Raw genomic sequence first — 43,124 nt, forward strand, 5'->3', positions numbered from 1 at the left:
TTTTGCAGTTGGCGGACCGCAATTATATCTTATCAAAAGGAGCTTTTTTATTAAAGACTCAAAGCTAAAAGCTTTACTGAACCCCCAGTCTAACTGGGGGTTTTCTACATAATAAAAAAGAGATGCCACAAGAAAATTCTTGCGGCATCCCACTTTTATTTAAAAATTATACTAATCTTTTGTATGATTCGTATCTTTCTTTTGCATTTTCTTCAGCCATAGTGAATAGTTCTTCAGCCTGTTCTGGGAACTGTTTAGCTATTGCTGCGTATCTTGTCTGTTTCATTAAGAAGTCTCTGAAGCTTTCTGTTGGTTCTTTAGAGTCTAATGAGAATGGATTCTTACCTTCAGCTTTTAATTCTGGGTTGAATCTGTATAAATGCCAGTATCCACAGTCAACTGCCTGTTTTTCATTAGCTATACTTCTTCCCATACCTTCTCTTAAACCATGGTTTATACATGGAGCGTAGCATATGATTAGAGATGGACCATGATGAGCTTCTGCTTCAGTTATAGCTTTCATGAACTGGTTCTTATCAGCACCTATAGCAACCTGAGCTACGTAAACATTTCCGTAAGACATAGCCATCATACCAAGGTCTTTTTTCTTAGATCTCTTACCAGCTGCTGCGAATTTAGCCATTGCTGCTGCTGGAGTAGCTTTAGAAGCCTGTCCACCTGTATTAGAGTAAACTTCTGTATCGAATACTAATACGTTAACATCTTCACCCTGAGCAAGAACGTGGTCTAATCCACCGTAACCGATGTCGTAAGCCCAACCGTCTCCACCAAGTATCCACTGAGATCTCTTAGCTAAGTAGTCTTCTCTTTCTTTTATATCTTTAACAGCTGCTGCTATTTCAGGATCATTCATGCAAGATTCATGTAATCCGTTAACTAATTCAGCTACTTTTGCAGAAGCTTCTTTATTAGCAACACCGTCTTCTTTAGTTTCTAACCAGTTGTTAAGAACTGCTTTAGAGTTTTCATCATGAGCTTTTTCAGCTAAAACTTTTATGTCTTCTTCTAATTTAGCTCTCATATGTTTAACTGCTACGAACATACCAAATCCGTATTCAGCATTGTCTTCGAATAATGAGTTTGCCCAAGATGGACCTTTACCTTCATGGTTGCAAGTATAAGGAGTTGATGGTGCAGATCCTCCCCATATAGAAGAACATCCTGTAGCATTTGCTATCTGCATTCTATCTCCAAATAACTGAGTTATAACTTTTATGTATGGAGTTTCTCCACATCCAGCACAAGCACCTGAGAATTCTATTAATGGCTGTCTGAACTGAGAACCTTTAACTGTATTTACGTTCATTAAATCGCCTTTTGGAGCAACTTTAGTTGTATCCATAGCGAAGTTCCAGTTTTCTACCTGTTCTTCCTGAGTAGCTAGAGGCATCATTTCTAATGCTTTGTTAGGAGCTGGACATATGTCAGCACAGTTTCCACATCCTGTACAGTCAAGAGTAGATACCTGCATTCTGTACTGTAATCCATCGAATCCTTTACCTATAGCTTTTTTAGCTTTGAATGCTTCTGGAGCATTTGCTAATTCTTCTTCAGTAACAAGTACTGGTCTTATACAAGCGTGTGGACATACGAATGAACACTGGTTACACTGTATACAATTGTCTAATTTCCATTCTGGAACGTCTACTGCTATACCACGTTTTTCGTAAGCAGCTGTACCACATGGGAATGTTCCGTCTGGTAATTCTGTGAATGCACTTACAGGTAGGTCATTACCTTTCTGAGCAGTCATAGGTCTTAATATATTTTTGATGAAGTCTGGTTCGCAAGCTTCTTCTTTTGGTGCATCAACAGCAGTTTTCCAAGCTTCTGGAACTTCTACTTTAACTAATGCGTTTATACCTGCGTCAACAGCTTTGAAGTTCATGTCTAATATTTTCTGACCTTTTTTACCGTAAGTTTTAACTATTGATTCTTTTAAGTGTTCAACAGCTTCGTCTACTGGTATTATTTCAGCTAGTTTGAAGAAAGCAGCCTGCATTATCATGTTTATTCTGCTTCCTAATCCTATTTCTTTACCTAATTCAACAGCATTAACTGTGTAGAACTGTATGTCGTTTTTAGCTATATACTGTTTCATTGATGCAGGTAGGTTAGCTTCTATACCTTCCTGATCCCATATAGTATTAAGTACGAATGTACCACCTTTTTTAAGTCCTTTTAATAAATCATACTGATATACATAAGACTGGTTGTGACAAGCTATGTAGTCAGCTTCATCTATTAAGTAAGTTGATCTGATTGGAGTATCACCAAATCTTAAGTGAGACATAGTTATACCACCAGATTTTTTAGAGTCGTAATCGAAGTAAGCCTGAGCGTATTTGTCAGTGTTATCACCGATTATTTTTATAGCCTGTTTGTTTGCACCAACAGTACCATCTGATCCAAGTCCCCAGAATTTACATCTTACAGTACCTTTAGATGTTATTCTGAAGTCTTCAGCTTCTGGTAATGATGTGTTAGTAACGTCATCAACTATACCTATTGTAAACTGATTTTTTGGACATTCAGCAGCTAAGTTGTCGTAAACAGCTTTTAACTGAGCTGGAGTAGTATCTTTAGATCCTAATCCGTATCTTCCTCCTACTATTAGAGGAGCATTTTCTTTTCCGTAGTATATATCTCTAACGTCTAAGTATAGAGGATCACCAGTTGCACCTGGTTCTTTAGTTCTGTCTAATACACATATTCTTTCTACTGTAGAAGGCATTGCTTTTAAGAAATGTTCTGTAGAGAAAGGTCTGTATAAGTGAACTTTAACACATCCAACTTTTGCGCCTTCAGCGTTTAATCTATCTATAGTTTCTTCTAATGCTTCTGTAACTGAACCCATAGCAACTACTACATATTTAGCATCTTCTGCTCCGTAGTAATCGAATAAGTCATGTTTTCTTCCTGTTAATTCACTTACTTTGTGCATGTATTTTTCAACTATGCCAACCATATCATTGTAGTAAGTGTTTGATACTTCTCTTGTCTGGAAGTATATATCAGGGTTCTGAGCAGTACCTCTTGTAACTGGGTGGTTAGGAGATAAAGCTTTGTCTCTGAATTTCTGAACAGCGTCGAAGTTTAATAATGAAGCGTATTCTTCATTTTCCATTAATTCAACTTTCTGTATTTCGTGAGAAGTTCTGAATCCATCGAAGAAATGAACGAATGGAAGACTTCCTTCTATTGCTGCTAAGTGAGCAACTGGAGCTATATCTGCAACTTCCTGAACTGAACCTGAAGCTAATAAGCAACATCCAGTCTGTCTAACTGCCATAACGTCCTGATGGTCACCGAATATTGATAATGCCTGAGATGCTAAAGCTCTTGCAGAAACGTGGAATACACCTGGAAGTAATTCCCCTGCTACTTTATACATATTAGGTATCATAAGTAATAATCCCTGAGATGCTGTAAATGTAGATGTTAATGCACCAGCCTGTAAAGAACCGTGGAATGCACCAGCAGCACCAGCTTCTGACTGCATTTCTACAACATTAACTTTCTGTCCAAATACGTTTTTTCTTCCCTGAGAAGCCCATTCATCAACTAATTCTGCCATAGTTGAAGATGGTGTTATTGGGTATATAGCTGCTACATCTGTAAATGCATAAGCAACATGAGCTGCGGCTGTATTCCCATCAACAGTTTTCATAAATTTTGCCATGATTAAAATATCCTCCTTGATAGTTTCATTCGCTTGTCTATCTAAAGGCAAGTCTATTTTTAATTTATACTTATAAAGCTCTAAGCATTTACTATCTATAAATATTTAGAGTATAAAAAGCGTATAAATCTTATTACTTTTATATCATACTACATTTTTTTTAAAAATGCCATCCTTTTTTCAGAATATTTAATATCATATACAATGTTCATCACAATTCAAAAAAATATATTTTTTAGTGTAACACATAACATTATATATGCTCTCTTTTTACTAAGTATTAAATATCCATTTATTAATAAAACTAAATAAAATTATTCAGCTATTAATTCTACTAAATCTCCATTTTTAACGCCTGCTGCATTTCCTTCTTCCATGTCAACGTGCATTTCTAATTTGAAGCTGTCTTTAACTCTAACTAATACGTTTTCGAATATAAGACCTCTTGGTCCTTCTGTTCTAACTTTTACTATATCTTTGTCTTTAACTCCGAATTTTGCAGCGTCTTCGTTGCTCATGTGTATATGTCTTGAAGCAACTATAACACCTTTTTCTATTTCAACTTCACCTGCTGGTCCAACAAGTTTAAGTCCTGGAGTACCTTCTATATCTCCTGATTCTCTTATTGGAGCTTTTACTCCTAGAGGGAAGCAGTCAGCTAAAGATACTTCTACCTGAGTTTCTGGTCTAGCTGGTCCTAATACTCTTACAGTTAATTTTCCTTTTGGTCCAACTAAGTCTACTTTTTCTTCACAAGCATACTGACCTGGCTGAGAAAGATCTTTGAATTTAACTAATTCATGACCTTTACCAAATAAAGCGTCTATATGTTCCTGTGATAAGTGTATGTGTTTGTTTGATAAAGCTATTGGTAATTTCATTGCCTATCACTCCTATCTTTTATTATATTGTATTCATTAAACCACAAATTACTTCACATACATTATACAAAATATAATTGTTAAAATCAAATATTTACTTATTTAGTTATTTTTAAAATTTTTTCATTTTAATCGGTATTTTTTTCAAATTCGTATAACTTTTTTATTTCTGAAGTTGTGATAACATTTTCACGCTATTTTAATTTTATTCTACATAAAGTTAAATTCTTTTTTCAAAAGCTCTTCAATATCATCAGAACTCATTTTGAAAATCCCCACACACGAACTTGCATCCGGAAGTATAACTGAAATCTCTCCAAAACTATTTTTCTTGTCTTTTTTAATATTTTCGACAAGTTTTTCAATATCAATTTTACTAAAATCAAATTCAAAATCGTACTTGTCTATAATTTCTACAAAATTATCATAATAATCCTTTTTTATATATCCCTTTGCAAGTGCAACTTTAAATGCTATTTTCATACCAACAGCAACGGCTTCACCATGTTTTAGACCATATTCCATTTCTATCGCATGCCCAAAAGTATGCCCAAAATTAAGTATCTTTCTTAAACCAGTTTCTCTCTCGTCAGCTTTTACAATTCTAGCCTTAAACTCAGCACATTTCATAATAGCTTTTATAATTTTTTCATTATCCAGACATTTTACCTCAACTGCATTATCATTTAAGAATTTTTCAAATTCTCCATCGTCGTCCATTATAGCTGCATATTTTATAACCTCTCCAAATCCGCTTTTTAGCTCATCACTTGGAAGAGTTTTTAACGTTTCTGTATTTATATAAGTGAATAACGGCTGCTTAAATGCACCAATCATATTCTTATAAACTCCAACATCTATACCTGTCTTCCCGCCTATAGCAGAGTCTACCTGAGATAGTATAGTAGTTGGAACCTGTATATAATCTATTCCTCTCATGTATGTAGCTGCTACAAAACCAGATAAATCTCCAACAACACCGCCACCAAATGCGATAACAAGCGACTTTCTACTCATCCCAATATCTATAAACTCGGATATAATCTTATTAAATGTATCTAAACACTTTGACTCTTCTCCTGGTTTTATGCATATTTTTGAAAAATATTTACTATTTGTTATAGAAAAAATCGATTTTACAAAATCCTCATATAGATTAGCCTCGACGTTTTCATCCGTTACAATAACAACCTTATCGTATTTTTCATCTCTTTCTACTAATTCATACAAAATCTTTGCAAGCTCTGTGTACTCATCAGACACCATTATTCTGCACAAATTATTTCCTGTAGTAATTAATTTCATAAAATCACCTCATTATTCACTCATAATATTTTTAATATGAGTTGCATATTCTTCTGTAGATTTTTTAATATTCCCTATAAGTTCTTCGCTTTCCACATAACTAACCTCGTCGCTATCTGGAATTCTTATATTTTTAACACTTCTCGAATTTATACTCTTAAAGAAAAAGTCCATCACAATATCTCCACCGTCAAACTGATCCTCATACTCCTTAGAGCCACCGACAGCTATATACATTCCTGCTCTTTTTCTACTTCTATCTATAATAGAATCTCCAAGCACAAACTTACTAGAATACACCGCCTGTGTCCTATCTACAACTGTCTTCATCTTTGCAGGCACAGAATTAAAATAAACTGGACTTACAACAACAGTCCCCCTAGATTTATCAAACATATCATAAAGCTCTGTCATATCGTCCTTTATCCTGCATCCCTTCTTGTGCTCGCAGTATCCACAAGCATTACAATAATCTATATCCATTTCGTAAATATCTAAAAGGGCGCAAGATACGCCCTCTCTTTCTAAAATTTTCGAAACATCTCTAGATATATTAAAACAATTTTTATCCTTTCTTGGACTGGCATTTATTATTAAAATATCTTTTATCATATTTCCAAATCTCCATCAATTTATTAATTATTATTCTTTAACATAACCATCATAATATCATCAGAGTATTCTTTCTTTCCAGAGAATGCATAAAACTCTTCCCTAGTCTTTTCTATAATAAACTCTGGACTGTATTTATAGTTTTCGCAAAGAAGCTTTTCAAATCTTTCCTGACCAAACTCTTCCTTGTCCTTGTTCTTAATCTCAAGAATACCGTCTGTAAACATACATACCATCGGATAATTTTCAAGACTTATCATATTATCTCTATATTCCCGGTCCTCAATTACGCCTATTGGAATTCCTTTTTTGCAGTTTACATATTTTGCAACAGTTCCGTCGTTTTGTATAATAACCGGACTGTAATGACCTGCATTGGATACAGTTAATGTATTTTCTTTAGTATCTAAACTTGCCACTATACCTGTACAGAAAACTTCCATCTTATCAAACTCCTCAAAAAGCATCTTATTAAGGTTATTCATTATATCTGACGGATTATCAAACTGTCTGCAAAGTACCTTAAATGCCCCTTTTATAAGTGCAACCATGTAGTTTGATACAATACCATGCCCCATAACATCGGCAACTATATAAGTAACCTTATCGTCGTTTATTCTAACAGCATCATAGAAATCCCCACCTACAACTTTTGCTGGTTGATGATAGCAATAAAGCTGTCTATTTCCGTTGCAAATCATATTCGCATCGTTCATTATAAGTCTTTGCTGTTTATTTAAAATAGACAACTCATTTTGAAGCACTCTATGTCTAACCTCATTCTGGTTGTACTCGTAAAGCTGAGTACCTACAGTTATCTGCTTAGAAAGTATTGAAAGTATATTTATATCATCTCTTGTGTACTTACTTGCATTTGCGCAGATTATATAGCCTAAATTGCTATCTGCATCCATAAGTCTATGGTATATGTAGCTATTTATCTTAGATCCATTCTCAAGGACTATATCAACATCATTTGCAAAATCTCCATCTCTAGAATTTTCAGAAATAGCATCTAACATTAAAAACAGATTACTTCTACACTCATTTTTATTGTAGCAATTCACTATTCTTCCATGTTTTTCATTCTTATCAAGAATTATTATAGCTTCCTCACTGTCTGTAATCTCTACTGCCTGTTTAGTTAAATCTTTTAAATATGTATCTATATTTTTGTCTACATAAAGCTTTCTAGTAGCTTCATTTATAGACGTTACCCCTTGTCTAAGCTTGTTCACTAGCTTATGTACTGACTCATTTTTTCTAGTTATTTCTATAGAAAGTGCCATAAGAGATGCAACAGATGCGATAAAATTCATATCCTCGTCGCTTATTATCTCTCCTTCTGTTGTAAATGCTGTCATAAATCCAACTACTTTTTCCTCTATTATAAATGGAAAAACAGCTCTTCCACAGTATCCTTCGTTCTGAGCTAAATCTCTTTCTTTTGCAGCTGCATCATCTAGAAAAATATCCTTAACATATATGATTTTTTTCTTTTCAACTGCTTCTCTAATATAATCAGGGTACAGATCAAAATCTATCCTAGCACCCTCTGGTCTATCAACATCAAAAACAGTTGGAATATATTTTAAAGTGCTAGAACAAACCAAGTACGCATAATTAAAATCGTCGTTGTAGAAAATATTTACACATGCCTTAGCTGGATGAACAACTTCTAGCATCTTGCCCACTATTATATCTTTTATCTTAAAAAAATCCTGAGATTGTGTAACCAATTTCGAAATCTCAACAAGATTTTTTATTCTCTTCATATACTCTTCAGTCATATTAATTTGCCACGAGCGGCAACGCACCTCCCTTTACTTTACAAATTTATACTTCTTTTAAAAATTTCTCTAAAAAATCATCTTTAAATTGCTTAAAGAAATTACTTATCAATTAATATATATTCTAACATATTCTGCACCATTTTTAATTAAAAATAAAAAAGGAGTAAACAGTCTTTAAATTTTTCAATCCAAAAAACTGCTTACTCCTCTTTTGTTTTAGTGTTCCTTGTAAACGTAATTGTAAATCTTTTCATTCCCTAAGTCTATATCTCCTGTAGTAATATATTTTGATATATTATCAATATCGCTTATTGTCAGATATTGACAAGGTATAGACAGAACATATCCAGTATCATTAAGGAGATGTTTTAACTTCATCACTTTAGACACATCCGGTTTCTCATTAGCTTTTTTGTAGTTTCTATTTTTGCTATTTATGAGATTTTCGTTCTGAATACAAATAAGCTTGTCCACATAATGATGATATGAATCTATAAAATCGCTCTCCTCTAAAATCTCGTCAGGAAGAACCTCGTGAATAGAAACATCTCCCAAAATATTATGAACAAACTTGTCAGATGTTAGCTTACCAGAAATGATTCCCTTTTGATACTTTCTCAAAACTTTCTTCGTAATTGTGTAAATCTTGCACCTAGTTTCTAAATTAAGTTCCTCTACCAGCATTGGCAACCCATCCTTTCCTTTATTTTAATTGTAATTAAAATTTTCAGAAAAATCAAGAGTTTAGTAATACTAAAAATAAAAAGTAAAATAAACAAAAAAACACTTTAGCCTAAATAAAATAAAGGGCTAAAAATACACAATTCAATTTATATATAACTAAAAAATTTTAATCACTAAAACGCTTTATAAAAAAATCCACCCAACAAACATAAATAAAAATTAATTTTTCTTCTCAAGATATATAAAATAAGAAAAGCAGGTTTCACAAGAATTTTTCAGTAGATAAAATTTTGTGTACAATTACAAATTAAATCACACCGACAATTTTGTAAACTATAGTATCAATATTCTTCTCTTAATATTTCAAGCAACTACATAAAAACTTGGTACAAAGAAAGCGTCGAAGCCTGGAACTGATAATAGTTATTCTATTGCCCTTTTACCGAGGTTTTATATGTTGCTCCCTGCTAGGTAGCCAGTAGAGAATGCTATTTGTAAGTTAAATCCTCCTGTGTAAGCATCGACATCTATCACTTCTCCAGCAAAATAAAGCCCCTCAACCAACTTAGACTCCATAGTACTAGAATTTATCTCAGATGTCTTAACCCCACCAGAAGTAACTATTGCTTCCTCCATAGGTCTATATCTCTTAACATGCATCTCAATATTCTTAATCGTATCGACAAGATTTCTTCTCTCTTCCTTAGTTATAGAATTTACTGGTGTTGCTGGATCTATCCCAGAAAGTTCCACGACTACCGGTATCATCTTGCTTGGAAGTAAATCTGATAATGAGTTTTCAAATCTCTTATTTATATATTTCTGGAAATCTCTCTGAACCCTTTTATCAAGCTTTTCGTGGTCTAAAGCTGGTTTTAAATCCAAAGATATTTTATAACTTTCCTTAGATAAATCTCTCATTATGCAGCTCGCAGATTTTATAATCGGCCCATCTACACCATAATCTGTAAACTCCATCTCACCAAAATCGTCGTATATCTTCTTATTTTTCTTTCCAAATACCTTTATAGCAACATTTCTAAGACTAAGCCCTCTTAACTTATGCACAAAATCTTCCTGTATCTCAAGTCCGATCAAAGAAGGTTTTAAAGGAGTTATCTTGTGACCTAATTTTTCAGCAAGTCTGTATCCATCTCCAGTAGATCCTGTTCTTGGGTAGCTTGCACCACCTGTCGCAATTATAACCGCATCTGTTTTAATCTCTTTTCCGTCGCTTAAAACAACAGACTCAACTTTTCCATTCTTTTCTTTTATATCCTTAACAGTTTTTCCTGTTACAAGCTTAATATTTTTTCTCTTTATAAGTCTAGACATAGCATCAACGACATCCATCGCTCTATCGCTCTCAGGAAATACTCTATTTCCCCTCTCAGTCTTTAGCCTAACACCAAGACTTTCAAACATTTCCATAACTGCATCGTTTGTAAATGTGTAGAATGCACTGTATAAAAATTTCCCGTTTGTATTTACATTTGCAATTAATTCCTCAACCTCGCAGTTGTTAGTTATATTGCATCTACCTTTTCCTGTTATCAGTAGCTTTCTCCCAACTCTCTCATTTTTTTCTACCAATACAACATCTATACCATTTTGCGCTGCCGAATAAGCTGCAGTCATACCTGCAGGCCCAGCACCGATTATAACAACCTTCTTCATAATATTTCCCTTCCTAAGAATTTTATTAAAACCCTTATATAAAAATTTATACTTCAACCCAAAAATTATATTCCCATTTTTTTAAATAAATATGGAGCACCTGCGACACCCTGAATAACAACAACAGAATATCTAACAAAATCTAGCACCATATTAAGTGTACTTCCATCAGCTGCTCTAAATAAAGAAAATACAAGCTTTAACCCTAGATAAACAATACCTAAACTAAGCATACCTACTAAAAATCTTTTAATATTTTTCTTTATCGCAGTTGATTTATCCATATTTTTTCTGTCTATTACTTCAAAAGATACGTATTCTCTCTCCAAAATATATCCAACTGTAAACCCAAACATAAGCGCAAAAAGCTTAGTATAATCGCTGCTCTTTAGCACAAACGCCATTATCGCAAGTGGAACTAAAATCAGTATCATTTCCCAATATTTTCCACTTTTCTCAGATCTATCCATTATCTTTATCAAAAGTATAGTAAATAAAATACCAAGAATAAGCCCAACTACAACGTCCATCGGCCAATGAACTGCTAAATAAAGTCTTGAAATACCAGCACCTACAGCCATAACAACTGCTAAAACATACACCCATTTCTTCTTTAACTGAACTGCCAAAGAAGTCCAAAATGTAGTCGCAGTCTGAGTATGCCCACTTGGGAATGAATATCCAGTCGCAGTTTCTACTCTCATAGACTCAAGACCAAATTTCCCAATAGGTCTTTCCACCTTAAAATAATCCTTAATTGCCCCATTTAAAGCAATATTTCCTATAAGAGCGTATAACATTCTCCGCCCTATTTTCTTATCAATACACCAGTACATAATCGCTGTAAATACTACAACTACCGGTGTTTCTGTACTTATTGTAAAGAATAAAAATAGAATATTTAAATTTGGGTTTCTAATACTTTGGAAAAATAAAAGTATAGGAGCTTGAATATGCTCAAAATAATTTATATTCATCAAATCTGTCCTTTCCAATATGATATTTATTTTTTATACATATACAAATTTAAAGGCACACTTAAAAAGCATGCCTTGTATAATCAATTATTCAGCTACATCTTCAACTATTCCTATGTAAGGAAGGTTTCTATATTTTTCAGCGTAGTCTATTCCGTATCCTACTATAAATTTATCTTCTATTTCAAAACCAACGTATTCAACATCAACATCTACAACTCTTCTGCTTGGTTTATCTAGTAGAGTACATAATTTTAAGCTCTTTGGCTCTCTTATCTGTAGCTCTTTAACTAAGTTGCTAAGAGTTCTACCAGAGTCGATTATATCCTCAACTATAAGAACATTTCTTCCTTTTATATCTGTATCTAAATCCTTTAATATTCTAACTGTACCTGAAGACTCAGTTCCTGAACCATAGCTTGAAACACTCATAAAGTCTATCTTAACATCTAAGTCTATCTGTCTTATAAGGTCGCAAGTGAACACATTTGCACCTTTTAAAATACCAACTACTAAAACTTCTTCACCTTTGTAGTCATTTTCTATCTTTTTACCTAATTCTATTACCTTTTCTCTTATCTGTTCTTCTGTGAACATCTTTCCAGTTACTTTGTACATAATTTCCTCCTACCAGCTCTCTGGGTTACTTAGAATTTATTAATTATTCTTAAAAAAAAGAATTTCTCATCAAAAATAATTTTTGGATATTATATATTATACTCTAAAACATCGCTTTTTCAAACAAAAAAAATCAATAAAAAAGACAAGAGATTTAACTACTCTGTGCTCCAGTCCTCAGCACTCCATAGTTTTTATAAAACATTTCAAAGTATGGAGTGCTTGCGGAATTGTCGTCGTAGAGCAATTAAATCTCTTGTCCTCAGTTTATTAAATTATTTATTCGTTTAAAAAAGTTTAAAGTCTTAGCTGAAAATATAGTGGGTCAATAGAAATAACTTCTCTTAAATAATTCAAATATTATTTACACTTTTAACCTGCACTATCAAGTTTTGAAACCTAAATTGTGGTATATAATTCATCAAAGTTGATTTTTCAGTAGCTCAAAATTTTACGTGCTAACACAAATTAAATTGTAGCAAATATATTCTCTACTTACAATCTGAGATGAAAATATAATGGGGCAATAGAAATAAATGCTAGCCAGTAACAATCTACAGACGCTTTCAACTTTGTTGTTCGAACGGAGTTCGAATAAAACAAAGAAAGCGTCGAAGCCTGGAACGGATAGCATTTATGATATTGATCTCTTATATTTCCATTCTATCAGATAAACTTCTCATTGCATCTATAGTTCTCTGCATTAGTTCATCTAATTCCCAACCTAATTCTTCAGCACCTTTTTTAATTGTATCCCTTGAACATCCTGCTGCAAACTTAGGAGTTTTGAATTTCTTCTTAACAGATTTTAACTCTAAATCCATAACGCTCTTAGAAGGTCTCATTATAGCAACTGCACCTATAAGTCCTGTAAGCTCATCTGTGGCAAATAAAATCTTTTCCATTATATGCTCAGGTTTCTTTTCTAGCCCTTCACATATTCCATAAGCATGGCAAACAACCCCATGGATAAACTCTTCATCGTATCCATTTTCTCTTAAAAGTTCTTCTGCTTTAATACAGTGTTCATCTGGATACATCTCAAAATCTATATCGTGAAGTAGTCCAACTGTTGCCCAAAAATCTTCTCTCTCAGGATCATATTCCTTAGCAAAATATCTCATAACACCAGAAACAACTTCCCCATGTCTTATATGGAAATCGTCCTTATTGTATTTTTTTAGTATTTCAAGTGCTTTGTCGTATTCTAGTATCATTTTTTAATCCCCCTCAAATTAGTTTTTTAATTTAATTTTAAAATTTATTATTTTTACTTTTTATAGGTTTTATCTTACTACTTTTTTTCTATATAGTCAATATTTTCTGAATATTTCAAGTATTGTTTTTACACACATCATTAAAAGTATTATTTTTATATCATTACAATTTTGCAAATTTTTTTCTATTGTGCTACTTTAATTTAATTCTCTCTCTTATATGTTATAATAAATTTACGATATAAAATTTAAAAGAGGTGACAATATGCAAGAATTATACAAAGCAATAGAAGAAAAAATAAAATCATCAGGATATACAGGATTTTTCACTGGAGAAGAAGTTTACAACGATATATGCGATGAAATAGAGGACAAAGAAAACGGAACATATCTTTTAATGTCTAAAAAAGAAAACGGAGATGTATTCACTTACAATGTTTCTATATTCGACGATAACTTCAATCTTTCTATACTTAAAATAAACAGTGGAGATGAAGAATTTATAATAAACTTCGACGAAGAAAATTAATACAATAAAAATACGATAAATAAAATTTGGGAGGTATCATTATGAGTGTAAATCACGGTGCAAATTTATATGAACTTTCCGCAAAATACGGATTTTCAAAAGAGGACTTCATGGATTTCAGTTCAAATATAAATCCATTTGGCTCTTCAAAAAAGGCTAAACAGTATGTAATAGACAACATAGACATGGTTTCAATGTATCCTGATCCAGAATACGTAGAGCTAAAAAAATCTATATCAACATATTGCAAATGCAACAGCGAAAATATAGTACTTGGAAGTGGTGCAACTGAGCTAATATCTTCATTTATCGGCACAGTTAATCCTAAAAAAGCGGTACTTGTTTCTCCAGCCTACTCTGAATACGAAAAAGAGCTTAACAAAATTGGCTGCGAAATTAAAAAGTACTATTCTAAAAAAGAAAATAACTTTGAAATAGATCCTATAGACTTAGCAAATACTGTCAAAGAAGGTGGCTACGAATTACTTATAATCTGTAACCCTTGCAATCCTACAGGATTTGCATTTTCTAAGGATCAGATAAGAGAAATAGTATCTACTTGCGGCTCTTATGTTATGATTGACGAAACTTATGTTGAGTTTACAGATACGTCAAAATACTCTTCTACTCCACTTGTAGACGAGTTTTACAATTTATTTGTCATAAGAGGAACTTCTAAGTTCTTCTCTACTCCTGGTATCAGACTTGGATATGGACTTATCTCAAACAAAAAGGTTAAAGAAGCCATAAATAAAAGACTTGACCTTTGGAATATAAACGTTGTCGCATCTAGAATGGGTGAGATTATGTTTGTCGATGATGAATTTATCAATGAAACTATCGAGCACATGAGCAAGGAGAGAGATTATCTTGAAAGTGAATTGAGATTCCTTCCAGGTGTTAAAGTTTACAACACTTACGGAAACTTTGTTCTTTGTGAGATAATTGATAGAAGAATGACAGCAGAAGAATTGAGAAATGCGCTAATTCCAGAAAGAATAATAATCAGGGATTGTGCGTCATTTGATGGATTGGATGAATATTTTTTTAGGGTTTGTATATTAAAACCTGAGGAAAATATATTACTTATTTCTGAATTAAAAAAAATATTTGGATAGAAAAAAGAAAGGTAACAGTTATGTGCTCCAGGCTTCAGCGCCCCACCCGTTAATATAACACATTTAGCGGTTGTGGGGCGCTTGCAGTATTGTCGCTTATAACTTGTTACCTTTCTTTTTTAATGCAAGTAAACTGTTTAATAGCAGATAATAAGTAATATATCTTTCCTCAGGTTATTATTTTACAAGATTTAAATTTATATTCTAGTGAGATTAGTTGATTTTAAGCTAATAAATCACATAAATATAATTCATCTTTTTTATTTTTATTTAATGATTTATATTTTCTTATTGCCTCCACTAATAAATCTACATTTGATCCATAGTAATCAGCATAAAATTTAGTTTGATTTTTATATTTTGTTCTTCCAATAGATATATTTTCTTTTGCAAAATCTTTTGGTTTTTTACTTGATTTAACCTTTTGAAAATTATCGTAAAGTCCCTCAGATAATATTAATAATATTTCCAACTCTGGTTTTGTACAATATTTTTTTACAGAAATTATTTTATTAGCGTATTTTTTTGGTATTCTTAGTTTATCCGTCAAACCATCACCTATTCGAATTACTTCAACTTCTCCATTATACATATTTAAATTGTTTTGTACCATAGTTGACTTGTCTATTTGTCTTGCATGATATGCAGTTAATCCTACTAAATCATCCATTGTATATATAAGCTTATTATTCTCTAACAATATATTTATTATCTCTAATTCGTTTTGACCCTCACACATTATAAGAACTTTACTCATTAATTTATACCATTAAGTCCTTTTTGAAAGTCATTAAATCATTATAGTCTACATTTGTTTTAAATGTATCTTCATAGAACCGAGCACTTTTTAAAATATCATTTCTTATTTTTTCATCTACATACATATTTAATAATGATATTTTTCCATCTTCAAGTCTAGAGATTAATATATTATCTTGTCTTTCAAATAAATTCAATAATTCGCAATAGTGAGTAGAGAATATTAAGCTAGCATTATACTTATTGATTTTTTTATCTTTGTATAAAGAAATCATATTATCCACTAATGTTTTGTGGAAATGTGTTTCTATTTCATCCACAATTAAATCTATTCCCTGAGTTAAAGATATTACCATTAAAAGATATAATAATATTCCCTTTGTTGTACCACTAGACAAAAGATATAGCAGTTCTGTTTCTGAAACGATTTTTTCACAATTACTATATTCAATTATGTAATTATAAGTATCCTTTTTTTCTATTCTTTTTATATTTGTATCGAACAACTTAACAATATCCATAAATATTTTCTTATCTATTTTATATGTGTCTATAAGATTGAACACTTCTTTATATGTATTCGCACCTTTTCCAAAACTATCAAAATATAAGGCTCTTTCTTCAGAAGAATTTAATACAAAGAATAATGTTGATATATCTTCCGGTAATTTACTTTTAAATTCAACCACTTCAAATTTATCATCATCGTAAATTTGGTTTATTGAAGATTTGTAATATCTCTTTTTACTTATTTTTTCATTTTTGAAAATAGCTTTATTATATATATCATTTTTAACTAAATCTGCTTCATACTTATAAATATAGTTTTCTTTTATAAAATATATTTTCAGATTAGTATTATTATAGTCATAGTTTTTATTTTCTACTCTAAAGTTTCCAAGAATTGAGTAACAGCAATCTAATAAATCCAAAGCTGTTGTTTTTCCAGATGCATTTTTACCAACAATAGCCAACGTATTAAATCTATATAGATTTTCTTTTATTTTTTGTAGTTCATATTCTTTATCTTGAGAATATATTCGTGACTTTGGCAAAAAATCAATAGAAAAATTATCTTTGCAGTTTTTAAAATTATTTGCCACAACTTTTAATAATTTCATACTTAACACCTCCTATTTACAGTATATATCATTGCAAAGCTAATTTCAAACAGATTTTACGTTTAAATAAAGATATTTTCTTTATAATACATGTAATTTTTATAATTTAAAAGGGATTGGTGAGTTTTACCAATCCCTTTTGTTGTATATATTTTAAAATATTTTATTATTCGAAGTCTATATCGAAGTTCATTCCACCTATCTGAACAGTATTTTTATCTTTTAATACACTGTTGTCAGATTTTTTATTTACTAAAACTATACCATGGTTTTTAGCTATTGTTGAAGCTGTTAATGCATCAACTAAAGTTTCTCCATTTGCTAGGTATAATTTATCTGATCCTGAGTAGAATTCGTCTATAACTTCTCTATTTGTTGCATATCTATCTTTTCCTGCTAATCTTTCTGCGTTGTATTTATCTGCTATTGATTTATTAACTACAGAAGTTCCACCAACAACATAGTATTCAACTCCAGATTTTTTAGCATGAGTTGAAGTTTTTCCATTAGTTAATAGTATAGGAGCTTCGTATCTAGCTGCTATTGCTGAAGCTGACATAGCATCTGCTTCACCTTTGAATCCATTAACTATGAATGCATTTGAGTAGTTGCCTAATTTTTCAGCTACTAATTCTGATGTTTCAACTCTATTTTTTCCACCGATTCTTTCAACTTTTATGTTTGCAGCTGTTATCTGATTTGCAACTTTCTGGCTTATTGCATTTTCTCCACCTATTATGTATACTTTTTTAACTTTTTTGATTCTATCCATTGTCGCTTTAGGGATAGAGTCTTTTTTAGTTAATAGTATTGCTCCATTTTCTTTACCTGCAAGACCTGAAGCTGCTAGACCGTCAGACATTGTAGATGTTGCATTTACAAGTACTACGTTGTCATATGAACCTAGTTCGTCTGCAACTTTTGCTGCTGTTTCGTATCTATTTGCTCCGATTACTTCTTTGTGAGTGTATACTGGTTTTGAAGGTTTAGATGGAGTACTTGGTACAGATGGAACACTTCCTCCACCAGTATTATTTCCATTTGTGAAATTATTTTTGCTATCTTTATCTGTTATAACTAATCCAGAATCAGGATTTAGTTTTCCATTTATTGTACTTCCTTTTGTTAATTCTGCTTTAGCATTCTCTCCAACTAAGCTTATAACTGGTGCTTTATCTGAATTATTTTTCTTAGAAGTTATATTTCCTTGTAATGATACTTTAGAAGTTCCTGTTACAAGTATTGCAACATCTCCACCATTTGATAAATCTAAGTTAGCATCTTTTATTGTTATACCTGTTGAATTAGTTATTTTTATTAAAGATTTATCTTTATATCCTGAATCACTTGATAATGTTTTTCCATTAAAGTCTATTGTTACATTATTACCTGTTATTTCTAAATCATTAGTTAAAGCAATATTTTTTTCAATTGTCACAGTTTTTCCTGCTGCATTGTTTATCGCAGTCTGTAAATCTGTATATACTACTCCATCTACACTTGCAACAGCTTCTTCCCATTTAGCATAGTATGTTTTTCCCACTTCAAAACTTGTTATAGCTTCATTTTTAAATTCTGTATTATCATACCAACCTTTAAATATATATCCATCTTTAGTAGGTGTACTCAATTTTCCTTCTTCTATCTTAATTGTATTATCAAAAGTACCACCATTTGTAATTGCAACTATTCCATGTTTATCACTTAATCCGGTTTCTACTCCGCTTGTTCTAGGGTTATCACTAGTGTCTTTAACATAAATAACCGCTTTACTATTCATTGGACTATTATTTTGTCCATTAGTAACACCTGTTCCAAAAGTTCCTTCACTATATTCTACTTTTTTACATTTAGTTAGGTCCACAACTTTAAGACTTGGACATTCATAAAATGCTCTATTATCAAATTTAGCACTATCTGCCTTTAATCTAAACAATTCAAGGGCTGATGCATAACGGAAAGATCCACTTTCACTTGAGTAATTTTTTACATCAATATCTACCTTTTTTAATGTAGATGTTTCATAACCAAATTTATATGCAGGGAAATTTGTTTCCTCTCCTGTAATTAAAAGTTCTTCTATATTAGGAAACGTATTTTGACTGAAATTAGTTGCATTTTTCCCATCAATTACAACTTCTTTTATTTTTGTATTATTATGAAACATTTGTTGCCATAAATCATCATCTTTTCCTTTATCATTTTTTAACTCTCCCAAAATAGCTACTTTTTCTAAACTGCTAACTTCGGAATAGATTCCTGTGCTTCTAAAAGGATTATCTGTACAAATTACTTTAGAATCTTTTTCAATAATAAATTCTTTTAAAGGTGAGTTTGCAAATATATCTCCATCAAGTTTTGTTTCTCCTTTAAAGGTAACTTTTTCTAGTTTTTTACAATCGACAAAGGCATAATTTTTTATTGTTTTTACATTTTTAGGTATTACTGCCTCTTCTACAGAAGTACCCATAAATTCATTTTCTCCTATAGTTTCCACTTTATCACTTAGTGTGAATTGCTTTAGTTTACTATTAGTTAAAAATCCTTTTGGAACTTCTCTTACATCTATATTTATTTTATTTAATCCAGAATTACTAAATGCATTTGAGATATTATCTCCTCTAAGACCTATTTTATATTTATCATTTAAGGTAAAATTATTTAAATTTTCCATTCCATAAAATGCATATGCACCAATATATTTCAAGTTATGCCATTTATCGAAATCTATATTGAATTTTGTATTACGTAAAGCTGCACAACCAACACCAACAAAACTATCTGGTAACCATTCTGTTAATGAAATACCTTCACCCAAACTTGTACATCCATCGAACATACTTGTTGGTAGATAAGCTCCAGTATATACATTAGTGTTTGAATCTTTATCAGTTATTGTTGGTGCATTAAATCCATTGTCCCAATTTACAGTTGTTAAAGCAGAATCTCCTAAAAAAATATAATCCCCTAAATCTTTTATAGATGCTGGTATATTAACTTTCTTTAATGCTGTTAAATTTCTAAATGAATTATCTCCAATAGAAGTAACGCTATTTCCTATTTTAACTTCTGTTATTTTATTTATATAATCTTTCCATGGTCTATCATCATTATCTTTTGATACAGTAAAATCTTTCATATTTCCTGAACCATTTATAATCAATTTATAACTATTATTATTACTTTCTAAACTCCACTTTAAAGTATCATTAGTTGTCATACCACAACTTCCGCTCATAGGAGTTGAATTCTGTTCAAAAGAAATATTATTATCTTCTTTATTTATATTTTCTTTTTCTACTATTGTTTCCTTCAAAGTATTTGATATATTCTTATTATCTTTTTCTAAGGCAAAACTCATACTAGTCTGCATTTCTAAAGCCATACATAAAACAAGTACGGAAGAAGTGTATTTTTTAATTCTTTTTTTATTCATTTTTTTCTCTCCTTTATAATTTTTTCGCTCTGTTAACTTGTTTACTATTGAATCTCGACACCGATAGGGTTTACAATGATTTCACTCAAAAACATATTCCCCCTTTAGTTCATAAATCTTTAATTGAAAATCTACCCTAAAAAATTTATAATTTTGTTAGATTTATTTGTTATGCAATTTTTTTAACTTTTGAAATCAAGTTTAACTCATCGATTTGTTTCTCTTTTCGAGAGTATTTTTTTCATATCAAGTTAACAAAACCTTTTTTCCAATAAAAAAGCACAGAAAAACTATACTCCTCTATAGGAATACAATCTCTCTGTGCTTATAGTCGAATATATAATTTTTTGCATCAAAAGATACAGACATTAAACTACTCTGTCTGTCTGTCTGTCTGTCTGTCTGTCTGTCTGTCTGTACTGATTTTCCCAAACAACTGGCATAACGGTCAACTCCTTCTGATACAAAAACTTATTATACCTATTATTATAGCAAATCATACATATTTTTCAACTTCTTATAAATATAACTTTTTAATCTTTTTATAAACAAAATTTATTTTTTTCATTTTCTCACAAAAACAACAATTAATTAATTTATTTTTTTAAACATAAATTTCCAAACTTTTTACAAATTAAAAAATTACAAACATCTCTTAACTAACATTCAAACATATTTTCCCTTTCTCCAAAGAAATTACTAAACTAGTCACAAAAATAAGGGAATGCTGAATATATCATATTCAACACTCCCTACTTAATTCACACTAATTAAATTATCACTACAATTTTAAAATCGGTCACCCATTCTGCTAAAGATGGAAATAGCCAAAAACTACGACAATCTGGAAGCACCCCACAACAAATTTAAGGTTTTAACCTAACTTGTGGGGTGCTGAAGCCTGGAGTGTTTTTGGCTATGACATCTTTTCTTACTGTAAATCATTCAGTAATTCTTCTATATCCATATCTATTTCTTCATCAAAGTCATCCAAGTCAGTTTCAAATTCAAGATACTGAGTATCTACATCCGCATCGTCATCGATATCACTTATCTCGATACCAGATGCAAAATCATTGAATATACCTGACTCTCTATCATCTGTATAATCAGAAAGATCCCCCTCCTCATAAAGAGGGTTTTCTAACATCTTCTGATCTAAATCTATCTCATGATAGTGTGAAAGCTCCTCTCCACTACCAAGCTCTAAAAATCTATAATTACCTTTCCAAATATTTCTACTCATATCTACCACCTCCGATAAAGAATTTATTAGAATCTATACCGCTTATTCCTTTATCAGCAGTCTTATAAATCTGGTCTATGATTTCTTTTCTTCTAGTATCATCTTCCTCAGAGTACATAAGCTGCCCAAAGGCATACATTTCTGTAATCTCATCAAATAAAATTTCCTTAACATCATCAGCTTTAAGCTTGTCGTATTCGTGACCTAGCTTAGCAAATACATAGTATAGTTTTTCATTCATTTCTCTTATGTAGTATGGGTACATATTGTCTATAATATGGTTAAGCTTTTTAAGAATTTTTTCCATAAATAGGTTTAATTTATCGCTTTCGTTTTCTTTAAGCATTCTATAGACATGTCTTCTTCTATCGCTAGGAGATAGGACAAAGTCTAGGTTTCCTAGTATTATCTCGATATCATTTAGACCGTCTTTTAGCATATATGCTGTGTCTGCAAATGTATCTCCAAACATTCTGTATATGCTTCTATCTGGTTTTATATCTTCTCTTTCAAATAATTTTTCTCCACTTTTTTCGATAACATCAGGCATATACACACTTAATGTATCTATATTTTCTTTCTGCACCTGAATTTCATCATAAAGCATATTTGCTAGATTTATTCTAACCTCATCAGTTATATTATCCTGTTCAAGAGTTTCTTTTACAAATTTTCTTACGTTATAAAGATCTGCAAAGAAGTTGTACATTATCATATCGTTCATAGCTTTTGCCCAGTTCCGATATATTTCTTTATTACTAGCTTCTTCAATCATATCTTTTTTAGAGCTTAAAAATACATCTCTTAAAAGTTTTTCAACCATTCTTGTTTTTAGGTATACTCTTACATACTCATTTTTAAATCTTATATCTGTAGCAGAATAGTCTTTGTGTATTTTTTCTTCGTCGCTCTCTTTTATTGTAATGATATCAACTATATCCTTATCTGGTATAGCCATTATTTCTTTTTCTTCAGATTTCATAAATCTAACTATTCCATCTTCAGCTCTTACAAATAATGGGTTACCAGATTTTGTAAATCCTATATCATTTCTTTCAACATCTGGGATAGAGTTTATATCCATTATTTCTTTATTTTTATCGCTTAGGTATAATCTAAATATATTCTTTCCATCGTATATTATGTTTTCTCTACCAACAGCTATTCTTCTGCAATCTTCAAATTTTACAGATACTACATTTTTCTTAGTTTTTTTGTTTATTAGGATAAGATTGTCCGCATATCTAACTAGCAGCATATTTGAATTATTGTAGTCAAATCCTCCAATATTTCCAGATATTCTACTAAATACTATATCGCTATCTGCAGGAAGATTTCCTATTTTTCTGTTTCCAGCTACCATTTCTTCAAATCCTCTTGGTAGAATTCTATTTATATTATTTGCAAATATCTGTACACTTCTAGCTATTATTGACTCTCTTTCTATGTGGAAATATCCCTTAAATGAGATCTGGCTTCCTTCTATTAGGAATCTTTCTATATCATCGTAGTATATTTCAAATCTATTTTTCCCTCCGATGAATACAAATTTTTCATGGTCTTTATTTATTCCACCCATATATACTTTATCGTCGTCTAATACGAAGAAGCATTTGTCGTCGTTTATTTCAAAGATAAAATCTCTCTGGTTTTTGCATATTAGAGAGTAGTCTTTTATACTCATTCTTATTTTTAAATTTCCAGGAACTTCTTTTGATCCTCTACCACTATCTACAAGGAATGGAACATTTTCGTCGTATATTAGTATCTCCTCTTTTTCTAAAGAAGCAGATAGTTTTATTTTGTGTTCTGAGTAGCTATATACATATCTTGTCCCACTATCAGACATTGCATCGTCATCATTTCCGATTATTATATTTCCCAAATTTGTTATGAATAGCTTTTTGCCAGCAGATGAGTATCTATTGATTCCCTCTAAGCTGAACCCTTCAGATAATTCATATATTATTTTTTCGCCTAGTTTTAACATCGGTATCAACTCCAACCTAAAAAAATTTTAAAGTGCTTTTTTTAAAATTATTGCTGCCTGATAACTCAGACAGCAATACTATTTAATTATTATTCAGTTTTTTCAGCCATTATTTCTTCATAAGTCTGGTCTATTATTTTTGAGTAATCTGTGAAGTTTTTTCTAGATTTTAACTCTTCTTTTAATGCGTTGTACGCTTCTTCTACCTGTGCTTTGTCCATAGTTTTAGCTTTTAGTCTAAAGTCTTCTATTTTTAAGTCACAGTATCTATCGTATTTTTCTATGTATCCATCGAAACCTTTAGCTTTTATAGCAGATAGCTGTTTCTGTGCTTCTGAGTATACACCAGTATCTCCACCTACAAATACTTTGTAGTAGTTTCCGATTTTTATCATTTCACCTTTTAATCCTTTTTTATCAAGGTTTGTTATTAGGCTTTCAGCATGAGATTTTTCTTTTAATGATCCAGCATAAACTCTGTAGTATTCTCCACCCTGTTTAGCTTTTTCCATTTCTTCTGCTCTTTTAGCTTCTTCTGCTGCTATTTTTTCAGCTTCGGCTTTCTTTCTCCGCTCTTCTTCTTTTTTCTGTTCTTCTAGCTGCTGTTCCTGTTTTATCTGCTGCTGTTTTTCTGCTTCCTGCTGTCTTTTTCTATTTATAGTTAGGAAGTATCCACCTGCAGCTATAGCAACTATAAGTATAGCTATTATGAAGTCTAGTTTTTTTCTAGATTTTTTGTATTCTTCGTCTTTAACAATTACTACTTCTTCTTCGATTTCAACATCGTCACCTTCGTAATCGTCGTCAACATATTCTACTTCTTCATCATCGTCGTAGTATTCTTCTTCATTATCTTCATATTCTTCATCTTCAGAATCGTCTTCATCAGACTCTTCATCATCGTAATCTTCTTCTTCGTCTTTTTTTCTTCCAAATATAGAGAATATTCCTCTTTTCTTAGGTTCTTCTTCTATTTCTTCCTCTTCTTCTTCAGCCTCTTCATTTATTCCAGCTATTCTAGATATTTCCTGTAAGTCGTCCTCTTCTGTTTCAACTGATTCATTATCTGCAGCCACTTCTTCTACTGTTTCTTCAGCCACATCATCGTAATCAGTATCTTCATCAGCTTCAACTTCAGATATTTCTTTTTTAAGTTCATCTACTGCTTTTTTAGCTCTTTCAACAGGATCATTTAATTTGTCAGCTTCTTCTTGTTTTAATCTTTCAGCTCTTTCAGCTTCTAATTCCTGTCTTTCTATATTTCTTATAGCTTCTCTTCTTCTTCCAAGGTCAACGTGTATTTCGTGGTCATCAGCTTCATTTGAAGGAACTTCCACATCTTCAGCCGCTGCTTCTTCTACAGTTTCTACTATTTCCTCATCAACTGCATCTTCAACTACTTCTTCTACCTCTTCTTCAACTATTTCAGGCTCTACTTCTTTTACTCTAACAGCTGGTATTACTAAAGAAGGGTCTATTCTTCTAGATAATTTGTTTCTGAACGGCTCTGATTTATCGGCATTTTCAAGCATATATGCGTATTCGTCCATGTCTACATCTGCTGGAACTGTTCTTTTTATAGTTGCAGGAGTTGTAGCTTCTACGCAAGATTTATTATCTCTAAAGTATTTACATGCTTCTTTCCAAGTATCAAGTTCTATTAATTTTCTATCTTTTATTATTGCAGTTAAGAAGTCGCTGAAGTTTTCTTCACCAAATTCACCTGCTACAGTAAGTCGCATAGCACCTTCTATTAGGCTTCTACTTTTTAAGAATTCTAATAAAACTGTAGCTGCTGCAAAGTCATATATAACTCTTCCACCAAATCCATACGCTTCATCAGCTTCTAGATTTTCTAAAGTTAATATTCTTTTGAATTCTTCTTCTATAGTATCGTTAAGTTCTGCATTAGATATAAGTTTTACTCTTCTTAAAAATTCAATATCTACTATGTTCTTTTCTTCATTCTGTTCAACGTGCTGTTTTTCATCCGCAGTTTCGTCTTTTTTAGATCCACCAGCTAATATTCTATTAACTATAACTATAATTTCTCTTTTTAGCTCCATTCTTGCATCTGCTGGATTCATAAGGAAGATTTCAGCACTTTCTTCTTTTCTAAGACTAAGCTCTCTTAGAGTCATAGTTAAGACTTCCATATATATGTTTAAAACTTTGTAGTCTTTCTGAAGTCTTTTTATCTTTTCAGAGTTATCCATTTTATCATAGTAGTTGAAACTCTGAAGGTCTGCCTCTTTTAAGTTTTCTATACCGTCTCTTTTTGCTATGTTTATGTATTTTCTACATTTAGCATTTATAAGCTCTATATCGCTTTCTAATTCATCTATATCCGGAATATATTTTTCAAGTATCCATTTTGATATGATTGGTTCTGTATTTCTTGATAAAGTCTTATAAAATAGTACGTTATATTTTAATAATTCTATATATTTAACTTCATTTAACTCAACTTTTTCAAATTTTTTATTTAGTATGTTGTCTAATTTTTTGTTTGTTTTACTTTCCTGTTTTAAAAATCTCTGTGTTACGTTTAAAACAGTTCCTTTTATTATACTATTCAAACTATTCACTCCTTGCCCAACAAATTTATCTATAATATCAAATTTATTTATGTATTATACGATTTTTTGTCAACTGACTTTGTCAGCTGTACTTCTATATTATATCATTTATAAGTCAATATTCCACTTATTATCATACCATTTTTTTAATTTATTTTCATTATTCTTGAGTTTTATATTTTATTTTTTTATAAATAAAAAAACTGTTACAGAATATCTTTTTGAAAGACTTTCTTGTAACAGTTTTCAGTATATGTTTTTTAATTTTATAAATAAAAAAAGACGCTGATAAATTATCAACGTCTAACAGTCTAGCGATAGTGAGCAAGTCTATAAGCGGAGTTCTGTATTAGATAATCATCTTTCTAGGCTTATTGTCACCAATAAGCTCAAGCGACCTACCAACCGGAGAGTACGAGCAATACTCTTTAGCCCTATTTTGGTCTTGCTCCAGGTGGGGTTTACATAGCCGACTAGTCACCTAGCCGCTGGTGAGCTCTTACCTCGCCGTTCCATCCTTACCATTGCTGGCGGTTTATTTCTGTTGCACTTTCCTTAAGATCACTCTCACTAGGCGTTACCTAGCACCCTGCTCTGTGGAGCTCCGACTTTCCTCACGCAGATTTCTCTGCCCGCGATTATCTGGCTTACTCACTGTTAAATTAACTATGTTAGTTTACCACATAAAAAACTTACTGTCAAAAGAATTTATTATAATATCTAATAATATCAATATTTTTCTTAAAAAATTCATCTAATAGTATTTATATTATTATCTAATAATTGTCCATAAATTTATTCTATTTTTATATAGTTTATATTTACAATTGCCGTTATAATTATATATAGATAAAATTTTTAGAAAGGACATAAATTTTTGAAAAATAATCTTTGAAAAGATAATATTTTTTTCAAATTATTATAGATATGAACAAACATTTAAGAAATTTTATTTCGGTGATTCTCGTCGCAGTTATGGCTTTTAGTGGCTACAAGATTGTGACGACGCTTCTAGATTACAAGAAGGCAAGTGATACCTATACTGAAATTCGGGAAAACTACAGTCCTGAAGCTGAAGAAGGTTTAATGGAAGATGATTTAAAAAATATAAATCCAGACTACAGACTTTGGCTTTTCGTTGAAAATACAAATATAAATTATCCAGTTGTGTCTTATGGAAATAACGACTACTACCTTTATAGAGATTTTCTTGGTCAGGATTCAAAATCTGGTACTCTATTTATGGATTACAGAAACAATTTTGAAGAGGACGAAAGCTCTGTAATATATGGACATAATATGAAGAACAAAACTATGTTTAATAATTTAGAGCTCTTCAAAGAGAAGAACTTTTGGAACAAGGATTCTTTGATTCACATATATAGAGGAGATTATGAGTATATTTACGAGCCGTTTTCTGTATTTGTAGCAAAACCAGAATTTGATTACGTCAAAGTAGATTTCGATGGAGAAAACGACTTCAATGAATATATGAATCAGGTAAAAGCTAGTTCCACATATTGGAATAAGGATGCAGCTCCAAAGTATAAAGATAAGATATTGACTTTATCTACTTGTAGCTACGAATTTGACGATGCTAGAACAGTTCTTGAAGCAAAACTAATCGACAAAATACCTGTTGAGTAATTAATATAGATTCAAGGTTAAAATATTATAAAAGTAAGTGTTATAAAGGTTGAATATTATAAGGGGGGATTGATTTATGGATACTTCTACAACTGATTCAAGATTTGCCAGTGAAGCAGAAGAAAAAGAATATAAGAAAAATATTCTAAAAATAGCTCTCTTCGTTGGAGAGCTTATGATAAAAAACGGTGCAGAAACTTCAAGAGTTGAAGATAGCGTTCTTAGAATCTGTAGATCTCAAGGTTTTTATCATGCAAATGTCTTTACAACTCCAACAGTTGTAATAATTTCAGACGAAAAATTTGACGGATTTTGTTTTATGAAAACTATCGACAAGAGAGGAATAAATTTAAATAAGATTTCTATGCTAAACAATTTTTCAAGAGAGTTCTGCTCTGTAAAAAATCCAGATATAGATAAATCTATAGCTGAATTATACGAAATAGATAGAGCTAAACCTTATCCACTTTGGTTCTTCTATTCATGTACAGGTCTTGCATCTGCATGTTTTGCTTGCCTACTTGGAGGAAACCAACTTCAAAACTTCATATTCACATTTATAGTTGCCATAATAGGGGATATTATCTATGACCAGACTATGAAGATAAGTTCGATTTCTGCATTTTCGTGCGTGGTTGCTTCATTTGTAATAACAATACTCGGTGTTGTACTTACTGAACTACATATAATAAACACACCTACAATGCTTATAGTTGGATCTATCATGCCACTTCTTCCAGGGGTTGCCGTTATAAAATCTATACGTGACCTTATATCTGGAAACCTAATATCTGGTATATCTAGGGTATTTGAAGCTTTTATGATACTTTTATCTATAGCTTCAGGAGTTGGGGTTGTTCTTGATTTATGGTTCAAATTAGGAGGTGTTTTATAATGGGAGATATGTCTTTATGGGCTCACTTTATATTTGCCGCCGTTGCAACAGCTGGATTTGCAGTGTTCTTTAATGTACCTTTAAAACTACTATTCCCATCTGCTATTGTTGGTGGTATTGGTTGGATTGTGTACTTAGTTATTATGGAATTTACAAACAATACATCTCTATCAGGATTTTTAGCAGCCGCTTCTGTATCGGCTATGAGTGAAATCCTTGCTAGAAAAATGTATCAACCTGCAATTCTGTTCGTTATTTCAGGTATACTACCTCTAATTCCAGGGATTGGGCTTTACAACACAATGCTTGCAATTATTCAGGAAGACTACCTATTAGCCGCTACAAAAGGTGCAAGTGCTATGCTTCTTAGCTGCTCTATAGCTCTTGGAGTACTTGTTGTCACTGCCCTTGTTAGAACTGTAAATATTTATAGATTTAAAGGTGACTTACTTGCCAACCTTAGACCTATACTTAAAAAACGTGAATTTAATATAGAAGCGGATCCTCATACAAAGAAAAAGCCAGGTAAAAAGAAACTTGGTAAGAATATTAAGGTAAAAGAAAAAGACTTCAGTGGACTTGTAACTGAACATACTGCTGAATTTGAACTTCACTTACACGATGAAGATGAAAAATAAATATATTTAGAAAATAAAAAAAAGAGATACCTATAAATTTCTGGGTATCTCTTTTTCATCTATAAATCGAATAATATTTTTGTGACAACAGGAACGTATTCTCTACTCTCTTTAAACTTTTTATCGTTTATCTTTAAGTAGATATAAGAAAGTCCCATAAGTGCAATACCTATCACAGCAGCCACAATTTCTGTAGCTCCAGTAAAACCTATAGCATTAAGTGCATAGTATGAGCCTACTATCCCAACTATAAGAAGTATCATTGGTATTACATAAACTAAAAATGTAGCCTTCATAACATTTATATGTTCCATACTTACCATAACGTGATCTCCAACTTTGGCACCGATAGTATTGTCCACTTCAACTAAAATCTCTTCTGACTCTGACGAAACCGTCATACATTTACCACATTTTGATCAAGCAGACATCCTCATCATTCTCATTATAGCAGTATCTTCATCAATTATCTCTACTATATATCCGTCCTGATTCATTTGTCCTCCTATTTTAAGAATTTGTAAATATTTTTCATTAGTTCCTCGATAAGTTCATCAGACTCATCTTGGCTCTCGTATTTTATACTCTCGGTAATACATCCTTTTATATGATTTTCAAGAATTATCTTCCCTACTTTATCTATAGCTGCTTTGGCAGCAGATATCTGAACAAGAATATCTATACAATATCTCTCATCCTCAATCATATTTTGGATTCCTTTTACCTGTCCCTCTATTCTCTTTAATCTTTTAATAAGGTCATCTCTGTCATTTCTGGCAGAAAGTTTTCTTTCTTGATTGCCACCTCCGCAGCAAGCACACTTTTTATTTTCCATAAAGAATTCCTCGTTCTTTCCCTATTTTTAGTTCCGTTGTCATTTATATTATATCATAGTAATATATCTTTTTTTTAAATCCTACTATAAGTTATTTTTTAAACACAAAGAAATAATACCATATTGCTATGAATAATAATAATGATAATGCTATACTTCTACTCTGTCTTTTAGTTTCATCATAGCAAGTTCTTGATTTTGGGTTAAATGTAGCATATGGAAATGCTAAGAATAATATTGAGTCTATCATTATACATATCTGAGCTAGTGCATCGTTCTGTAAAAGCATTGCTATTATACCTGCTAAACCAAACGCCACCTCAGCGTATAAAGCTATTCTCTGTTTTTTAAATTCTTTATAATATCCTGTCATCTCATCATGACACTCTTTTGAACAGCAGTTTAATTTTATTCCATTTGGTGTAGGAACATCAAGTTTTCTATTTACATTTTTGATATTTCTACCACATTTTGAACACTGTCCAGCTTCTTTCATTATTACTTTTTTTGCCATACCTAATAATTCTCCTTACAATTTCACAATTTTTATAATTCCATTTATTTAGCAATTAGCACATACATTCCAAATACAAGTACAAACATTAAAATTGCCCCTGAAACAACCATAGCTATCTGGTCTTTTTTAGCATTTTTTGCTCTTTCTTCTTCCATTTTTATATATTCTTCTGTTTTCTTGATTTTAGTTCCGCATTTTCTGCATTTTTCTTCTCCAAATTTCATTGGATGTCCGCAACGCTGACATTTCATTTCAAATCTCTCCTTCTTTCATATAAAAGCTTTTAATTCCACAAATTATATTGTATTACAAGATTCCCTATCTTTCAATACATTAAAAAACACCATATCATTTTACTGATACGGTGTCAATTATTTTGTATTTATTTTATATCCAAAGCAATTAATGCATGTATTTATGTATTAAATAGTGGCATCTGTCCTTTGTAGACGTTGCAAGTGAGTCAAAATAAGCCCAATTTTCATCTGATTCACTTGTATCCTCAGATCCTACAGCATACGAAGCCATTTCATCTTTTTTGTTGATCCACTCTATCTCATCATTCTTTAATTCTTCTAACTCTCCATTTTCAAGAGCAGCTGAAATATCACTGTAAATCATATTTAAAAGAGTATCGTATTTTTTATAAATTTTACTAGTATAGTCTAAGAGTTTTTCCTGATTTCCGTTAAGCTCTGCATCTGCAAGCTCTCTAGCTTCTTTATCTAACTCATCCATCATACTCAGATATTTATCTTTTTTCTGTAGACCTAGATTTTCGCTACGTTTAATTTCTTCCTCAGCCTTATTCTCTCCCTCTGCTTCAGATTTGCCATTTTCTTCTTCATCGTCTTTCTCTGTAGCTGGCTCTCCTGATACTTCATACTGTTTCTCGCTAGTTTTTTTAAGTATTTTTAACTCAGACTTTTGAGTATTTACTGTGTTGGCAATATTTTTTCCAGCATTGAAATATCTAGCTACAACTGTGCAGCTTATAAATAAAACTACTAGAACAACTACACTTATAATTATATTTCTAAATAAATTTATTCTATTTTTCCCACGTTCTTTTTTATTATTATCATTTTCCTGAGAAATACTAGTCATTTCTTCTCCACAAATAGGACATATTTTTTCTCCATCTTCTGCTTTTTTCCCACATTTAGGACAGAAATCCGTCATTTCATCACTCCCTTCTTTAGGTAATCAACTATATTTACACTTTATTTTGCAAAATATTTATCTATACCATCAGAAATCCCTATAGCAATTTTTTCCTGATAATTTGGATCAGATAATTTTCTGTCCTCTTCAGGATTACTCATAAATCCTGTTTCAACTATAGTAACTGGTATTTTGCTCCAATTTATTCCCGACATTGTATCAGTTTCCATTACTCCATTATTCTTAGCTCCTGTTTCATTACATAACTCTAAAACTATGTCATCAGAAAGCTTTCTACTCTTATCATAAAGAGATACATAGCTGTTTCCTGCTGTCTGGCATAATGTAAGCGCTCCATTTGCTGCACTGCTATCACTTGAATTACAATGCACTCTTACAAATATATCAGCTCCACTTTGATAAGCTAAATCTGCTCTTTCCTTATTGCTTATATCTACGTTGTTTTCATTTCTAACCATGTAGACTTCATATCCTCTATCTTTTAAAATTTTTTCCAATTTTTTAGATATTGAAAGAGTAACCTCATACTCAGGAACTTTTGTTTCACATCCTTCTGTGCCAGATGCAACCTTCATTTTTGTTTCCGTAGCTCCAGGCCCTATAGGCTCTTTATCGCTATTTTGATTTTGCTGATGTCCGGCATCTATAGCAACTTTTATCCCCTTTGTACTTTTTTTAGCTTCACTACTACTTGAAACAACTTCTTTATTGTCATTGAAGTTGTTGACCTTTGCATTAGAAGATTCCTTCTCTTCTAACATATCTAATATTTCTATATTAATCTGCTTCTGCTCTTCTAATTCCCTATTCATTCTTATAGCATTTATAGTTAAAAGAACATTACTCACTAAGAGTACTGATAAAAGTATTAATACTACTTTTTCGTTAATTCTTTTTTTCATTTTCTTTTACCCCTTCCATACTATCTTACTAATTATATACTATAATTATTTATAAGGGTAGAGAAAATATTGTAACCTTTTTTAATATGGTGTTAAAATTCATTATATTTTCTCTACCCTTAGCTCATTATTATTTCTCTATTTTATCTATTCTAAGCTTTTTATAAGCTCTACATTGTATTTTTCATAAGCATTTAAATCATTTACGTTATCTGTCGCATATGAGTTTGGATGATACCAACTTTTACTTCCAAAGTAATTATTATACTTATCTGTTTTAAATATATAACCGTGTCTTGCAAATATTTCATTTCTTATATACGCAAGCTGACTATCTGTACATCCACTTAATTCCTCAGGATCTATATACGCACTATCACTTCCTGGGAATAAATACGCATTACTGTCGTTATAATTGCTACTGTAGTAATCAACTGCATAATAATAATTTGATAAATCTCTTCCTGTAGCATCATAGCTATCATCAGGCTCATCCTGCTGAACACTCTGTTTAGGCTGATTCTGAACCTGTTGCTGCTGTTGTTGATTATTTGCAACATTTGAAGTATTATCCACCTTATTTTTTGATGGAAGATACATATTTAAAGCCAACAATACTGTTACACAGACAGCTACAACTGTTAAGAATATTAATATTGCACTTCCAAATTTTCCACTTTTTGAACTTTCTTTATGGGCAATATTTCTTCTTAATTCATATTCATAGTCATCATCGTAATCATCATCATAATCGTATTCATATCTACTTGATCTTTTTCTTAATGGCTCTCCGCATCTATCACAATATTTAGCATCATTTGGCATAATATTTCCACATCTACTACACTTCATTAAAATATCCTCCTATTTTTAATTTCAAACTTCATAGTATATTATACTATATTCATACTAATTTCAAACAGTACTATTTTTAATTTCAACTCTACATAGATAAAATCTATAAAACAATATATCTTTTCTTAAAAATAAAAAAGACGTATATCCAAACAATCTGTTTAAATATACGCCTTTAAGTATTGTATATATTTTCTATTTCAATATCCATATTTTACCTTTTCACGTTTAGTTTTTTTATTAAATTTATATTTTGTAAAACTTTATTTTTTATAATTCCATTTTTACAACTATCTTACAGGTATTAAGTTGTAGTTAGCGTCGTAAGTATATACTTTTAAAGTTTTTTTGTTTACTAAAACATTTTCTCCACCTACATTAAATACATGATATGCTTCTTTTAAGAATTTTTTATCTACGCTATTTCCTTCTTCATCGTATACAACTGCATCTTCTGCTACGTTTAATACATCAACCACGTGAGCTTTTGCAACATCTGCTTCTACTCCAGCTCCTACTAGGCAACTTAAGTTAACTTTATTTGCTTCTTCTTCTCCTGATACTAATGCTGATACTGGTGCTGCGAATAATGCCATTAATGCTACTCCTGATACTAATACTGATAATTTCTTTTTCATAGTGAACACCTCCATATAATCCCTTTGACTTAATTTTTTTAGTCTGTAATTTGTATTTTTTTAATTTGTTTTCTTTGTTCCTTGTCTATGTCTATATCATAGACCATAACTTTTATTAATTCAAGGTCATTTTTTAACTGTTTAAAATCTTTCAAAAATTGCATAATTTTATTCTTGATTTTCTTTTTAGATTTTTCTTACCTGATTTTTTACTTTTACGCCATTCTTCGTTACTTATATAACGCAAAAAGTTGTCACGATTTTTAGTTGATTTTTCAATATTTTTAAATCATCATATAAAATTTTCCTAAAACCAACAACGACATACAACCAACAACTTGCACACCTACAATGAATTTTTTCTTTTGAAGTTGTTATTTTCTTGTTATTTATAAAACGAATACGTATTTTCTAACTTTTGTAAATTTTTACACAAAGTCAAAAATAAACATACTCCAATCTTGTTGTAGGTTGTTTCTTTTTGTAATTTTTATTGTTTCTCTAAAAGAAATTATTTTTTGATTTTTCTTTAATATTTTAGATTCCATTTTTTGTCACAATTGTATTTTTTTCACAGAAAAAATCATATAATTTAGCTATTCAAACACTCTACGTCAAATTCTTCTCACAAACAAATTTAATTTTTTCTCGTTTTTTGATAAGTTAAACTTATTATTTTTAATCTTATTAATAATAAATTCGTAAGTATTTTTCTAGATATAAATTAATTATCAGCAAAAAAATACTGATTTCAAACAAAAAAATAGACGATAATTTTATAAATTCTCCAAAATTATCGTCTAATATATTTCCATACTTTTATAATATACTTCTATATTTTTCTTCTATAGAGCTATTTAAATCTCTAATTATAGTCTGCATATCCTTCTTTAAATGCATTTATAAATATTTTTTTAGCTTTTGATTTCTGAGCAGCTTTTATAGGGTTGTCATTTTCAAGCTCTTCAAACATCTTTTTAGCTTCTTTATCTATATTTGCTTCACTTCCACCGTTGGCTTTATACTCTTGACCAGAAAGGAATCCATTCTCTTTTATAGCACTTTCTAAATCAGCGTCTAAGTCCTCTCCCTTATTCCGTTTTTTAACATCTTTAACAACACCTGTTATTATATCATTTGCGTCTTTTTCCTCTGTAGAAGCTTCTGTATCAGTTGTAGATGCATCATCTGTAGTTGTATTATCCTCTACAACACTAGAGCCCTCATCTGATGTACCTCTAACCTTTGCTATATCATTTCTTGCAAGAGCCATATATCTCTTAAACTCTCCAAAATTTTCCTTAAACTTAACTATATTCTTATCGTACTTATCGTGGTTTCCTATAGCACCCTCACTAGCTTTCTTTATATCTTTATAGCACTTCTCAAGGTATTTCTGAGCATTGTACATATTATCGTAATTATATTCAAGATCCTTTACCTTAGTAAGATTCTTCTCTATATCAGCAGTCAACTTCTGAGCAGTTTTTTCACTACCACCCTTATGTCTTAACTTATCTATTGATAATATATCTTTTCTTAGCTTCTCATAATACTTATACACCTGTGTATAATCGCTAACTATTCCATTAACATTCTTATCTGTAACCTTAGTAACTAAATCCTTAGTACATCCAGTTGCAAAAACAGAAAAAGCAAGCACCGCACACAAAGCTAAAGACTTCACTCTTCTTAGCATCTCGTATCTCCTCTCTAATAAAAAATTCACATTACTATACCTATATAATTTTAAAGTATTTAAAGAAAAAAGTCTACCTTCTTTTCAGCATTTATCAAACACTTCCCCTAAAAACTTCACTCAAACACAAATCCCCCTCCAAATACATAATAACCAAAAACAAAAAAATATAACCTACTACTTCCCCAACTTTACAAACTGCACAAAGAAATAAGCACACGATTGCAAATCGCATCGACAATTCTGCAAGCGCCCCACATCATTGAAATGTGTTACATAAACATGTTGGGCGCTGAAGCCTGGAGAAAGATTGCAATATCTATTTCAAGGTATTAAAAAAGGAGATATCACAAAAACTGCGATATCCCCATATATTTCAATTAATTATTTACAGAAAGTATTTGCAACGTGTGCTTTTATTTCTTCAGCAGTTCCCATTGCTAGTACTTCATCAGCAAATTTTTTCATATCAGCTTCATTTACTGAAGTTATAAGTTTTCTTGCTGGAAGTATAGATATTGGAGACATAGAGAATTCATCTAATCCGAATCCAAGAAGTATTGGTATCATCATCTGATCTCCTGCTGCTTCTCCACACATTCCAACCCATTTACCTTCTTTATGTGCGTTGTCTATAACCATTTTTATAAGTCTTAACACAGCTGGATTGAACTGGTTGTATAAGTAGCTTATTTTCTGGTTCATTCTGTCAACTGCAGTAGTGTACTGTATTAAGTCGTTTGTTCCTATAGAGAAGAAGTCAACATGTTTAGCAAGTACATCTGATATAACTGCTGCAGATGGTACTTCTATCATCATACCTAATTCTACATCTTTAGAGTATGCTATACCTTCAGCGTCTAATTCAGCCTGAACTTCTTTAACTACTTCTTTAGCTTTTAATAATTCTTCTAATGAAGATATCATTGGGAACATTATTCTTAATTTACCATATACACTAGCTCTGTATAATGCTCTTAACTGAGTTTTGAATATATCAGTTCTATCTAAGCATAATCTTATAGCTCTGTATCCTAAGAATGGGTTCATTTCTTCATCTAGAGGAAGATAGTCTAATTTTTTATCTCCACCTATATCAAGAGTTCTTATAACGATTGGTTTACCGCTCATTCCTTCTAATACTGCTTTATATGCTTCAAACTGAGTATCTTCTTCTGGTAATTTGTCTGAATCCATGTATAAGAATTCAGTTCTGTATAGTCCAACACCTTCAGCGTCATTTTTTATAAGACCTTCTATATCGTTTGGAGTACCTATGTTACCTGCTAATTCTACTCTTCTACCATCTAAAGTAACAGATTCTTTACCTTTTAATAATTCTAAAGCTTTCTTTTCTTCTTCAAAAGCCTGTTTTTTAGCTGCATAAGCTGCTTTAGTTTCTTCATCTGGGTTTATTATAACTTCTCCAGTATCACCATTAAATACTACGAAATCTCCATCTTTAACGTTTTCAGTTATATCAGTAAGACCTACAACTGCTGCTATTTCAAGAGTTCTAGCCATTATAGCTGTATGGGAAGTTCTTCCTCCTATATTAGTAAGGAATCCTAAAACCATTTTTTTGTTCATAGTAGCTGTATCTGATGGAGTTAAGTCGTGAGCAACTAGTACTACTTCTTCATCTAATGCAGATAAATCTACTACTTTTATTCCTAATAAGTGTCTTAACACTCTGTTTGTAACGTCTTTTATGTCTGCTGCTCTTTCTCTCATGTACTCATTGTCCATAGATTCAAACATTGCAACGAACATTTCTTTTATTTCATTTAATGCAAAATCAGCATTAACTTTTTCATCAGCTATTTTAGCTTCTGCTGCTCCAGTTAATTCTGGATCTTCTAAAACTAAAAGGTGTGCTCCGAATATTTCAGCTTCTGCTTCACCTAGTTCTTTAGCTGCTTTTTCTTTAACTTTTTCTAGTTCAGTTTTAGATACCTGAACAGCTTCTCTTAATTTAGCTATTTCAGCATCTACATCTGTTATAGTTCTTTTTTCTATAACAAGCTCTTTATGTTCTACAACAAGTGCTTTACCTAGTGCTATACCAGGAGAAGCTCCAGTTCCTTTGAATGCCATAACCATATCCTCCTAAAAGATAATTATTTATAACCGATTCTTATTCACCGAATCCTGATTCAACCATTTCTGATAATTTAGCTATAGCTGCTTCTTCATCTTCTCCGTTAGCTATTAAAGTGAATTCAGTTCCTTTTGATAAACCTAAGCTCATTACACCCATTATTGATTTAGCGTTTACTTTTTTACCATTAGCTTCTATTTCTACTGTAGCTTTGAATTCAGATGCTCCTTTAACGAACATTCCTGCTGGTCTAGCGTGTAAACCTGTTTCATTGATAACTGTTAATTTTTTTTCCATTGTTAATTCCTCCTGAAGTGTTTTTTAAATTAAATTTAAATTATATTATCTATATCTACCCCACTTTAGTGGGACATTTTTTGTCCGACGGTATTATTAAGTTCCCACTCGGCTATCTTTTTCTATTATACTACTAAATTTTATTTTTTTCGACAACTTTCATTAATATTTTAATAAAAATTTTTAAAAATATTATGTATAACATAAAAGATATGTTTTTCTTACAAATTTTGGTAGATTATCACGTCTAAAAGTATATTGATATACATAATTTACAGTATATATTACACTATTTTAAATTAGATATAAAGCAGTCTACAAGAACAGATTTTCTGTGTTCTTTCTTTTGTTTAATATTAAGCCTAACTTCTTCTCTACGGAACTCTCTATAATCTATTAAATTGTCACGATATATATCATTTATTACTGAATTAATATCGTATACTTTAACCCTATTTTTTCCATTGCGCTCAAGTGCATTTTCATAAAACGCAAAGTATAAATCTCTGTAGGTAAAATTCTTTGGCAGCGATAACAACTCGCCTGCCTTTGGAATAATAGCCTCCATTAAAGTTCTTAGATCAGGATTTCTTCTAATATTGAATACCTGGCATAAAAGCTTTATATCTTCTTTTTTCATACGCCTTATTTTTTCAAAACACATATCTTCTGTAATATTTCCGGCGTTTCTAAAATAGAATCTAACTCCATCGTACTTTTCAAAAGTTTTCATAGTATCCAAATATCCTAAGTTTATATTTTTCTGAATATGATCCCTATCTTTATTCATAGAGCCACCCAGATATTCTGACGGATACACCACTTTTAGATTTAAGTCGCTGTGTTTTTTTATACTTATTGTACCCTGTAGATTGTCCTGAATTCTAATTGCTACTATATCTTTGTAGCCTTTCTTTTCAAGCATTCCAATAGGTAGATTGTCGACAAACATTCCATCTACATATAGCTTATTGTCCATTACATTCATTTTGAATATAGGTAGACTGGCACTCGCTATAAGGTAGTCTATTAGCCTTCCCTTTGGTATATCCTCTAAAAATAACGACTGTGGGTTTAGTTTTTTATCTATATACATAGTAACCATTCCAAAGTCTATTCCCTTGTTTCTTATTTTATCCTCATCCAAAGTATCCTCTAGCATCTCCCTAAGTGGAGTAATGTCGATTCCGTCATTTTCTTTAAATGACTTCTTTATAAGAGAAAGAATCTGGTTCATCCGCTTCATGCTCAAATCCATATTCTTTAGCTTTTCATACGTTTCAAAATCTACATTAATAAAATGCTTATAATCATATTCAAGCCATATCTCTTCCATAATACGTATATCATCCTGAACCATATATGCACCATTCAATGCACCTATTGAAGAACCTGTAATCCCTTGAAAATCCATACCCATTCCTTTAAGTGCTTTATATGCACCTATTTGGTAGGCACCTTTTGTACCTCCACCTTCAAGAACTAGACCTCTCATAATATACCTCTTCTGATGCAAAATGCATCTTATTAAAATTTGTCTTTAAAGATATCTTCCTCAACTAACAAATCTATCTTTTGTATAAGCTTATCTATATTATCCGATATATTCAGCTTTTTTTCCATAATTTTTTTGGAATATTCTTCTATTTTTTCATAATTATCTCCCTTAAAGATCTTCATCTTCATAACTTTATTAGGATAATAATCATAAATTCCCCTACTCATCTTTTTTGCATTTATTTTATAATACTTGTCGTATATTGAAGAATTTAAAAGAGCTACAATATACTCATATGAAAATTCTTCCTTGTACTCATCCTTTAAATAAAAAGAGTATACATCTGCGCTGCTGTATAAATTATCGTAATCTACAGCAAATTTATTTTCTATAGATTTATAGGGATACATAACTTTAGTTCTCTCAAATACGCTTTTTTCTCTCCCCCACTGTAGTTCATACCACTTTCTAATACACTTTAAGCACTCTCTTCTATTTTCTAACTTTTCTTTGTACGGATTTATACAATTTTCAAATATATATTTCTCATCATCCTCGCATTTTATATCATTAGAATATATCATCTTGTGATTAACTTTAGGAATTACATATTTTTCTATATCCCTACTCTTTGCAAGGTCTTTCAAAAGTTTAGGCGTTATATTTTTTAATCTATTATCGTTATTTTTTAAGATAAACGCCTTATCGCATCCAGTTATAACACCTTGAGAACTTTCCGCTATTTCATAAAGCCTATACCCTTGCATTTTTTCAATTCTAAGATACAGCTCCATATCTTTTTCGTTTGCTATAATCCAATCTGATTGCAATCTACTTGTAGATATTTTTATACTCTCAAAATCTTTTGTATTATTCTTTATTTCATCTACACTCTCGACAAGATTTTTTCTATCATTTACATATATATACTTATCTGATTTCTTTCTATATATATTGGTTGTAGAAATTCCATATCCTTTTTTTCTCATTCGTATTATGCATGCAGAAATACCTACACAGTCGAATACCTCTGCTCCAAGAAAGTCTATAATTTCCTCTATTTCCACATTTTTTTCTAAATATTTTCTGAGCAATTCCGCAGATATACTCTCTAAAAAATATCTCGGCGTTATTAAATGGATTACTCCATCCTTTTTTAGCAATTCTATAGAGTTTTTGTAAAAGCAGAAATACAAATCAGATTTATCTCTATAAACCTCTTTATATTTATCAATTATAAACTGTTTATACTCCTTTGTAAGAAGCTTATGCCCTACATAAGGTGGATTTCCGATTATAATATCAAATTTTGTTCCCCAATCAATGTTCAATCCATCCTTATTATATATATTCATCTCAAATATACCTGTATTACACTCAAACTCCCTTAAATAAGTCGCTTTATATTCATCCCAGCTTTCTTCTTCATCCAAATCATCGCTTATACTTGGCTCATCATAAGTCCCCGTAATAGCAGTCTTTGTCAAAAGCATCTTAGTTACTTCTACAGCATCGCTATCTATATCAGTCCCATATATACAATTTTTTAAAATATATCTAGGTAAATTTTCTTTTTTAAAACATTCATCACCGTATTTTTCAACTAACTCATCAGATTTTTCCTCAAAAATTTCAAGCAATCTATCAAATGCGTACACAAGAAAATTCCCACATCCACATGATGAGTCCAAAATTTTAGGATGTGGATTTTTTAGCACATCTAATTTTCCAACTGTATTATCCACTATATACTCAACTATTTCTACAGGAGTATAGTAAATTCCAGATTTTTTCCTTTTTTCTATATCTAAATTATTTTCATATAATCTCGCTGCTTTAAATTTTTCCATAATAAGCCCCTCAAAATAGATAAAATTTATTTAACTAATTTTTACCATTTTTCTCATCTAAAAACGTAAGCGTACCCTGCATTATCCCCTCAGCTAACATATCTTGGTAGTTAGGATCTTTTAGTTTTTTCATATCTGATACATTTGTTATAAATCCACACTCTACTAATACAGCTGGCATCGTAGTTTCTCTAAGTATTTCAAAGCTATTCCGAAGTATTCCTCTACTCATTATCTCTACATAAGATGCAGTTGTCTGTTGTACAGAGTTAGCAAGTTCTTTAGATCCATCTGTAGCACCATTTCTGTACCATGTTTCAAGTCCATTTGCATCGCCGTATTTTTTCTGCGCATTTAGATGTATAGAGATTAAAGCATCTGCATTTGCCCTCTTTGCAATTTCAGCTCTTTCTTCTAAGCTTACATATTTATCTTCTGTCCTAGTCATTATTACATTTACATCAGACTCTCTTCCAAGTCTTGATGCTACTTTTTTAGCTATCTGCAGTGCGATGTCTTTTTCGTATACAGTTTCTGTACTGTCAATAGATCCCTTGTCATTTCCCCCATGTCCAGCATCTACTACAATATTGTATTTCTTTGACTGCCGTTTTTTCTCATCATCTAAGTCATACTGACCTTTTACTGGTTTTGTTTTAGAATTTTCATCATTAGATACACTACTATCTCCAGAAGAACTTTGTGATGTAGACGCTACTTTATTTAGCGGTTTACCCTTTATCATCTGCACACCTTTAACTCCACAAAATCCCAATGCTACAACTAAAAGAACCGCAATGGCAACTCTCCCCCATTTGATTTTTCTTCCATTCTTTTTAGGTATAGACTTTCCTGCATTAGGCTTTTTTAGTTTCTTAGGCTTTTTAACATTGCTCTTTGTATTTTTTATCGTCGACTTAGGTTTTGTCGATTTATTCTTTTCTTTATTGTTTGCTTTTTTAGTCGTATTTTTATTTGTACTCTTTGGAGTTATTTGTCCAGTTTTTTTATTTCTATCTATATATATAACATTGCTTTTTTTCTTTTCATTGCTCTTGTTTTTATTTTTATTATCTTTGTTCGCCATAATATCACCTTTCTTAACATATTCCTTATTATTTTAACATTTGAGGTTATTTTTTTCAATCGAATAGTTTACATAACAATACCTTCTATTTGGATATTATGCATTAAAAAAGCAGGCTCCTCAGCCAATGTCATTAAGTTAGCATTGTTAATGAGGTTATCTAAAAGAAAAATAGCAGGAAAGATTTTTGCTTTCCTGCTATTTTTATATTTTAAACACACAAATAAGACAGATA

35 protein-coding genes, 1 other RNA gene and 1 pseudogene are annotated in these 43,124 nt (G+C 31.2%); 5 read left to right on the forward strand and 32 right to left on the reverse strand.

What is annotated here, in order from left to right:
* Positions 1–166 precede the first annotated feature (166 nt).
* The 10 genes from nifJ to ACK2WN_RS07305 form a co-directional block, all read right to left on the reverse strand.
* Complete coding sequence (gene nifJ, locus ACK2WN_RS07260) at positions 167–3,703, reverse strand: pyruvate:ferredoxin (flavodoxin) oxidoreductase (RefSeq protein ID WP_300529127.1); 3,537 nt, start codon at positions 3,701–3,703, stop codon at positions 167–169.
* Between the two features lie 314 nt (positions 3,704–4,017).
* Positions 4,018–4,584 (reverse strand): phosphate propanoyltransferase, encoded by a 567-nt coding sequence (pduL, locus tag ACK2WN_RS07265; RefSeq protein WP_300529128.1) that lies wholly within the window; start codon positions 4,582–4,584, stop codon positions 4,018–4,020.
* A gap of 210 nt (positions 4,585–4,794) precedes the next feature.
* Entirely contained in the window at positions 4,795–5,889 is a 1,095-nt protein-coding gene (aroB, locus tag ACK2WN_RS07270) for a 3-dehydroquinate synthase (protein WP_416155248.1), read from the reverse strand.
* A 12-nt stretch (positions 5,890–5,901) separates the two neighbouring features.
* Positions 5,902–6,501 (reverse strand): flavodoxin family protein, encoded by a 600-nt coding sequence (locus tag ACK2WN_RS07275; protein WP_329998077.1) that lies wholly within the window; start codon positions 6,499–6,501, stop codon positions 5,902–5,904.
* Positions 6,502–6,524: 23 nt separating this feature from the next.
* The gene (locus ACK2WN_RS07280; RefSeq protein WP_416155249.1) at positions 6,525–8,276 is read right to left on the reverse strand and encodes a GAF domain-containing SpoIIE family protein phosphatase; all 1,752 of its coding nucleotides are present in this window, start codon (positions 8,274–8,276) and stop codon (positions 6,525–6,527) included.
* A 234-nt stretch (positions 8,277–8,510) separates the two neighbouring features.
* The gene (locus ACK2WN_RS07285) at positions 8,511–8,915 is read right to left on the reverse strand and encodes a hypothetical protein (protein ID WP_300529132.1); all 405 of its coding nucleotides are present in this window, start codon (positions 8,913–8,915) and stop codon (positions 8,511–8,513) included.
* 513 nt (positions 8,916–9,428) lie between these two features.
* Positions 9,429–10,655: an NAD(P)/FAD-dependent oxidoreductase gene (locus ACK2WN_RS07290; RefSeq protein WP_329998081.1), complete on the reverse strand. Its 1,227-nt coding sequence runs from the start codon at positions 10,653–10,655 to the stop codon at positions 9,429–9,431.
* Positions 10,656–10,720: 65 nt separating this feature from the next.
* A complete protein-coding gene (locus tag ACK2WN_RS07295) occupies positions 10,721–11,632 on the reverse strand; it encodes a phosphatase PAP2 family protein (RefSeq protein WP_416155250.1) in 912 nt (303 codons plus the stop codon).
* Between the two features lie 87 nt (positions 11,633–11,719).
* Positions 11,720–12,250: a hypoxanthine phosphoribosyltransferase gene (hpt, locus tag ACK2WN_RS07300; RefSeq protein WP_329998085.1), complete on the reverse strand. Its 531-nt coding sequence runs from the start codon at positions 12,248–12,250 to the stop codon at positions 11,720–11,722.
* Between the two features lie 650 nt (positions 12,251–12,900).
* Positions 12,901–13,467, reverse strand: a complete 567-nt coding sequence (locus ACK2WN_RS07305; protein ID WP_416155251.1) for a hydrolase — start codon at positions 13,465–13,467, stop codon at positions 12,901–12,903.
* A 265-nt stretch (positions 13,468–13,732) separates the two neighbouring features.
* On the opposite strand from ACK2WN_RS07305, the gene ACK2WN_RS07310 reads away from it, so the two are divergent.
* Complete coding sequence (locus ACK2WN_RS07310; protein ID WP_270838901.1) at positions 13,733–13,996, forward strand: hypothetical protein; 264 nt, start codon at positions 13,733–13,735, stop codon at positions 13,994–13,996.
* 41 nt (positions 13,997–14,037) lie between these two features.
* On the forward strand, positions 14,038–15,114 hold the full coding sequence (locus ACK2WN_RS07315; RefSeq protein ID WP_416155252.1) for a pyridoxal phosphate-dependent aminotransferase: 1,077 nt from the start codon (positions 14,038–14,040) through the stop codon (positions 15,112–15,114).
* Between the two features lie 223 nt (positions 15,115–15,337).
* On the opposite strand, the gene ACK2WN_RS07320 is transcribed toward ACK2WN_RS07315, so the two are convergent.
* The 8 genes from ACK2WN_RS07320 to rnpB form a co-directional block, all read right to left on the reverse strand.
* On the reverse strand, positions 15,338–15,871 hold the full coding sequence (locus ACK2WN_RS07320; protein ID WP_416155253.1) for a hypothetical protein: 534 nt from the start codon (positions 15,869–15,871) through the stop codon (positions 15,338–15,340).
* Positions 15,872–15,875: 4 nt separating this feature from the next.
* A complete protein-coding gene (locus tag ACK2WN_RS07325; protein WP_416155254.1) occupies positions 15,876–16,994 on the reverse strand; it encodes an AAA family ATPase in 1,119 nt (372 codons plus the stop codon).
* 166 nt (positions 16,995–17,160) lie between these two features.
* Positions 17,161–20,430: a cell wall-binding repeat-containing protein gene (locus ACK2WN_RS07330; protein WP_416155255.1), complete on the reverse strand. Its 3,270-nt coding sequence runs from the start codon at positions 20,428–20,430 to the stop codon at positions 17,161–17,163.
* Between the two features lie 368 nt (positions 20,431–20,798).
* The gene (locus ACK2WN_RS07335) at positions 20,799–20,930 is read right to left on the reverse strand and encodes a hypothetical protein (RefSeq protein WP_416155256.1); all 132 of its coding nucleotides are present in this window, start codon (positions 20,928–20,930) and stop codon (positions 20,799–20,801) included.
* A gap of 431 nt (positions 20,931–21,361) precedes the next feature.
* Positions 21,362–21,676: a hypothetical protein gene (locus ACK2WN_RS07340; RefSeq protein ID WP_329998571.1), complete on the reverse strand. Its 315-nt coding sequence runs from the start codon at positions 21,674–21,676 to the stop codon at positions 21,362–21,364.
* A complete protein-coding gene (locus ACK2WN_RS07345) occupies positions 21,669–23,666 on the reverse strand; it encodes a hypothetical protein (protein WP_416155257.1) in 1,998 nt (665 codons plus the stop codon). The genes ACK2WN_RS07340 and ACK2WN_RS07345 overlap by 8 nt, the downstream gene beginning before the upstream one ends.
* Positions 23,667–23,755: 89 nt before the next feature.
* Positions 23,756–26,245, reverse strand: coding sequence for an SPOR domain-containing protein (locus tag ACK2WN_RS07350; RefSeq protein ID WP_416155258.1), 2,490 nt, complete (start codon positions 26,243–26,245; stop codon positions 23,756–23,758).
* Between the two features lie 317 nt (positions 26,246–26,562).
* Positions 26,563–26,899: RNase P RNA component class A (gene rnpB / locus ACK2WN_RS07355), an RNA gene on the reverse strand.
* A 273-nt stretch (positions 26,900–27,172) separates the two neighbouring features.
* On the opposite strand from rnpB, the gene srtB reads away from it, so the two are divergent.
* From srtB to ACK2WN_RS07370, 3 genes are all read left to right on the forward strand, one after another.
* A complete protein-coding gene (srtB, locus tag ACK2WN_RS07360; protein WP_300530632.1) occupies positions 27,173–27,892 on the forward strand; it encodes a class B sortase in 720 nt (239 codons plus the stop codon).
* Positions 27,893–27,968: 76 nt separating this feature from the next.
* Positions 27,969–28,787, forward strand: coding sequence for a threonine/serine exporter family protein (locus ACK2WN_RS07365; RefSeq protein WP_118549834.1), 819 nt, complete (start codon positions 27,969–27,971; stop codon positions 28,785–28,787).
* Positions 28,787–29,425, forward strand: a complete 639-nt coding sequence (locus ACK2WN_RS07370; RefSeq protein WP_300530629.1) for a threonine/serine exporter family protein — start codon at positions 28,787–28,789, stop codon at positions 29,423–29,425. Before ACK2WN_RS07365 ends, ACK2WN_RS07370 begins: the two co-directional genes overlap by 1 nt.
* Before the next feature lie 59 nt (positions 29,426–29,484).
* On the opposite strand, the pseudogene ACK2WN_RS07375 reads toward ACK2WN_RS07370, so the two are convergent.
* The 14 genes and pseudogenes from ACK2WN_RS07375 to ACK2WN_RS07440 all read right to left on the reverse strand — a co-directional run.
* Positions 29,485–29,829, reverse strand: a pseudogene (locus tag ACK2WN_RS07375) (SoxR reducing system RseC family protein); the annotation flags it as partial.
* Positions 29,830–29,930: 101 nt separating this feature from the next.
* Positions 29,931–30,260, reverse strand: coding sequence for a metal-sensitive transcriptional regulator (locus tag ACK2WN_RS07380; RefSeq protein WP_300530626.1), 330 nt, complete (start codon positions 30,258–30,260; stop codon positions 29,931–29,933).
* A gap of 91 nt (positions 30,261–30,351) precedes the next feature.
* Positions 30,352–30,774 (reverse strand): hypothetical protein, encoded by a 423-nt coding sequence (locus tag ACK2WN_RS07385; protein WP_300530623.1) that lies wholly within the window; start codon positions 30,772–30,774, stop codon positions 30,352–30,354.
* Positions 30,775–30,818: 44 nt separating this feature from the next.
* On the reverse strand, positions 30,819–31,028 hold the full coding sequence (locus tag ACK2WN_RS07390) for a hypothetical protein (RefSeq protein ID WP_300530620.1): 210 nt from the start codon (positions 31,026–31,028) through the stop codon (positions 30,819–30,821).
* A 151-nt stretch (positions 31,029–31,179) separates the two neighbouring features.
* A complete protein-coding gene (locus ACK2WN_RS07395) occupies positions 31,180–31,959 on the reverse strand; it encodes a zinc ribbon domain-containing protein (protein WP_416155259.1) in 780 nt (259 codons plus the stop codon).
* 41 nt (positions 31,960–32,000) lie between these two features.
* Complete coding sequence (locus ACK2WN_RS07400; protein ID WP_329998563.1) at positions 32,001–32,864, reverse strand: N-acetylmuramoyl-L-alanine amidase; 864 nt, start codon at positions 32,862–32,864, stop codon at positions 32,001–32,003.
* 147 nt (positions 32,865–33,011) lie between these two features.
* Positions 33,012–33,716: a YARHG domain-containing protein gene (locus ACK2WN_RS07405; RefSeq protein ID WP_118549844.1), complete on the reverse strand. Its 705-nt coding sequence runs from the start codon at positions 33,714–33,716 to the stop codon at positions 33,012–33,014.
* A gap of 293 nt (positions 33,717–34,009) precedes the next feature.
* Entirely contained in the window at positions 34,010–34,357 is a 348-nt protein-coding gene (locus ACK2WN_RS07410) for a hypothetical protein (protein ID WP_300530610.1), read from the reverse strand.
* Positions 34,358–35,222: 865 nt separating this feature from the next.
* Positions 35,223–36,056, reverse strand: a complete 834-nt coding sequence (locus tag ACK2WN_RS07415; RefSeq protein WP_416155260.1) for a hypothetical protein — start codon at positions 36,054–36,056, stop codon at positions 35,223–35,225.
* A 384-nt stretch (positions 36,057–36,440) separates the two neighbouring features.
* A complete protein-coding gene (gene ptsP, locus ACK2WN_RS07420) occupies positions 36,441–38,153 on the reverse strand; it encodes a phosphoenolpyruvate--protein phosphotransferase (protein ID WP_329981910.1) in 1,713 nt (570 codons plus the stop codon).
* 40 nt (positions 38,154–38,193) lie between these two features.
* Complete coding sequence (locus tag ACK2WN_RS07425) at positions 38,194–38,454, reverse strand: HPr family phosphocarrier protein (RefSeq protein ID WP_118549748.1); 261 nt, start codon at positions 38,452–38,454, stop codon at positions 38,194–38,196.
* A 289-nt stretch (positions 38,455–38,743) separates the two neighbouring features.
* The gene (locus ACK2WN_RS07430; protein WP_416155261.1) at positions 38,744–39,949 is read right to left on the reverse strand and encodes a patatin-like phospholipase family protein; all 1,206 of its coding nucleotides are present in this window, start codon (positions 39,947–39,949) and stop codon (positions 38,744–38,746) included.
* 32 nt (positions 39,950–39,981) lie between these two features.
* Positions 39,982–41,802 (reverse strand): Eco57I restriction-modification methylase domain-containing protein, encoded by a 1,821-nt coding sequence (locus tag ACK2WN_RS07435; protein ID WP_416155262.1) that lies wholly within the window; start codon positions 41,800–41,802, stop codon positions 39,982–39,984.
* Positions 41,803–41,836: 34 nt separating this feature from the next.
* Positions 41,837–42,889 carry an N-acetylmuramoyl-L-alanine amidase family protein gene (locus tag ACK2WN_RS07440; RefSeq protein ID WP_416155263.1) on the reverse strand — a complete coding sequence of 351 codons (1,053 nt, stop codon included), beginning with the start codon at positions 42,887–42,889 and terminating at the stop codon, positions 41,837–41,839.
* Positions 42,890–43,124 lie beyond the last annotated feature (235 nt).

It is taken from the genome of Peptacetobacter sp. AB800, assembly GCF_047807365.1.
GTDB lineage: Bacteria > Bacillota > Clostridia > Peptostreptococcales > Peptostreptococcaceae > Peptacetobacter.

Bases quoted from the DNA above. Each gene is read 5' to 3' on its own strand.
- nifJ (WP_300529127.1), bottom strand. From the start codon at position 3,703: ATGGCAAAATTTATGAAAACTGTTGATGGGAATACAGCCGCAGCTCAT.
- pduL (WP_300529128.1), bottom strand. From the start codon at position 4,584: ATGAAATTACCAATAGCTTTATCAAACAAACACATACACTTATCACAG.
- aroB (WP_416155248.1), bottom strand. From the start codon at position 5,889: ATGAAATTAATTACTACAGGAAATAATTTGTGCAGAATAATGGTGTCT.
- ACK2WN_RS07275 (WP_329998077.1), bottom strand. From the start codon at position 6,501: ATGATAAAAGATATTTTAATAATAAATGCCAGTCCAAGAAAGGATAAA.
- ACK2WN_RS07280 (WP_416155249.1), bottom strand. From the start codon at position 8,276: ATGAAGAGAATAAAAAATCTTGTTGAGATTTCGAAATTGGTTACACAA.
- ACK2WN_RS07290 (WP_329998081.1), bottom strand. From the start codon at position 10,655: ATGAAGAAGGTTGTTATAATCGGTGCTGGGCCTGCAGGTATGACTGCA.
- ACK2WN_RS07295 (WP_416155250.1), bottom strand. From the start codon at position 11,632: ATGAATATAAATTATTTTGAGCATATTCAAGCTCCTATACTTTTATTT.
- hpt (WP_329998085.1), bottom strand. From the start codon at position 12,250: ATGTACAAAGTAACTGGAAAGATGTTCACAGAAGAACAGATAAGAGAA.
- ACK2WN_RS07305 (WP_416155251.1), bottom strand. From the start codon at position 13,467: ATGATACTAGAATACGACAAAGCACTTGAAATACTAAAAAAATACAAT.
- ACK2WN_RS07310 (WP_270838901.1), top strand. From the start codon at position 13,733: ATGCAAGAATTATACAAAGCAATAGAAGAAAAAATAAAATCATCAGGA.
- ACK2WN_RS07315 (WP_416155252.1), top strand. From the start codon at position 14,038: ATGAGTGTAAATCACGGTGCAAATTTATATGAACTTTCCGCAAAATAC.
- ACK2WN_RS07320 (WP_416155253.1), bottom strand. From the start codon at position 15,871: ATGAGTAAAGTTCTTATAATGTGTGAGGGTCAAAACGAATTAGAGATA.
- ACK2WN_RS07325 (WP_416155254.1), bottom strand. From the start codon at position 16,994: ATGAAATTATTAAAAGTTGTGGCAAATAATTTTAAAAACTGCAAAGAT.
- ACK2WN_RS07330 (WP_416155255.1), bottom strand. From the start codon at position 20,430: ATGAATAAAAAAAGAATTAAAAAATACACTTCTTCCGTACTTGTTTTA.
- ACK2WN_RS07335 (WP_416155256.1), bottom strand. From the start codon at position 20,930: ATGATTTGCTATAATAATAGGTATAATAAGTTTTTGTATCAGAAGGAG.
- ACK2WN_RS07340 (WP_329998571.1), bottom strand. From the start codon at position 21,676: ATGAGTAGAAATATTTGGAAAGGTAATTATAGATTTTTAGAGCTTGGT.
- ACK2WN_RS07345 (WP_416155257.1), bottom strand. From the start codon at position 23,666: ATGTTAAAACTAGGCGAAAAAATAATATATGAATTATCTGAAGGGTTC.
- srtB (WP_300530632.1), top strand. From the start codon at position 27,173: ATGAACAAACATTTAAGAAATTTTATTTCGGTGATTCTCGTCGCAGTT.
- ACK2WN_RS07365 (WP_118549834.1), top strand. From the start codon at position 27,969: ATGGATACTTCTACAACTGATTCAAGATTTGCCAGTGAAGCAGAAGAA.
- ACK2WN_RS07370 (WP_300530629.1), top strand. From the start codon at position 28,787: ATGGGAGATATGTCTTTATGGGCTCACTTTATATTTGCCGCCGTTGCA.
- ACK2WN_RS07380 (WP_300530626.1), bottom strand. From the start codon at position 30,260: ATGGAAAATAAAAAGTGTGCTTGCTGCGGAGGTGGCAATCAAGAAAGA.
- ACK2WN_RS07385 (WP_300530623.1), bottom strand. From the start codon at position 30,774: ATGGCAAAAAAAGTAATAATGAAAGAAGCTGGACAGTGTTCAAAATGT.
- ACK2WN_RS07390 (WP_300530620.1), bottom strand. From the start codon at position 31,028: ATGAAATGTCAGCGTTGCGGACATCCAATGAAATTTGGAGAAGAAAAA.
- ACK2WN_RS07395 (WP_416155259.1), bottom strand. From the start codon at position 31,959: ATGACGGATTTCTGTCCTAAATGTGGGAAAAAAGCAGAAGATGGAGAA.
- ACK2WN_RS07400 (WP_329998563.1), bottom strand. From the start codon at position 32,864: ATGAAAAAAAGAATTAACGAAAAAGTAGTATTAATACTTTTATCAGTA.
- ACK2WN_RS07405 (WP_118549844.1), bottom strand. From the start codon at position 33,716: ATGAAGTGTAGTAGATGTGGAAATATTATGCCAAATGATGCTAAATAT.
- ACK2WN_RS07410 (WP_300530610.1), bottom strand. From the start codon at position 34,357: ATGAAAAAGAAATTATCAGTATTAGTATCAGGAGTAGCATTAATGGCA.
- ACK2WN_RS07415 (WP_416155260.1), bottom strand. From the start codon at position 36,056: ATGCTAAGAAGAGTGAAGTCTTTAGCTTTGTGTGCGGTGCTTGCTTTT.
- ptsP (WP_329981910.1), bottom strand. From the start codon at position 38,153: ATGGCATTCAAAGGAACTGGAGCTTCTCCTGGTATAGCACTAGGTAAA.
- ACK2WN_RS07425 (WP_118549748.1), bottom strand. From the start codon at position 38,454: ATGGAAAAAAAATTAACAGTTATCAATGAAACAGGTTTACACGCTAGA.
- ACK2WN_RS07430 (WP_416155261.1), bottom strand. From the start codon at position 39,949: ATGAGAGGTCTAGTTCTTGAAGGTGGAGGTACAAAAGGTGCCTACCAA.
- ACK2WN_RS07435 (WP_416155262.1), bottom strand. From the start codon at position 41,802: ATGGAAAAATTTAAAGCAGCGAGATTATATGAAAATAATTTAGATATA.
- ACK2WN_RS07440 (WP_416155263.1), bottom strand. From the start codon at position 42,889: ATGGCGAACAAAGATAATAAAAATAAAAACAAGAGCAATGAAAAGAAA.